Origin of the sequence: Siminovitchia fortis, from assembly GCF_007681465.1 — a bacterium.
Classification (GTDB): Bacteria; Bacillota; Bacilli; order Bacillales; family Bacillaceae_C; genus Siminovitchia; species Siminovitchia fortis.
In genome coordinates this window covers 57,672-109,901 of sequence record NZ_VEKZ01000005.1, presented here as the reverse complement: position 1 = coordinate 109,901, position 52,230 = coordinate 57,672, and the positions used below count along the sequence as shown (strand labels likewise).

Sequence of the window (52,230 nt, the reverse complement as noted above, 5' to 3'; positions counted from 1 at the left end):
GTAGCTATTTTAAGAAAAAGATAGATTAAGAGTAACTATGTCCAAAATTCGGGGGTTAATCCGTTATGAGTTCAAAGAAAGTAACAACTAAGTATCCGAAGAAATTAAACAAACACTTGGACGGAGAGCTAGTCTCTGTTAAATCCAAGATTTAGTACGACCGCCATCTCATTTTGTTTCTAGTTCCTTAATACGCAAATACAAGACTTTTAACAGGGCATTCTCATTGGAGATGCTCCTTTTTTCATTTTCCTGAAGCTGGAATGGATGCTTTCCACGGCGTTCGCCTTCTATCACGATTTCAAGTCCTAATAATTCCTTGTTCATCTCTTTTGAAAAATATAGATATTAAACGTGGCAGATTTTAAATGAAGCAGCTGCAGCATGCAATGTTCCCGGACCGATCGGGACCCGTACTTTAAGAAAGACTTTTGGTTATCATTTCTATCAAGAGCATAAAGATGTTGCTATGCTGTAAAAGATTTTGGTCATTCTTCGCCATCCGTCACGCTGCGATATATCAGGACTCGGCCGGCACTTTTACCTTTCCTCCTGGCTTCCCTTATGGAATACGCCGAAGCGATCCCATGCCGCTTCTATTTTTTCAAGGCGGGATTCGGCCTCTTTCATCCTTTCTTTCCCGACACTGACGACAAGCGCGTTGATCAGGCTGAGCGGAGCGGTGAAAGAATCAATAAATGTCGGCATCTGGCTTGTTGCAGTCAACACGACATCGGCATGGCGGATTAATGGTGAAAGCAAGCTGTCTGTGATACAAATGGTCTTCGATCCTCTTTCTTTGGCAAAGGCGAGCGTCTGAATGGTACTGTTCGTATAACGCGGAAAGCTGATGCCGATGACTACGTCCTTTTCGTTGAGATTGTACAGTTGCTCAGAAAGATTTTCGATGGAACGAACCATCTCTGCATTTCCCAGAATAATGTTTAAATAGTATTGCAGGAAGATGCCCAACGCTGCAGCACTCCGGTTGGCGGCGATATATATTTTGTTGGTATCCTGTAAAAGATCGACCGCCTGATAAAATTTTTCAATGTCCAGCTTTTCCATGGTTGATTTTATATTTTCCATATCATCGTAAAAGATGTCATATATCCAGCGGTCCTGATCATTATACACATCGGTTGTCATCTTCAGCCTTTCGGCTGTGGTCAGCTGTTTTTGAATCGAGCTTTGCATCCGTGACTGCAGCTCAGGGTATCCCGAATATCCGAGAAAGGAAGCGAATCTCACAACCGTTGCTTCACTTACGCCGGCCTTTTTTGCCAGAGTAGCCACGTTAAAAAAAGGGACAACATTTGTGTTGTGTAAAATGAAATTGGCAATTTTTTTGTGGGATTTGCTCATTTCCGGGATTTTTTCCGCTATATGATTGTACACATTATCATTTTCCATTTCATACACCCTTAACTAAGCATTTTTCAAATCTCTCAAGTAAGGAATTTTCTTTCTTGTTTCGGGGATCAGATCAAAGTCAACTTTATGGATCAATATGTGCGCCTCCTTGGTTGGGGCTTCATCCAGCACTCTTCCGTCAGGGGCGACAAGCTTGCTTTTCCCGCAGCTCCCTTCAAATACGGTATTCACGCCTAAAACAAACACGGTGTTATCAAGGGCTCGTGCAGGCAGCTGTATATCCCATCTCGGTTCGGCGGGAATGCTCCAAACGGACGGTGCGACAATCAACTCGACCCCCTGCAATGCCAAGTGGCGGCTCGGTTCAGGAAACTCCATGTCATAGCATATCAAAACTCCAATTTTTCCTGCTGATGTTTGGATAGCTTCGTACTTTCTTTCCCCGGGTGAAAAGATATCTTTTTCCCTTCCCCATAAGAAAGATTTTCTGTAACAAGCCAGCAGCTTTCCGGATTTCTCAATGACAGCTGTGGCTATATAAAGGTCTTTTTCTTCTTTTTCAATAAAAGGCACGACTAACACCACGCCCAATTCCATTGCAAGTCTTTGAAACTGTGAAATAGCAGGTCCTTCCCGGTCTTCGGCCAAAATCCCGAATTCCTCTTTTGATAGGCGGTAACCGCTTTGCCAAAGTTCCGGAAGCGCGATGATCTGAGCGCCTTGTGCTGCCGCATTTCTAACCATCTTAAAAGCTGTATTTACGTTTTTCAGAGGTTGGTTCGGAACCGAATGCATCTGGACCGCAGCCACAAGAACGGACAATATGAACACATCCTTTTTCTTTTCATTAAAGATATTACATTTAACGCCATTATGCAATATTTATTACATTTTCGTTAAAGTGAGAAATTTTTATTTTAAATGGGTGTTAATGGGGTATAATGAAATAAACGTTTCATAGTATATAAAATTAGGAAATAAATATTACTTTAAAAGAGGTGCTTATGAGTGGCAATCAGTGAAAGAGGAATGGAGATCAAACGCTATACAGAAAAAACTTCGAAATCATTGGAGTTTTATAAGGAAGCATGTAAAGTCATGCCGGGCGGAACGACGGCCAATATTAAGTTTTTTGCACCTTATCCCATCGTCATGGATAAAGGAAAGGGGAGCCGCCTGTATGATCTGGATGGAAACGAATATATTGATTACCTGCTCTCCTATGGAGCATTGATTCTCGGGCACGGGCATCCCAGGGTACTTCAGGCGGTACAAGAGCAATTATATGATAACGGCACCTATTTATTCGGGACTCCGCACTTGCTGGAAGTCGAAATGGGAAGGAAAATTCAACAGTTTTATCCAAGCATCGAGCTGCTGCGTTTTACAAATTCAGGGACGGAAGCGACTTTGCTTGCGATTCGCCTGGCATACGCCTATACAGGAAAAAATAAAATCGCGAAATTTGAAGGCCATTACCATGGCGGATACGATCAGGTTTTAGTGAGCGTAAACCCGTCCATAGACGAAGCCGGCCATCCCCATCAACCGAGATCGGTTGCGGAATCCAAGGGGATGGACCAATATCACGAAGAACATACGGTTATTTTGCCGTTTAATGATTTGGATGCAGCTTCGGACATTCTGAAAAAAAGAAAGGATGAACTGGCTGCGGTCATTGTGGAGCCAATTCAAGGAGGATATATCCCGGCTGAGAGGAGTTTTATGGAAGGCCTTCGGAAATTGACGGAGGAATTGGACATTCTCCTCGTTTTTGATGAAGTCAAAACATGTTTCAGATTGGGACTTGGAGGAGCTCAGGAATATTACAGCATTAAACCGGATCTGACTGCACTTGGCAAGGCGGTCGGCGGAGGATACCCGATCGGCATTACAGGCGGAAAAAAAGATATTATGGAGGTAAGTCTTCCAAAAGCTGCTTCAGACGTGTTTGACAGCAGCCAAAGCAAACATTCCAATGCAAGGGACGTGCTTTTTCACAGCGGAACATATAACGGGCATCCCTCCATTTTGGCAGCGGGCCTTGAAACGATCGCGGTTTTGGAGGAAGAAATCAGCCAAATCAATGAGACAGCCGACAGATTGAAAACAGAGATCAGCAAGCTTTTTTTACAGCGGGGAATAGCGGTCCAGACATTGGGCATCGGTTCCATTTTCAATCTAATTTTCACTGAAAAAGAACAAATATTAAATTACCGTGATCTCCAAAGTGCCGACTTTGGTTTAAGGAGAGAATTGGATTTCCAATTAATAAATGAAGGAATCTATACAAAACCGTTGAACCGATACAGCGTTTCAAGTGCACATGGGCAGGAAGAAATTGATCAAACGTTGGAAGCCTACGATAAGGTGATCAAAAGGCTGTAATAATTGCTCCGCTTCTCGATGCAGAAGCGGAGCTTTTTTAAAAAAATTCATGCAAAACGGCAAACATTATTCATTTTTGAATAACCTTAAGCAGGTTTAATGAAAAAAACGTTATCATCTGCCCCTTTCATCGAGATATAGGAAAGTATATAATTTGACTAAAATTTTCTTTAGAAAAGTAAGCGTCTTGTCTAGCTTCAGCGCCTATCGACTAGCAGACTTCGCACCTCCTCCTACGATAAGTCAACATCGGCTCGTTCCTCGCCGTGTTTCCTTTATCTCGTCGGAGGCACTCCAGTCTGTACGTCGATGGGCAAGGCGCTTCCGCTTTTCTTATTTGGCACAAATCTTGCAAAATGTTTATGACAACGCTGTATTTCAGCGAATACCGTCAGCTTTTACCAGTACCTGTCCGGCACTTGTTCCTGGAAGGGTGTATGCTGCCGGGAACAACGTGCAGCCGGTTAACTATGGTAACTGCTGCGTGCTCTTTTGAAAAGAATTTATCGAAATTTTGGCTTTTTCAAAAATGAAAGCGATTCCCTTAAGGTGAAGCTGAAAAATCGGTTAAAGAGGGGGAGGATAGTGTTAAATGGAAGAAATGATTATAAGCCCTTGTGACGGAGTCCTGGTCACATTCCTTATCCAAGAGGACCTCAGCCAGAAACGCTGTAACACATTCTTTAAAATCAAGCAAAAGGATGATACCGTTCTGGAGATCAAAAAGACCTATCAAGGAAGAATTTTATCATTAGAGGTTCGGGAGGGGGAGGAAGTAGTCAAGGGCATGGTATTGGCGTATGTTGAGGAATATGCCCTCGAAATATAAGGGCAGCTAAATTCGTAAATAGGCCTTCTTGCTGAAATCATCAGCCGGATAGAAATTCCATACATCTAAAGGAGAATGCCCAAATGAGATTCAAAAAGTTCAGTTTGCTCGTATCAGCCTTGGCGTTTGTTCTGCTGGTTGCAGGTTGCGGAGGCAGCGGATCCGGCGGCAAGGATGAAAATGTGGTCAACATTCTAAACTGGTCTGAATACTTGCCAGAGGAACTAATCAAACAATTTGAAGAAGAGACAGGAATTAAAGTAAACTACAGTACAATCTCTTCCAATGAAGAGCTTGTCGCGAAGTTGAACGTTGGGAATGCCACTTATGATATAGCTGTCCCTTCGACTTATTTTGTTGAAGTGCTGATCAAAGAAGGCCAGTTGGAGAAAATTAACAAAGACAATATACCAAACTTGAAAAATATCGATGAAAAGTTCATGGGATGGGATTTTGATCCGGACGATGAATATTCTGTCCCGTACATGTGGGGAACAGAAATTATTGCATACAATGAGGATCTGGTAGATTTTGAAATAAAGAATTATAAAGATTTATTTAATCCTAAATTAAAAGACGGACTTGTCGTGCTGGATGATCCTCGGACAATGCTTGGTGCGATGCTGGAAATGCTCGGATATTCCGTAAACAGCACAAATGAAGATGAAATCATGAAGGCTGGGGAGGAATTGAAAAAGCTTATGCCGAATATAAAGGCATTCGACAGTGACAGCCCGAAAAACCTGCTTGTCAGCGGAGAAGTGAAAGCCGGAGTCGTTTACGGGGCTGAAGCAGCGCTGGCGATGAGGGAAAATCCAAGCATCAAAATGGTCATTCCTGAAGACCACTTGAGCTTGTGGCAAGACAACTTTGTCATTCCTAAAGATGCACCGCACAAAGAAAATGCAGAAAAATTTATCGATTTCATTCTTCGCCCTGAAATAAGCAAAGAAATTACAGTGGATTACCCATACCATAACCCGAATAAAGCAGCGCTTGAATTGCTCCCTGATGATATCCGGAAAGAGCTGGAATTGACAGATGAAGATTTCGAAAGAGGTGTCCATGCAAAGGATGTCGGGGAAGCGATCAAGTATTATGACCGCGCATGGTCTGAGGTTAAACAATAAAATATTTAAAATGGAAGTTGAAAAATTGAAGGAGTGGAAGCATGAGCAGCAAATCGTTGTGGAAAGCAACAGCAAATGATATGAAGAGAAGGCCTGTCCAGCAAGGCGAGGAAACATGTGACGTCGTCATCATAGGAGGAGGCTTCACCGGGCTTTCCGTTGCCTATCACCTGCAGCAAAGAAATGTGAAAACTGTAGTATTGGAATCCAATACCGTAGGATCCGGCGCAAGCGGAAGAAACGGCGGGGAAGTACTGATCGGCTATGTCATGTCCATGCAGGCGCTGGCTGAAAAATACGGCAGTGATGCTGCAAGGCAGATGTTTCAAATGTCATTGGACAGTATCGATCTGATTGAAAATATCATTAAGGAAGAAGACATCCAGTGCGATTTTTTCCGTAACGGGAACTTGCTTGCGGCATACAAGCCGTCACATTTGGATGGAATGAGGCGTGAACAGGAATTTTTATATAAAAACTATAACTTTGAAACAAAGATTGTGGAGAAGCAAGATATGCACACTGAAATGGACTCGGACTTTTACCACGGGGCCCATATCGATGAAAAAAGCGCCATTTTCCATCCGTTGAATTATTGTCTCGGTTTAGCAAATGCGGTGGAAAAATACGGCGGAACCATCTACGAACACTCGGAAGCGATTAACATCAAACGTGAATCTCATGATAGAGTGGTTGTAGAGACAAACAACGGCCGTATTATCGCCAAACAGGTCGGGATGTTCGTCAACGCTTATACGACCGATGTCCACAAGCTGATCAAGAAAGCGATTGTCCCGGTCGAAAGCATTGTTCTTGCGACCGAGACGCTTCCGGAAGACCTATGCAAGCAATTGATAAAGCATAACCGTGCTGCCTGTGATACGAAAAACCTGCTGTATTACTTCAGGCTGTCCGCAGACAACCGCATGGTATTCGGGGGATCGGGGCGTACGACAAGCAAACGGGATGCCCAAAGGCTTTTCGATAATTTACAAGCAGGCATGGTCGATGTCTTCCCGGCGCTAAAAGATGCCAAGGTGGATTACAAGTGGAGCGGAAAAGTAGGGTTTACCATTGAAAAGATCCCTTATATCGGCCAGTTGGATGACGGAACCCATTTTGCTTTCGGATACGCCGGGCATGGGGCTGCAATGTCCACCCTATTAGGCAAAATTGTAGCCATGAATATGCTCAATGAAGGGGATAAAAACAACCCTCTTGACCGTTCAAACCTGAAGCCTATCCCGTTTCACAGCATGAATGCTACCGGATTGGGGATGATGAAATATTACTTTAAGTTTTTGGATTATATTTCCTAAAGAGAAAGAAGGAAAACAACTATGATAAAACAATTGGATCTTGAGGGAACACCGCGTGAAATAGGCGAAAAGCATGGCCGTGAAGGAAAAGGGCAAATCCAGGTCAGCCTGGAAACGTATGAAAAGCTTTTCTACGGCTACCATCAAATCGATTGGAAAGAAGCCCGTAACCGTGCACTCGTCCATCTAAAAGCAATTGAAGCATATGACCCTGAGCTGATAGAGGAAATGGAAGGGGTGGCACACGGAGCGGGTGTAGACTTCGAGGACATTTTAGCATTGAATGCACGAAGTGAAATTGCACTTACAGGGCGGAAAGACAAGATTTTTTCCGACGGGTGCACTTCCATTGCCGTAACGGCTCCTGCCTGTGATGAAACGATCATTGGCCAAAACTGGGATTGGAAAGGCAGCCAGATTGACAGTCTGCTGCTTCTCCGTATCAAACAGAAGGATAAGCCGGATATCACAATGGTGACAGAAGGCGGGATTATCGGAAAAATCGGCTGCAATTCTGCCGGGATGGCTGTTTGTCTGAACGCCTTGATCACGGACAAAAAATCCGATGAAGTTCCCATCCACCTTGGTTTAAGGGCGGTTTTGAACTCTTCTTCCTTCCATGAGGCCCTATCAAAAGTCAACAATGGCCAAATGGCTTCCGCTGCGAATTTCATGATTGCAAGCCATGAAGGTGAAGGCATGTCTTTGGCAGCAAACGTCGAAGTGTCCCCTTTTGGCATCGACCTGATGGCGGAGCCGAACGGTACAGCCGTTCATTCAAACCATATCCTTTCACCGGAGCTGCTGAAGAACTTGGCCGACTTGAACGAATTTAAATATACGGATTCAATGATCCGGAAGCTGCGTGCCGAGCAGCTCATCAATACGGCGCTGGCAAAGGGAGAAACGATTGATGAGAACAGCTTTAAGAAATGGTTCTGTGATAAATACAATTATCCAAACTCTATTAACCACTACCCGAATGAAAACGCACCGGAGCACCGCCGTTCAGAAACAGTCTTTTCTATCATTATGAATCTCTCAAAGAGGAAAACGCTGTTTTGCGCAGGCAAGCCGACGATTGATGCATATGAAGAAATTTGATAAGGAAAGCGGAAGCGCCTTGCCCATCGACGTACAGACTGGAGTGCCTCCGACGAGATAAAGGAAACACGGCGAGGAACGAGCCGATGTTGACTTATCGTAGGAGGAGGTGCGAAGTCTGCTAGTCGATAGGCGCTGGAGCTAGACAAAGAAAGGCTTTGTTCAAAATTTTAAAGCTAAAAAATCTTATGCTTTCTTACTCTGGAACAAAAATACAAAAGAGAGCTTCTCTTTTGTTTTTATAAAAAAGGAAGGGAAGAGGGTTACTGAATGAGTGAAGTGGATACTTCCAGTTTTCAAAAAGAAATCATCGTCCGCAATATCCGCGAAGAGGATATCGAGGAAGTTGTCAAAGTCGCCAATTTGAGCTTTGGGCTTCCAGGGGTTGCTTTTGAAGCAAAGCATTATAAGAGTCATATTAATATTTTTCCGGAAGGCCAGTTTTGCGTCGAATATGATGGAAAAATCATCGGGGCATGCTCCAGTATCATCGTCAATTTTGAGGATTACGGAGAAGACCATACAATAGATCAAATTTCCGGAAACGGCTATATCCGAAATCATAACCCCGATGGAAAGAATCTGTACGGATTGGACGTTGTGGTGCACCCTGATTACCGGACATTAAAGATCGGCCGCCGGCTGTATGAAGAACGGCGGAAACTTTGCAGGAAATTCAATTTGAAAAGTATTTTATTTGGCGGCCGTATGCCTAATTATTACAAATATGCCGATAAACTGACGCCCGAAGAATATGTTGATCAGGTCATCAAGAAAAAAATATATGACCCTGTCATCGTTTTTCAAACAATGAATGGGTTTAAATTTAAAAAGGTGCTGGCAAATTATCTCCCCCATGATGAGGCTTCTTTAGAAAATGCAACATTGATGGAGTGGGTGAATGAGGATTATGCCCCTCCATCAGAAAAGGATTACAGACACTCTTTACCCGTGCGTATTTCTTCCATTCAATATGATTTTAAAGAAGTCCGGTCCTTTTCGGACTTTGCACAGCAGTGTGAATACTATGTCCGCAGCAGTTCCAAGGTAAGATCGGACTTCGTTTTATTCCCGGAAGTGGTCACGATGCAGCTTGCGGCATTTTCAAATGAGAGGTTTCCAAGCGGCCAGGCACAGAAGGTGACCACATATACGGAAGATTATATACAGCTGTTTTCTGATTTAGCCGTAAAATACAGCATCAATATCATTGCCGGATCGCATTATGTGGAAGAGGATAACGAGATTTATAATGTTTCCTATCTATTTAGGCGCAACGGTACATTCGACAGGCAATATAAGCTTCATGTGGCACCCTCAGAGAAAAGCTGGCTTGGCGTCCAGGCGGGAGATGATGGGGTAAAGGTATTCGATACGGATTGCGGAAAAATCGCGATATTGATCGGTTACGACATCTTGTTTCCGGAGCTTGCACGTCAGGCAACCGAGCAAGGTGCACAAATTATATTTACGCCATTCGCAGAGGAGAATGAACAAGGATGTATGCGGATCCGCTGTTGTTCCCAGGCAAGAGCCATTGAAAACCAGGTATACACCGTTATTTCCGGGGCGTCGGGCAACATGACGAACATTACACTGGCGGATGCGAAATATGGACAATCGGGCATTTTCTCCCCGATTGATTTTTCCTTCCCGAATGCAGGAATTGTGGCTGAAAGCCGCCCGAACGTGGAAGCTGTCGTTGTTGGGGATGTTGATCTGGAAACACTGCGGAGAAATCGTGAGACCGGATCGGCGACGCCGTTTAAGGATAGGAGCCAGCAGCAGGAGGCAGAGTCCGTCTCGCTTTTATAAAACTGCAGCATCACAGATAGTGAGATTACGCGTTGCAGCGTTGCTGATCCTTGGGCCGAGCTTTGACTCGGTCTTTTATTCCAAATACAGGATTAAATAAAAAATCAGGGGGAGTTTGATAATGAAAAAGCTTTTTAAGCCATCAGTGGTTTTTGTAACCGCTGTCATGATGCTGGGGGTTGTTTTGGCGGGATGCGGGAGCAGTACGGGAGGCTCGAAGAAAGAGGTTGTCAACATCATGAACTGGTCTGAGTATTTGCCTGAACACTTAATCAAGCAATTCGAAGAAGAAACTGGGATAAAGGTGAATTACAGCGAAATTTCTTCCAATGAAGAAATGATCGCGAAGCTGAATGTCAGCGGCGGAGAATTCGACCTTGCCGTGCCATCCACTTATTTCGTTGAACCGCTGATCAAACAGGATAAATTGGAAAAAATCGATAAAGATAATATCCCCAACCTTAAATACATCGGTGAAGATTATTTAGGCTGGGACTTCGATAAAAATGACGAATATTCGCTTCCTTATATGTCGGGAACGGAGATCATTGTTGTCAATGAGAAGCTTGTTGACAAAGAAGTGAAAACATACAGGGATTTGTTCGATCCTGAATTTAAAGACAGCCTCGTTATTCTCGATGATCCGCGCACAATGTTGAGCGCCATGCTGAGCATGCTCGGCTATGATCCAAACACTACAAAAGAAGAAGAAATAGTAGCTGCAGGCGAGGAGCTTAAAAAGCTGAAACCGAATATTAAAGTATACGACAGTGACAATGCCAAGAACCTTTTAATCAGTAATGAAGTGAAAGCCGGAGTCGTTTACGGGGCTGAAGCAGCGCTTGCGATGAGAGAAAATCCTGATCTCAAAGCCATCATTCCTGAAGACTTCCTCAGTCTTTGGCAAGATAATTTCGTGATTCCAAAGGGGGCAAAGAACAAAGAGAATGCAGAAAAGTTCATTAATTTCATTTATGACCCTGAAGTAAGCAAAGAAATTGTCCTGGAGCACCCATATGTGGATCCAAATGAGGAAGCAGTGAAATTATTGCCGGATGATGTCCGTGCAGAGATTGAGATGACAGTTGGAGAGGGTATCGATCATCCAAAAGCAGCCCATGCGATTGATGTGGGGGAAGCCCTTCAAGTTTATGACCGTGTCTGGTCCGAAGTAAAACAATAATTAATCTTTGTTGTGAGCTGTGTTAATAATATTGCGTCCTATCAAACGAAAGCGTTATCACTATAAAGGAAATTGGGTTTCAAGGAGGAAAATTCGATTGGTCAAAGCAGATATGATCATCCAGGGAAAACGTATTTTTACCGGCAAGGAGATGATGGAAGGCGGTATAGCCATCAAGGATAGAAAGATTATCGAAGTATGTAAGGAAGACAGCATGACGCAATATATAGGCAATGAGACACGAGTTTACAAGTTTGATAATCAAACGATCATGCCCGGCTTTCACGATTTTCATATCCATTTGACACTTGGATGCCTTTTTGAAGATTACGTGAATCTCGCAGATGCCCGTTCAGCGGAGGAAACAGCCAAAAAGGTGAAAGATTTTGCTGACAGCCGTCCTGACGATGAATGGATTCTCGGCTTTAGCTGGTACCATATTTTTTGGGATAAAAAAGATATGCCTGACCGGACCATTCTGGATGAATTGATACCGGACCGCCCCGTGTTTTTACTAAATGCCGAATGCCATGGGGCATGGCTCAACAGCAAAGCGCTGGAAATGTCGGGAATTGATGAAAATACAGAAAATCCGCCATTCGGAATGATTATGAAGGGGGAAGACGGAAAGCCAACGGGGATTTTATTGGAAACAGCGATGAGGCTTGCCGCTGATCAGGCATTTAAAATCCCGGAAAAGAAGGCAGTTGAATTGATGGAACGTTTTTTAGCAAAAGCGAATCGGCTGGGCATTACATCTGTAAGTGATATGCTGCCTCTTCCGGGTTTTGAAGTAGGGGATCTCTCTCTTTACCGGAAATTTGAACAGGACGATAAACTGACCGTCAGAACCTTTTTTCTCAGCCCGCTAAACGGGGATTTGTCCCGGGCAAGAGGGCTGCGGGAGGAGTACCAGTCAGATGTATTGAGGTTTTCAGGGTTAAAGCAATTTCTGGACGGTGTTGCTACAACATATACAGCTTTAATGGTCGAGCCATATTCCGACAATCCGTCAGAAAAAGGAGAGGCATTCCTGCCACCTGCACTATTGGAGCAATGGATTACCGAGGCTGACCGTGAAGGTTTCCGTGCTCGGCTGCATGCATGCGGAGACGGTGCTGTCCGTCTTGGATTGGACCTGTATGAAAAGGCCGAAGAGCAAAACGGAAAGCGGGACTCCCGGCATACAATCGAGCATATTGAAATGATTCATCCGGATGATATCCGGCGTTTCCAACAGCTTGGCGTTGTGGCTTCCATGCAGCCTGAGCATATGGCGATTACCGAAAAATATCAGGACAATGTATATCTTACACGCATGGGGCAAGAGCGGGATCCGTATACGTGGCCGATTAAAACCCTGGCTGAATCCGGGGCGGCCATGGCGTTTGGAAGTGACTTTCCTGTCGTCGAGCTGAATCCGATGCTGGAAATTTACCGTGCTGTTACACGCCGGTTTAACGATGGAGAGCCGGAAGATGGCTGGAATCCAAAAGAAAAAATTCCGTTGGAAGAAGCTTTGAGGCATTATACCGCCGGCCCTGCTTTCGGCAATTTCATGGAGGACAAGCTAGGAACATTGGAAAACGGAAAGCTGGCGGATGTGATTGTGATGGACCGGGATTTGTTTGCCGTTGACCCAGAGCAATTGCTGGAAGCGAAAGTGAAGCTCACCGTGATGGATGGAAAAGTCGTTTATAAAGATGAAGAATTATAATATAAGGGGGATACTTAATGAAGGCTGAAACTGAATTTAAACAGGTACTTACCTTGCTTCCTGTCGTACTGTTCGGATTGGCTTATATGGTTCCGATGACTGTTTTTACAACATATGGCATCGTATCACAGCTTACGATGGGGATGTTGCCGGCAGCGTATATTGTCACCTTATTGACGATGCTGTTCACTGCATACAGCTACGGCAGGATGGTAAAAGCGTTTCCGTATACCGGATCTGCCTATACCTATGCGCAAAAATCGCTCAATTCCCATGTCGGCTTTTTTACAGGATGGATATTGTTGTTAGATTACTTATTCCTTCCTATGATCAATTACCTGGTTCTTGGAATCTATTTAAACGCGGAATTTCCTTCAGTTCCTAATTGGGTTTGGATTATTTTGGCCATTTTGATTGTAACGTTTATCAATATCAGGGGAATAAAAGTAGTCACGAATGTTAACTTCTTTTTAATCGCTTTTCAAGTTATTGTGATTGCCTTTTTCTTAATCCTTTCTGTCAAAACGATTTTAAACGGGGGAGGAACGGGGACGTTATTTTCAACATTGCCTTTCTTCAATCCTGAAGGTTCAATCTCTTTAGTTTTTGCCGGAGCAGCCATTTTGTGTCTGTCCTTCTTGGGGTTTGATGCGGTTACAACATTATCGGAAGAGACCGTTGATGCAAAAAGAAACATCCCAAAAGCTATTTTTCTAGTAACGATTATCGGAGGAACTCTATTCATTATTGTTTCTTATATCGGGCAAATGGTTTATCCGGATTATATGTCGTTTAAAGACCCGGATTCCGCACCGCTGCAGATTGCTATCTTTATTGGAGGGAACATGTTTAAAGCTATGTTTCTTGCCGGTTTCGTGTTAGGTGCTTTCGCTTCAGCGACCAGTTCCCATGCCAGTGTATCCAGGCTCCTGTTCGCCATGGGAAGGGATACGATCCTTCCAAAGAAGGTTTTTGGTTATATTTCGCCGAAGTTCAGGACGCCGGTATACAGCACAGTCATCGTGAGCCTGTTGGCCCTGTCATCCTTGGTGTTTTCGCTTGATACAGTTGCCTCATTTATCAGTTTTGGTGCTCTTGCAGCTTTTACGATTGTTCACATATCTGTCATTGCCCATTACTTCTTTAAAAATAAACAACGGTCCACGAAAGATTCCTTTCTTTATTTGGTCATTCCCATGATTGGAATCATCCTATGTGTCTGGTTATGGACAAGCCTAAGTCGAGATGCATTTATACTGGGTATCAGCTGGTTTGTTATTGGAGCTCTGTACCTGGCCTATTTAACAAAAATGTTTAAGAAAAAACCGCCTGAGTTAAGCTTTGATGAAAATGTTTCTTAAGGGGGCTTTTCGGTTGTATAAAAAATGGTATGTTTTTGATGGAGACAGACCGGTTGAAGCTGTTATTAGGAATTATACAAAAGATGACTTTCAGGAACTGATCGACGTGCAGAAGGAAAGCTTTCCCCCGCCTTTTCCGCCAGATCTTTGGTGGAACGAGAAACAGTTGAAAGAGCATGTCGAAAGGTTCCCGGAAGGCGCTTTATGCGTGGAGATTAAGGGGGAGATAGCTGGTTCTATTACCGGGCTGATGATCGACTTCGATCCTGGCCGGCCCGAGCATACGTGGTCGGAGGTTACGGACGACGGATATATCCGTAACCATGACCCGAACGGAAACGCCATTTATATTGTAGATATATGCGTCAAGCCCGCCTATCGCAAGCTGGGCCTCGGCAAATGGCTGATGCAGTCGATGTATGAAGTGGTTGTGCATGAGGGGCTGGAACGGCTGCTTGGCGGCGCCCGGATGCCCTTTTACCATAAGTATCAACAGGAAATGACTGCCCAGGAATATTTGAATCATGTCATGGAAGGGGATATCAAAGACCCCGTTGTAACTTTTTTGCTGCACTGCGGGCGCACCCCGGTCCAGGTTTTGCCGAATTATATAGAAGATGAAGAATCATGCAATTATGCGGCTTTGATGGAGTGGAAAAATCCTTTTTTGCATCTTGAGTCATAAACATCCACGTTCATAATCAAACGTTTGGTTAAAGATCGGCAGCCTTTCTATATTGCAGACATTTGAACTGATCAAACGTATGATTATCAGCAAACAGGTGAAATTCTTAGAAAAGAATTCACTTTGATGGATCTTTATTCAAACTGGATTCTTTATTGTATTTACGGCCACAAAAAATCCTAAAGGACAGCTTATCTTCCTTTAGGATTTTCAACGTATTTACTGTTTTATCTCAGACCAGGCCCTGTCGTAGTCCAGGACGGCTTCGCCCAGATCCTTTAAAAATTCTCCTTTTGCCAGCTCTTCTTCAGGCGGATTGACAGCCGGGTGCTTCATGATTTCGTCAGCAATCAGCTCATGTGCTGCTTTGTTGGGATTGGAGTATGGGAAATCCTCTGTTATTTCAGCGCTGATTTCCGGTCGCAGTACGAAATCGATAAAGGCTTCTGCCGTGCGTTTGTTTGGAGCCCCTTTAGGAATGATGAAGCAGTCGATTCCCAGGTATATACCTTCTTCCGGCAGCACGGTTTCGATTGAAGGATTTTCGCTGTAGGCAAGATAAGCCTCGGCACCCCAGACAATTCCGGCTTTGGCCTCACCATTAAGAAGCATCGTTTTTTGCGAGTCACTGTCAAAAGCTTTAATATTGGGCAGCAAATCGATGAGAAGCTCCTTGGACTTTTCAATGACTTTCGGGTCGGTCGAACTCATGGATTCTCCTTGCATTTTATTGGCGATGCCCATCATGATCCGCTGGTCGTCCAATACGACAAGTGAATTTTTGAATTCCGGCTCCCATAAATCTTTGTAGCTCGTAATCTCGGTATCCACAGTATCTTTATTGTAGGCGATAAAAGCGCCTCCCCACATATAAGGGACAGAATATCCATTTCCCGGATCGAATGACTTGTCCAAGAACTGATCATCAATGTTGTTCAAATTAGTGATGTTATCAAGATTAATCGGTTCAAGCAGGTCCTCATTCCGCATGATTTCAACCATATAATCTGTTCCCACGGCAATATCATAAACCGAGGCACCCGCGTTGATTTTTGCCAGCATTTCATCGTTCGATGAATATACGCTGTAATTCACTTTTACTCCATACTCTTTCTCAAACTTCTCAATTACACTATCCGGCATGTACTCAGACCAGTTAAATAAATTCAATTCTCCTGTGATTTGATCCTCTTCGCCGTCTGCTCCTCCCGAGGCCTCTTCCGCTCCTGGGGGACTTTTTCCGCCGCAGCCCGCTAAAACAGCACTGATCAGTAATAAAAAAACAAATGGCCTTGCAAATCGCTTATATTCTATTTTTGTCATTTGCCGACTCCTTTCAAGAATAAAAAAATAGATTATTTGGATGTGGTTAAATATTCTATTAATTGTATGTAAAAATATAGAGGAGGGAGCCTCCTCTATGTAAAAGCTATTGTGATCCTTTCGCCTCCGGCCAGGCGCGGTCGTATAATTGGATCGCTTCACCGATTTTTCTTATTGTCCAGCTCCAGGCGCCTTGCGCTTTTCTTATTGCTTGATTTCAGACCAAACGCGGTCATATTCCAGGATGGCGTCCTCGATGTCTTTGAAAACTTCGCTCTTCTCCAAGAATTCTTCGTTGGAATAGACGGCAGGATGTGTCATGATATCATCGTCAATCAGTTCATGCGCCGCCAGGTTTGGATTGGCGTACGGGAAGTCTTCGATAATTTCCGCACTGACCTCGGGTTTTAAAATAAAGTCAATGAAGGCCTCAGCATTCTTTTTGTTTGGCGCACCAGTAGGTATGACAAAGTTGTCGATCCAAATATTTGTTCCTTCATCAGGCAGTACAGTTTTAATGGATGGGTTTTCTTTTTCTGCCAAATAGGCCTCTGCGCCCCAGACAATTCCGGCTTTGGCTTCGCCGTTAACCAGCATCGTTTTCGGGCTGTCACTATCATACGCCTTGATGTTTGGCAGTAAATCCATTAACAGGTCTTTCGATTTTTGAATGACTTTGGTATCAGTTGAATTCATCGACTCACCTTGAAGCTTATTGCCGATACCGATCAGAATTCTTTGGTCGTCGAGCACAACAAGGGAGTTTTTAAACTCGAGATCCCATAAATCTTCAAAGCTGGTGACCTCTTTATCAACTTTATCTTCATTGATGGCAATCACTACATTTCCCCACATATAAGGGATGGAATATTCATTGCCCGGATCATAGTCTGGATTCAAGAATTCAGGATCCAGATTATCAAGCCGAGTGATGTTTTCCTTATCCACCTCTTCAAGCAGGTTTTGTTTCTTCATTATTTCAACCATGTAATCACTTGCCACCGAAAGATCATAACCTGCTGCTCCGGCACTGATTTTGGCCAGCATTTCTTCGTTGGATGAATAAACATTGTAATTGACTTTTATTCCGGTTTCTTCTTCAAACTGTTTGAGTATCTTATCAGGCATGTACTCAGACCAGATAAATAAATTCAGTTCGCCCGAAGCTTTTCCATCCCCGCCGTCCTTTGATCCGTCCTCCCCTCCTGATGTACTGCTTTTTCCGCATCCGGATACGAGAGTCCCGACGATCAATGCCATAACGAAAAGGAAGGCACATTTGCCGGTTCTTCTTAAAAATTTCAAAATATTTACCCCCTTTTTATTTTTGGAAATTCTTTTTGCCTTAATAGCCGGTAGTTCTAAAGTACCGGCTATATTATATTGAATCGGCTTTTTTATTTATTTGTTTAGTCTGAGTTGGGCAAATACTGCAATTGACAGGGTAATCACAAGCATCAATGTGGAAAGTGCATTGATCTCAGGCGATACGCCGAACTTCACCATCGAGAAAATTTTCAAAGGCAAAGTTGTACTGCTTGGGCCGGCGACAAAGAAGCTGATGATCACATCATCAATCGACAGGGTGAAAGACAAAAGCGCTCCAGCCATGATACCCGGGCCGATGATAGGCAGCGTCACCTTTGTGAATGTGTGCCATTCATTGGCGCCAAGGTCCCTTGCGGCTTCTTCCATTGATGGATCAAAACCTTCCAGCCTCGCCCTGACAATAACGACGACAAACGGAATACAAAAAGTAATATGGGCAATAACCAATGTCGTAATTCCAAGAGGAACGTTAACGAGCGCGAAAAAGGCCAGCAAAGAAATCCCCATGACGATTTCCGGAATGACGATTGGAAGATACAGCATCCCATCAAGCGCGGTTTTGCCGCGGAAGTGGAAGCGGTACATTCCGACGGCAGCAAGTGTACCGATCATTGTGGCAACAATGGTCGAGACGAAAGCGACTGTCAAACTGTTTTTGGCTGCTGCCAGGATGTCGCTGTTTTGCATCAGCTTTCCATACCACTCAAATGTAAAGCCGGTCCACACGGCATTCAGTCTTGACTTGTTAAAAGAAAATACGATCAAGATGATAATCGGGACATACAAAAATCCGTAAATGAACAATGCATACAGAATCGATGGCAAGCTTTTCAATCGAAGATTCATCTACAACACCTCGAGTCCTTTTTTATTGCCGCCGATCCTTAAATAGATGAGGATAAAGATTAATGTCAGCACCATCAATATCATGGATGCTGCTGAGCCGAACGGCCAATCTCTAGCTGTCAGGAACTGATTTTTAATCAAGTTTCCAATCAAAAGTGATTTGGAACCTCCCATTAAATCCGGGATGAAGAACAGCCCGAGGGTGGGGATGAATGTAAGCAGCGCGCCGGCAACAACTCCAGGCATTGTGAGCGGCAAAGTGATCCTTGTAAACGTTTGCCAAGGTTTCGCCCCTAAATCGCTGGAAGCCTCCAGCAGTGACTTATCCAATTGTTCGATTGAAGCATACAGCGGCAATACCATGAACGGAAATAGCGTGTACGTCAATCCGACCATCACAGCCCCGTGGTTGTACAGCATGGCAAGAGGCTCGGAAATAAGGCCTATTTTCATTAGGACTATATTAATAACCCCTTCTGTACGCAAAAGAACAATCCATGCATACGTTCTGACAAGTGAATTTGTCCAGAAAGGGACCATGACGAGCATGAGCAAAAATGCCCGGTATTTCTTTGGCGACCTTGCGATGATATAAGCGAAAGGGTACCCAAAGATAAGGCATAAGATCGTTGTAAAACCGGCTATGACAAGTGAATCCCATAAGATCTTCAAATAAAGGGGGTCAAAAAAACGGGTATAGTTTTCTATCGTAAAACTGTACTCCACTCCGCCATACAAACCCCTTGTGGCAAAACTGATCAGCAAAATGAAAAGAAGCGGGAATATAAAAAACAGTACAAGCCAAAATGTAACAGGTGAGAGTGTCCATGCCATTCCGAACAATCTGCCGCTCTGACGTCTCCTTTTCTTGGAAACGACAGGCGTTTTATCTGCTGGCGCAACGTTTGTGTCCATCATGCAATGATCACCGCCTTGTCAGGTTCCCAGTTTACATACACATCTTGATCGACAGTGAATGAATGGGCAACTTCCGGGGTGTCGTTGACAGTGACTTGATATCCGCCGGGAAGGGAAACGACCGTTTTGATGACGGACCCTACATAAATATGTTCGACGACTTTCCCTGGAATGGCGAAGCCGGCTCCATTCATTTCGTTGTGCAGGTGCACTCTCTCCGGACGGATGGCCATTGAAACCTTTTCATCCAATGATACCGGGTTTGCAGGAATGATTGGTACTTTGTGTCCGGAAAGGTCGAAATAAGCATGCTGTTCGTCCAGCTCGATAACCTTGCCTTCAAACAAGTTTGTCTCACCAATAAAATCTGCAACGAAGCGTGATGCGGGACGTTCGTATATTTCATCCGGCGTTCCAAGCTGTTCGATAATTCCGCCATTCATGACAGCAATGCGGTCAGACATGGTGAGGGCTTCCTCTTGATCGTGTGTTACATAAATGAAGGTGATGCCCAGCTTCTGCTGCAAATGTTTCAATTCAACCTGCATCTGCTTACGGAGTTTTAAGTCCAACGCTCCCAGCGGCTCGTCGAGAAGCAAAACTTTTGGGCTGTTGACCAGGGCGCGGGCGATAGCGACACGCTGTTTTTGCCCTCCGCTGAGCTGATCGGGCTTGCGCTCGGCAAAGCTTTCAAGCTGGACCAGTTTAAGCGCTTCCAAAACACGGCGTTTAATGTCATCCTTGTTTACTTTCTTCATTTTAAGACCAAAAGCGACATTATCAGAAACATTCATATGAGGGAACAGGGCGTAACTTTGGAAAACCGTGTTAACATCCCTCTTATGCGGGGGAATATTGCTGACATCTTTTCCGTCTATAATGACTTCTCCGTCAGTCGGCTGTTCAAATCCTGCAATCATGCGAAGAGTTGTAGTTTTTCCGCACCCTGAAGGTCCCAAAAGGGTGAGAAACTCCCCAGTCTTTATATCCATGTTAATATTTTTTACCACAACGTTGTCATCGAAGCTTTTGACCACATTGTTTAATTTCACCATGAGTTCACTCAAAATAATACCACTCCTTTAGTCTTAGTTGCTGTCAGTTTAGTCTGAAAATTGTGCGTCGACGAAACTTAGTTAATATTGATGCAAGTTATGTGCCAAAAGTTTCTTACCCGGTGTAATTAAATCGATAAGGAAAAGCCTTACAAAGAAGGGAGAAACTTATGATTTTTTGCATAAATTATTCGGGATTGAATAATGTAACGAATGGTTGAGTTGATTTTTTGAAAAGGAAAGAAAGCAAAAATTTTTTCAAAGATATTCGTATAAAATTATTGTGCTATATCCAGCTTCAGCGCCCAGCGACTAGCAAACTTCGCACTCCTCCACTACGATAAGTCAACATCGGCTCCGACGCACAGGATGTGCTAGTGCAGGCGAAGCGACAGGACGTCGCTGCTTGAGCCTGCCTTCGTCGCCGTGTTTCCTTTATCTCATTGCGGAGTGCTCCAGTTTGTACGTCGCTAAACGGGCGCTTGCGCTTTTCTTAGTTTGTTTAAATGGTAAAGATTATGCAACGAATACCTTGATAATTCATTTGTGAATAAAAAATGAAAAAATACATAACTGAATGAAATTTTTCTGTTATAATGAGGGAAGAGAACCGACAGAAAATGACAAAAGCGCAAAGGGGAGGATGTCGTGTTTTTAATATCAAAAGATATTATTCAATCAATCGTCAAGCTTTCTGTTGATCAGCCTCAGCAAGAATGGCGTGCCCTTTTGTCTGACAAAAAGAACCGGTTTATTTTTTTGGAGGAAGGCGGAAAGGTTACTTCCTATATTTATTTAAAAGATCTTCCTATGAGTGAGCGAGAAGGCGGGGAGCTGGAGCTCGAACAAATCAGGCGGTATGCCCTCCCGGTTACAGAGTTGAGCACATTGTCCGAAAACCTGTCTTTTTCTTCAATCTTCCAGGTGCTTGGAAAGGAATTGTCTTTAATTAAAAATGAAAGCGGTTCAATCACGGGGTACGTGCTTCGCGAGGATTTGATCGTCGAGCTTTTCAGGCAGGAAAATGAAGATGCCAATATATTGAAAGTTCTTCTTATGTCCATTCCGATGGGGATATTCATAATTGACAATCACGGGGTGATTGTAGACTGTAACGAATCAGCCTTGGAAATGACGCGGTTCAAAGCGGGGGAAGTTTTGAATTATCCTGCTGAAACTATATTTGATGCCGGTCATTTGAAGCATGTTTTTCAGACGGGTGAGACGGTTTTAAACCAGATACAGGTCACAAACGAATCGGGGATTCTTGTCGATTACAGCCCGATTGTCAATGACGAAAAGAATGTGGAAGGGATCATTATCATTGTTCAGGACCTTCCGATGGTCGAACAGATGGCCATGGAACTTGAATCAGTCAAAAACTTGAACAAGGATCTGAATGCCATCCTGTCCAGCATTTATGATGAAATCCTTGTAGTAAATCCGAAAGGGGAATTGCTCCGCTACAGTGAAAACGCCATTCCGGAGTTTTGGGGCGCAGACCTGAAAGAACTGGTCGGGAAAAATATTATAGAACTTGAAAAGCAGGGACGGTTCATGCCTTCGGTGACTCGTCTTGTCATAGAGAAAAAGAAAAAAGTTTCTGTGGTGCAGGAAACCCCTGAAGGCAAAAAGGTTCTGGCTGTCGGCAATCCGGTTTTTGATGAAAATGGAGACATTGAAAGGATCATTGTAGCTTCGCGCGATATTACAGAAGCGACCCGTCTTCGTGACGAGCTCCGCGAAATGAAGAAGATTTCCGCACAGTATAAGCAGGAGCTTGATGAGATGAAAATGCAGGAACAATTAAGCCGGAAACTGATTTATCGCAGCCAAAAGATGGAAGATATTATGGGGCAGGTTCATAAGGTGGCCAAATTTTCTTCCACTGTACTGATCCAAGGGGAATCCGGTGTGGGGAAAGAAGTGATCGCCCATGCCATTCATCAATTGGGAGGGCGAAAAGACCGGCCGTTTTTAAAAGTGAATTGCGGGGCAATTCCCGAAGCGCTCCTTGAAAGCGAACTTTTTGGCTACGTGAAAGGTGCCTTCACTGGGGCGGATCCCGGCGGTAAAGACGGTTACTTCAAACAGGCTGATCAGGGGGTATTGTTTCTTGATGAGATTGGAGAACTGCCCCTCAGGCTCCAGGTGAAGCTTCTTCGCGTCCTCCAGGAAAGGGAGGTGGCACCTATCGGAAGCACTCAAACTTTCCCGGTTGATGTGCAAATAATAGCGGCTACAAACACGAATTTAAGGGAGATGGTGGCGGAAGGGTCGTTCCGCGAAGATTTATTCTACCGATTGAATGTTATTCCCATTCATGTTCCGCCATTAAGGGAAAGGCATGAGGATATTCCGCTGATTGCTTTTCATTTCTTGAAGCAATTTAATGAGCAGCACGACAGCAGTTACCATTTGACACCTGATGCTCTTAATCTATTGGAAGCATACACCTGGCCGGGAAATATCCGGGAGCTGCAGAATATTGTCGAACGCTTGATAGTGACGGCTGACGACGAAATGATCGATGCAAGCGTCGTCGGGCAAGTTTTGAAATTGAATGAGCCGATGACTAAGGTGAAGCCGATTATTACGAACATCATGCCTTTGCAGGAAGCTTTTGAAGCTGTGGAAGAACAGCTTATAACGCAAGCGATGAATTTATATAAAACGACGACAAGAGCGGCAGCGGCGCTTGGGATCAGCCAATCCTCCGTCAGCAGGAAATACCAAAAAATTGTCAATAAAAGACGGGAAAGGGAAGATGTTGGAATCCGCTAAACTTTATTAAACAGCCTTAAATGCAAAAGTCTATTCATTTTTGCATAACGGTATTGCGAAAAGAATAAAATATTGTTAGAATGAAAGGGCTTTAACCTTTCATTAAGGCGTTTTAACGGATGGACATGGCAATGCCATGCTGGCATGATTATTGCAAGAATTATGAAGGACAATATTTTACTAATAAGCGATCGAAAATCGGAATGAAGGGAGATCTACCATGTACTACATTAATGGAGAATGGCATGAATCGGACCGAAAAGAGCAAGTCATAAACCCGGCGACGCTGAAAGTCATTGATACGATTTCGGTTTGCGGGGCAGAAGAAACGAAAGCGGCCATTGCAGCTGCTAAAGAAGCTTTTAAGACTTGGAAAAAATCTACAGGCAATGAAAGAAGCGCCTATCTTTTCAAAGCGGTCAAGCTGATGAAAGAAAGAGTGGACGAGCTTGCACAGATCATCACGTTGGAAAATGGGAAACCGCTTCCGGATGCCAAAAGAGAAGTATACAGCGCAATCAGCTATCTTGATTGGTATGCGGAAGAAGCAAAAAGAATCTACGGTGAAGTGCTGCCTGCTTCCCATCAAGACAAAAGCCTGATGGTGATCAAACAGCCGGTCGGAGTATGCGGTGCCATCACACCATGGAACTTCCCGCTTTCCATGATCACAAGGAAAATCGCACCTGCGCTTGCAGCGGGCTGTACAATTGTTCTTAAGCCTGCATTGCAAACACCGCTATCTGCTATTAAAGTGTTCGAGTGTTTCCATGAAGCCGGGCTTCCCAAGGGAGTTGTAAACCTTGTCATCGGTCCTGCTGAGGAAATTGGAAGAGAATTGACTTCAAGCCCGGATGTACGCAAGCTTACTTTCACTGGATCTACTTTCATCGGTAAAAAGCTCGTTCGCGACTCAGCGGATACAATGAAAAAAGTATCGATGGAATTGGGCGGACATGCTCCTTACATCGTTTTTGAAGATGCGGATATCGACCTTGCGGTTGAAGGTGTCATGCTTTCCAAATTCAAAAACTCCGGCCAGACATGCATCAGCACGAACCGTGTGTATGCACATAAAAGCATTGCCAAAGAATTTGCGGAAAAGCTTGCAAAACGTACGGCAGAATTGAAAATCGGCGACGGCTTGGAAGAAGGGACGGACGTCGGTCCCCTAATCAATGAAAAAGCGCTGGAGACAATGAAAAACCAAGTGGAAGATGCCGTGAAACACAACGCCGAAGTCGTATCTGGCGGTAATGTATATAACTATGAAAAAGGCGATGGCTACTTCTTTGAGCCTACTGTCATCTTGAATGCGACGGAAGACATGGTGATCGCTACCGAAGAAACATTTGGCCCGATTGCACCTGTGTTCACTTTTGAAAGTGAAGAGGAAGTCGTTGAAAAAGCAAATAATACACTGTACGGCCTTGCTGCGTACTGCTATACAAAAAATCTCGGCCGCGGCATGAGAATGATGAGAGAACTAGAGTTTGGAATCATTGGAATCAACGATCCGGCTCCAATCGTCATTCAGGCTCCATTCGGCGGAATCAAAGAGAGCGGAATGGGCAAAGAGGGCGGAAAGTTCGGTCTGGAAGAGTATTTGGAAGAGAAATTTGTTTCTATTTACGAAAATTAAAGATTACGGATTGTGCGTAAATCTTTTTACGCACAATCCCATTAAAAGAAGGAGGGGCTGTCTATGAGAACGCAGTTTCTTAAAGCTATAGAAGCAGCAGGAGCAAGATTAATGACCTTAGATGACATCTATAAAGTAAATGAGATGGCAGCCATCGGTTTTGGAGATCCTGCAATCCCATTTAAGCCTGAACATTTGGCCAGTCAGATTGAAATTTTTCCTGAAGGCCAGGTGGTTATAGAGCATGAGGATGGAAATATCGTAGGTTCGTGTTCAAGTGTCATTGTCAACTTTGAGGATTATGGAGTAAATCACGACTTTGACGAAATTTCAGACAGCGGATATATAAAGAACCATAATCCGAAAGGGAAAAACCTTTATGGAACAGAGGTGGTTGTTCACCCGGATTACAGGGGCCTGAAGATCGGGAAACGTTTATACCAGGCGAGAAGAGCCATTGCACAAGAATTTAACCTGGAAAGCATCCTTTTTGGAGGCCGTATTCCAAACTATCATAAACACGCAAATGAATTGACTCCAGAGCAATATGCACAGAAGGTCGTAAATGGAGAAATCTATGATCCAGTCATGACGTTTCAATTGAAGAACGGATTTGAATTTAGGGCGATTATGCCAAACTATTTGCCGACAGATGCAGAATCATTGAAATATGCAACTTTAATGGAGTGGAAAAATCCGGATTACAAGCCGATGTAACCGTTTAATAAATAATGATAGATTGATATTTTCGGATTGACACGGGTTAATCCGAAAATTATCCCCTTTTCTCAACATAGTACTTTTGAAATGAGTAAAATAAGCTAAATGCAAACGGAAATAGAGGAGGCTGTTACATGGGGACAAACACATCATTGAAAAGATCCCTTGGATTATGGGCAATCGTTGCTTTAGGTTTGGGTTACATGACACCCACGGTTGTATTTGACACTTTTGGAATCGTTTCCAAGCAAACAGGCGGGCTTGTCCCCTTGGCATATATCGTAGGTTTAATCGTTATGCTTTTTACGGCAATCAGTTATGGAAAAATGGTAAAGGTTTTTCCAAGTGCCGGATCTGCTTACACATATACAAGGGAGACGATGGGACCCCGGCTGGGATTTTTGGTCGGCTGGGCTTCATTGCTGGACTATTTGCTTCTCCCGCTTGTAAACGCAGTCATTATCAGACTGTATATGGAATCTCTGTTTCCTGACGCCTCCGCATGGATATGGGTGCTCATCTATGTCGCCTTTGTAACAGCCATCAACGCGTTCAGTATGAAGTCAACGTCAGGTGTGAACATTATTCTAGTCGTATTTACTATGGCTTTGATGGCAGCTTTCGTGGTACTTGGAGCAATCCAGCTTTATAAAGGAATGGGTACAGGAACCCTGTTAACGATTCAGCCGTTGTTCCAGGCGAATATGCATATAACCGCCGTGTTAACCGGAGCAACTGTTGTATGTTTCTCATTCATCGGCTTTGATGCGATCACAATGTACACGGAAGAGGCAAAGGATATCAATGTAATGCCGAAAGCAATCGCTTTCACCGTTCTTATCGGGGGAGCTGTATTCTTTGTCGGTGCATACTTTGCACAAACATTATTCCCTGATGTTTCGGTATTTAATGTTGTGGATGACACACTTCCTGAAATTGCATTGTATGTCGGCGGCGTCGTCTTCCAGTTGATCTTCCTATCCGGAGCATTCGCGGCAACGATCGCATCCGGACTGGCTTCACACTCCAGTGTTTCCAGATTGCTGTTTGTGATGGGGAGAAATGGCGTCTTGCCTAAAAAGCTTTTTGGATACGTGCATCCGAAATTCAGAACACCGCTTTTCAACGTCATTTTCGTTGGCCTCGTCAGCTTGCTTGCAATGGGGCCAAGCCTTGAGCTGGTGTCAGCGGTCATTAACTTTGGTGCTTTGATAGCGTTCACATTTGTTAACTTATCTGTTATTGCATACTTTGTTTTTAAAAAGAAACAGTACCAGACTCCAAAACAAATAATCTCATACATCGTCATGCCTACGCTGGGTGCAGCTTTTACTGGTGTTTTATGGGCGCACTTGCATGCCGATGCGTTCATCGGAGGTATCGTATGGGTTGTTATCGGGGTCATCTATATGTTCATCATGTCCAAGGTCTTTAAGAGGGATATTACGGATCTTGGGGTGGATGAAGCCGAGAAGATGACAAGTTAAACCACTCATAAGTTAAAAGGAAGAACAGCCCATGGGGCTGTTTTTCCTTTTTCGAATGATCTAGCCAAAAGCCTGGATTTTTAGTATGATAATTCAAATTCTATTAACAGCGGTGAGATGCATGGTTTCATACGAGAACTTTTTCCTATTTATCTTAATAAGTATTTTGTGCCCGGTGATTGGAGTCCTAATTTTAATTATTTTTAATGCATTCGAGAAACAAATATATTTGTTAGAGGTAGAAAATTCAAAGGTTTTATTGGAAAAAGAATTGGAAACGACAAAGTATGTCAGGCTTAATCAACAGATCCAGCCTCATTTTTTATTTAATGCCTTAAATTCCATGTTCGGTTTAATACGTCTAAAAAAATATGACCGTTTGGAAGAAACGTTTGAACATATGGTTTTATATTTACGATCGAAATATGATCAAGAAAAAACACTCTATACCTTAAAAGAGGAAATTGAGTATACAAATCATTTTTTGGCTATACAACAGCTTCGTTTTGGGGGGCGGCTTCGTGTAGAGTGGGATGTGGAAGATGGAATTGAGGAAATATTGATTGTCCCATACCTGCTACAAACACTAGTTGAAAATGCATTTAAACATGGAATAGAGAATCTTGAAGGCCCGGGAATAGTTCGTATAATCATACAATCAACCAAGCACCGGCTATCTATCATTGTTGAAGATAATGGACCCGGTTTTGCCTTTAACCCATTAGAGGAAGAAAGTGGAATAGGAATTGGTTTAAATAACGTTTCTAAACGACTGCATCTTTTGTTTGGAGAGGAGGCGGATATGGATTTTTCATTGGATGGTCAACAGGAAAAACGAGGCGGACGAGTAATTGTGTCATTTCCTAAGGTTTTTGAAAGGGTCGAACTTGGAGGTGGAAAATACAATGAACATTCTCATTCTGGATGATGAGCCAATAGAATTGGAGCAGTTAGAGTTTATGGTCCACTTGCATTATCCTACATGGAACATTTATAAAGCTTTGTATGCGTCAGAAGCGATTGGATTAGCAGAGGGGATGCTTGGCAGAGGTTCTTTTCAGCTGGCACTCATGGATATTAAACTTCCGGGTATGAATGGATTGGAGGTTGCAACAAAACTAAAGGCGTTAATGCCAAATATGGAGATCATCATTATATCGGCTTTTCAAAACTTTGACTATGCAAAAAAGTCGATACACTTAAAGGTATTGGATTACCTTGTCAAACCGGTGATTGAAAAAGAATTGATTGGTGCTTTGCAAAATTTTTTACAAGCCCATCCAGAACATGATCGTTACTCAGAGGTTATAAGTGAGGTCATTAAACTAGTTAAGAAACATTATAAGGAGCCTTTAAAGTTGGCTTCTATTGCGGAAAATCTTCATATTAATATCAGCTACTTAAGCCGGCTCTTCAGGGAAGAGGTCGGTGTAAACTTCTCTGATTATTTGCTGCACTACCGTATTGAAAATGCAAAGAAGCTGCTGATTCAAAATAAAAATTGGACGATTCTCCGTGTAGCAGAGGAATGCGGTTTTAATAGCCAGCATTATTTCAGTAATGCTTTTAAAAAAATTGTTAGCTGCACACCAAAAGAATATCGGAACAAGAAAGTAGTTTAAGCCCATGATGAAACCATTAAAGCCTTTAAATATTACTTATTTAATATCAAGCTGGTTATCAATCAGTATGATATTTATCATTGGGGAAGTCGTTATTCGTTTTGGTGTATTTTCCAGTTTAATTATAGTTTGTGCCTTTATATTGGCCTTTGTGGCTTCCTTTGCATTACAAAAGTTCATAGCTTTATACTCGCTCGGGATAAAGAAAAGCCCTATCTTAGGGCAAGTTATATTGGCAATAAGATTCCTGGAAATTTATGTTCTCCATCTTTTTGTATGTGGATTAATTTTTCACACCCTATTTCAAATGAATATTTACATCTCGGTTATCCCTACTTCTATCATTTTATTGGTTTGTGCTATCTACTTGCCAAAAGGGGAAAAACTGCATTTAAGTATAAAAGATTCAAGATTTGTCTTAATTAGTGGGCTAGCTATCATCCTTCCTACTTATATCTATTTGCAAAAAGGGCTTGAGTCTTTATATCACAATCTTTTGTACTATCAGCCTCATGTTTTGAATCACGATTCAAAACACCTATGGCTTTTATTGTTAGGCGCTTTTTTTATTTTCTTTTCAAAGTTGTTGCTTCAAGGAGAGGCAATTGTCAATTATACCAACCCAAATGTTAAAAAAGGAATCGGTAAATTGCTCATTGCAGTGTTTATCTTTTGTGCTTTTATACTAGCCTTTGCAACGATGAATATTGTTGCCATTACACAAAATCTGCATGCTTCCCATGCGAATGAATTATTTATATTGTTAATAGAAAAGCTTTCTCCCTCAGTGGTTTTTAAAATTTTTTGTTTGATCCTTTATTTCGTTACACTCGTAATATTAATTGATACGCTTCCCTCAACTGATAAAGGAGCAAAAAGAAATAAAATATTTAATGCTTCTTTTGTCCTGATTTTGCTTTCAGTCTTCATAACAATAGCTGTTTTTCAGCATTTCAGCCTTCTTGTCATTTATGCCTTTTTTGGATTGCTTATTAGTATATTAGTGATAGCTGCAATAGTTATTGAGGTCCTCCGCAATCGTCCAAGGATGTCAACAAAGTTAAAAAAGTCCCAACAATAATGCAATATTATTGTTGGGACTTTTCTTATAATAAAAATAACGAAGGAATTCATGAAAGCTAAAAATATGAAAGGGCTATCATTGGGTGTTTTTCAAAACAGCTATCATAAAATAAGAGGAAGGAGAATTAGATTGAGAGTATATATTTTACAAAGATTGCTATCTATCATACCAGTCATGTTAGTAGTTGCCATTGTGGTCTTTTTCTTGATACACCTGACACCTGGTGATCCGGCATCAATTATACTAGGGCCGGATGCACTGCCGGAAGATATAAAAGCGTTGCGTACAGAACTGGGCTTGGATTTACCGTTGTATCAGCAATTTTTTAGTTGGTTCAGTGGAATATTTGTGGGCGATTTAGGGGATTCTCTTTATTTGGACATGCCGGTTTTGACAGCATTTACAAGTCATTTGGGCCCAACTTTATCATTGGCCATACTGGCTCAAATCATCTCAATTGTAATCGCTATCCCATTTGGGATTATTGCAGCTACGAAAAGAGGAACGGCAGTAGATCAGTTCTTCATGGTTTTTGCCTTACTTGGAATCTCCATACCTAGTTTTTTGCTTGGCCTTCTGCTGATTCTATTATTCGCAGTAGAGCTGCATTGGCTGCCTGCTGCCGGTTATCAGCCATTGAGTGCAGGCTTGTGGAATCACTTGAAGTTTCTTATCATGCCGGCCGTCACCCTTGGAGCCATTCAGGCGGCATTGATTGCTCGTATGACCAGGTCATCCATGCTGGATATATTAAGCATGAATTATATTAAAACAGCCCATGCAAAAGGTCTGAAAGAAAGAGTGATCATATATAAACACGCTTTTAGAAATGCGTTGATTCCTATCTTAACTGTTGTTGGTCAGGCTTTTGGCACCTTAGTGGCTGGCGCAGTAGTCACCGAGGCGGTTTTTAATATACCGGGAATAGGACAATTAATTGTCAATGCGATCCAACGAAGAGATTATGTTTTAATTCAAGGAACCGTACTTTTAATTGCCGGAACCTACGTATTCATTAATCTTATAGTTGACTTATTATATGGAGTCGTAGATCCGAGGGTCAGACTAAATAAAAAATAGGTGGTGAGGAAATGCTTGCGGAAACCAGAAAAGTTGTGGGAACGGATGTAATAGGGCAAAAACGAGAAATTGCAAAAGAAAGACGTGCTTTATTTTTAAGGCGGGTTTGGGCGAATAAAATGGTTGTGGTCGGCGGCGTAATTATTTTCCTGATTACTTTGTTGGCGCTTGCAGCTCCGCTTATTACCCAATTTACTCCTTATGATTTGGAGGCTGTAAATCGTTTGAAGCCGCCAAACGCAACACATTGGTTTGGCACTGATAACTTCGGAAGGGATATATTCAGCCGTGTCGTTTACGGGGCCAGAGTCTCCTTGGCTGTTGGTCTCTCAGTAGCCATCATTACAGGCTTCCTGGGGCTGCTGATCGGAATGTATTCATCTTTTTACCGAATTTTGGACCATATTTTAATGAGAATTGCAGATGGGTTAATGGCTTTTCCTTCCATTCTGTTAGCTATCGCTATTATGGCTGTTATGGGGCCTAAACCAATCAATGTAGTCATAGCAATTGTCATTGTCGAAACGCCCGGTGTGGCTCGGATTGTCCGCTCGGCTGCTCTAGTAGTAAAAGAGCAGACCTATATAGAGGCGGCAAGAGCACAGGGGGCAAGTTCATGGAAAATTATCTGGTCGCATATTGCACCGAATGTTCTTACGCCACTGATTGTACAAATCACTTATGTATTTTCAGTTTCGATGATTATAGAAGCCTCGTTAAGCTTCTTAGGCACGGGTATACCGGTCCCTGAACCAAGTTGGGGCAACATTTTATATGACGGTAAAAGTGTCATTCAGACAGCTTGGTGGATGACTGTATTTCCTGGCATGTTTCTTTTACTGGCTGTTTTAGGTTCCAACCTGCTTGGAGACGGTATACGAGATTTGATTGATCCTCAGTCGAATAAAGCAAAAAAATAATGAATGGACAGGCATAGAATCATATTTGAGGAGGTTAAAGATGTCCAGTCAGCCACTTTTAGAAGTTAACCATTTAAAAACGACCTTTGCTACTGAAGAAGGGCCTGTCACGGCAGTTGATGATGTCACTTTTGGAGTAAACAAAGGGGAAACTATTGGAGTTGTAGGAGAGTCTGGTTGTGGAAAAAGCGTAACCTCTGAATCAATTATGAGATTACTAGATGAAAAGACGACAAAGTACGAAGGTGAAGTTCTTTTCGAAGGAAAGAACTTACTGCAACTTAGCAAAGCCGACATGCGGGATATCCGTGGAAATAAGATTTCCATGGTTTTTCAGGACCCTATGACTTCTTTGAACCCCGTGCAAACAATCGGGGACCAAATAGCTGAAGTGATTGTTATCCATCAAAAAGTCAGTAAAGCTGAGGCATTTAAAAAAGCTGAAGAAATGTTGAGGCTTACTGGCATACCTGCACCGGAAAAAAGGATCAATGAATATCCTCATGAAATATCCGGGGGAATGCGCCAAAGAGTGTTAATCGCCATGGCCTTAGCCTGCAGACCCAAAGTACTTATTGCAGATGAGCCTACCACTGCTCTCGATGTAACGATTCAAGCTCAAATTTTAGACCTGATTGATGAATTGAAATCAGAGCTGGAAATGGGAGTAATTATGATCACCCACGACCTTGGTGTTGTAGCTGAAGTTTGTCAGCGGGTGGTAGTTATGTATTTAGGGCAAGTGATTGAAGAAGGAGAAGTAGGGACATTATTTTCCCGTCCTCTCCATCCATATACAAGGGGGTTACTGAAGTCAATTCCGCAGCTTGACGGAGACCGGACGGAAAAATTGCATGTTATTGAAGGAGTGGTTCCTCCTTTAACCGCTGTTCCGACAGGTTGTCGTTTTGCACCAAGATGTGCATTTGCCGACGATCATTGTACTAGCCAAGCACCGGTCCTAGAAGAAATAGGTAATGGACAAAAAGTGAGATGTTGGAAGGCAGATGAGCTTTTAAAAAAGGAGGGTTATGAACACAATGCAGCAACAATATGAGAAACAAGAACCTCTCCTGCAGGTAAAAAACCTACAGAAACATTTCCCAATCACTAATCCGCTTGGTAAAGTAACGGGCCATGTCAAAGCGGTCAATAATGTAACGTTTGATTTATACGAAAAAGAAACATTAGGGCTTGTCGGGGAATCGGGATGTGGCAAAAGTACTACAGGCAGAACGATTTTACGATTGACAGAGCCTACTTCCGGCACTGCATTATACAAGGGGAAAGACATCTTTAAATTAAAAGAAAAGGCATTTATGCCAGTTAGAAAAGAAATGCAAATGATTTTTCAAGATCCACATTCTTCGCTGAACCCTAAAAAAAGAATTGGCTATAGCATTGAGGAGCCCATGAAGATTCAAGGTATCGGTACAAAGGCTGAAAGAATGGAAAAAGCCATGGACCTATTAAACAAAGTCGGATTACGCAGAGATCAATATTATCGGTATCCTCATGAGTTTTCAGGGGGGCAAAGACAACGGATTGGTCTTGCACGGGCACTGGCTGTTACCCCAAAAGTCATTATATGTGATGAACCAGTCTCTGCTTTGGATGTTTCTATCCAATCCCAGGTTATTAATTTGTTGCAAGAATTACAGGAGGAATTTGAACAAGCTTATTTATTTATCGCCCATGATCTGAGTGTTGTTCGTCATATTTCCGATCGAATCGGAGTGATGTATTTGGGCAGTATCGTAGAATTGGCACCAACTGATGAACTCTTTAAAAATCCAATGCACCCTTATACCCAGGCCTTGCTGTCTGCAATCCCGATTGCCAATCCTCATAGAAAAAAAGAAAGGATTGTTATTAAAGGAGATGTGCCGTCTCCGACAAATCTGCCGTCAGGCTGTGTTTTCCACACTCGATGTCCACATGCCATGGATCGCTGTAAATCTGAGGTTCCGTCGATAACTCAAGGAGCAAATAGCCATCAGGTTGCTTGTCACTTATACACTTAATTCTTTTAAGGGGTAGGTTAAAATAAAGAGAGAGGAATACGGCTTATGATTAAGAAGTTACATCTACAGGGATCTGCAAAGGAAATTGGATTTGAACACGGGAGCAAAGGAAAACAAGAAGTGATAAATAGTCTTGAAACATATGAAAGGTTATTTTACGGTTTTAAGAAAATTAGTTGGTCCGAAGCCAAAGAGTACGCTTTACTTCACTTAAATGCAATTGAAAAATATGACTTGCAGATGGTCGAAGAAATGGAAGGGGTTGCTAATGGGGCGGGAGTAGATTTTGAAGATATTTTGACATTAAACGCCCGAAGTGAAATAGCCCTGACTAATAAAGGGAACATTTTTTCAGATGGTTGTACGACCATAGCTATTACCAGTCCCATTATTAATGACACGATCATAGGTCAAACTTGGGATTGGACTGCCTCACAAAAAAACAGTTTGTTATTACTTGATATACAAGCTAAATCCAAACCACGCATTACGATGGTGACCGAAGGGGGCATCATAGGGAAAATTGGTTACAATTCAGCTGGGGTCGGCCTATGTTTTAACGCTTTGATCACCGATAAGAAGACAAACGAAATCCCGATTCATCTTGGGACTAGGGCTGTCCTAAACTCATATTCCCAAGCTGAGGCAATTTCAAAAGTTGCAAACGGGCAAATGGCAGCCTCTGCCAGCTTTTTAATTGGGTATGATGATGGCGATGGGAACGGGATGGCAGTTAATCCCGAGGTCTCTCCTTACAGCATTGATTATGTAGGTGGAGATGATGGCTGGCTGGCCCATACAAACCATATTTGTTCCAGTTCTCTTAAAAGCAAATTAAAAGATCTGAATGACCTCAGGTTCGAAGACTCAATCCTTAGAAAGAAAAGAGCTGACCAACTCATAAAAGAAGGCATTGCCGCTAAGGAACCGATCAATGAAAAAACATTTGAGAGATGGCTGTCAGATACGTTTAATAAACCAAGTTCTATTAATCATTTTCAAAATGAAAATGCTCCAGAACATCGGAAAATGGAAACAATTTTCTCCATTATTATCAATTTATCAAAAAGGAGGGCATTATTGCGTATAGGTCAGGAAGGAGAGTTTGAGGAAATAGATACAATTACCGAACTAACATTGTAATGTAATTGTAAAAGAAAAAATACAACGGGGGAAACATCATGAAAAAAGTACTTATATCTTTTTTGATAGTCTTTTTGTTAGTTGGGTGTGGTTCGTCATCTGACGATGCAGGAAAAAGCGGAAATAGCGGTGAAAAAGGCGGCACGTTGAATATCGCTTATATGGCACAACCGCCTACTTTGGATCCGCACGTTACTGTGTCTGTAGCTACAACTGATATTGGACGTAATATTTTTGAAACACTTTTGGCCTTTAACGAAAGGAACGAAGCTGCACCATTACTTGCAGAGTCATTTGAATCAAGTGAAGATCTTAAAAGCATCACTTTCAAATTAAGAAAGGGCATTAAATTCCACAATGGGAAAGAAATGACGGCGGACGATGTAGTAGCTTCTATGGAACGCTGGAGAGTATTAAATGGCAAGGCAAACACATACTTTTCCAACTCTGAATTCGTAAAAGAAGATGATTATACAGTTGTTTTAAAAATGGATAAGCCATTTACAATCGCCAAGTATATATTATCCACTAATATAAACTTCGCAGCTATTATGCCAAAAGAAGTAATTGAAAATGCACCAAAAGCCGGGGTGAAGGAGTACATTGGAACAGGCCCGTTCAAGCTTGATGAATGGAAACAGGATCAATATATTAAGCTTGTAAAAAATGAAGATTATCAATCACCGCGTAGTGAACCTGATGGATTGGTTGGTAAAAAAGAGCCAATGGTTGATGAGTTAAATTTCCACATGGTTCCGGATGCATCAACAAGGACCGCTGGAATTCAAACGGGTGAGTATGACGTAGCGCTTCAAATTCCTTACGATAATGTTCCTGCAATAGAGAGTGATGGAAACCTAAAAGCAATTACCCATCCGGAAGGATTTAGCACCGTGGTATATAACAAGTGAAATGGGATATTTTCTAATGAAAAAGCCCGACAAGCGTTAAATCTGGCAGTGGACAAAAAAGAAGTAATGATGGCGGCTTTCACGGATGAAAAGTTTTATACTCAGGAACATGGATTGTTATCAAAGGAATTTGTAAGCTGGTATAGTGAACAGGGGAAAGACAAGTATGACGAATATGATCCGGAAGCGGCCAAAAAATTGTTTAAAGAAGCTGGGTATAATGGAGAAGAACTAACAATATTAACAACAAGAGATTACGAGGACCAATATCAAATTGGCGTTGTTATTCAGGAAAATCTCAAAAAGATTGGGGTTAAGTCTAAATTAGAGGTATATGACTGGGCAACGTTAATGGAAGTTAGAGAAGATGATAAATTTTATGACCTTATGCCAATGGGATACAACCCAGTCACTGACCCAACGCAAATTAACTTTTTAGATTCAAGGACTAAGTATACGGGTTGGTCGAATAGCCCGGAAATTGATAAACTATTAGACCAATTAATGGTTGCTCCTTCCGATGAAGCGGCTAAAGAGATATTCGGGAAGCTGCAAGGTGAATCCTGGAGTTACTTGCCTGCTATTAAATTTGGCGATTATGATGGAGTTGCCGCTATACGCACAAACGTTGAAGGTTTTGAGTGGTTCCATGGCCCAGTATTATGGAACACGACAAAGTCTAATTAATTTAATCCATTGACCGATTGTATCTAAATCAGATCAATAAGTAATTAAAAGTGAAAAGTGCAATGGAAAATGGAAGCGAGATGCCGGAAAAAGGTTCCGCCATTAAATTATAAAAGGCGTCCTCCGCTAGGAATGCTTAGTGGGGGACGCTTTTTTTAAAAACGATCAATATTGCCATCTGTTGAAGGTGCACGTTCAGTTTGTAATCAAGTATCACGTTTGGAAGAGGATTCAAACAAAATCAGAGAGGGGAATGCATTTTATGATTAAGAAGTTACATCTCCAGGGCTCTGCAAAGGAAATAGGATTCCTGCATGGGAGCCAGGGGAAACAAGAAGTGATGAATAGTCTGAAAGCATATGAAAGGCTATTTTATGTAGCCAAAAAAATGAGTTGGCAAGAAGCAAGGGAGCACTCATTGCTTCATTTAAATGCGATTGAAAAATATGATTTTCAGATGATTGAAGAAATGGAAGGGATTGCAGAGGGAGCGGGAGTAGATTTTGAAGATATTTTGACGTTAAACGCCCGAAGTGAAATAGCCCTGACGAATATAGGGGAGGTTTTTTCGGATGGCTGTACGTCCATGGCTGTTTCCAGTCCAATCATTAAAGACACGATCATCGGCCAAACCTGGGATTGGACGGCATCACAAAAAAACAGTTTGCTATTACTTGATATAGAAGCTAAGAATGCCCCGCTTATCACAATGGTAACCGAAGGTGGGATCATAGGGAAGATTGGTTTTAACTCAGCAGGGGTAGGCTTTTGTTTAAATGCTTTAGTTACAGATAAAGGGACAAACAAAATACCGCTGCATCTTGGATATCGAGCCGTATTAAACTCATATTCCCAAGCCGAAGCAATTTCTAAGATTTCAAATGGGCAAATTGCGGCTTCCGGAAATTTTTTAATTGGCTATGATGATGGCAATGGAAATGGAATGACGGTGAATCTGGAGGTCTCTCCTTTTGGGATTGATTATGTAGGTGGCGACGATGGTTGGCTGACTCACACAAACCATATTTGCTCCAATGTCATTAAGCAATATGTAAATGACGTGAATGATGTTCGGTTTGAAGATTCAATCCTTCGAAAGAAAAGGGCTGATCAACTTATTAAAGCAAGCATAGCTGCTAAAGAACCTATTAATGAACAAACGTTTGAGAGATGGTTATCGGATACGTTGAATAAACCAAGCTCCATTAATCATTTTGAAAATGAAAACGCACCAGAATATCGAAAAGTAGAAACCATTTTCTCTATTATTATGAATCTGTCAGAAAGAAGAGCATTATTACGTGTAGGTCAGGAAGGAACATTCGAAGAAATAGATAATATTAGCGCGGTAACAATGTAATTATTTAAAGGTGGAAAATCATAAAAGTACAACGGAGGGAAGATCATGAAAAAAATATTCATATCTTTTTTGATAATCTTTATGTTGGTTGGCTGTGCTTCTTCTTCTGATGAAACAAGCAAAAGTGGAAAAAGTGATGAAAAAGGTGGCACGTTGAATGTCGCTTTTATGGCACAACCGCCTACCTTGGACCCGCATGTGACTGTTGCGGTGCCTACAGCTCAGATTGGCCGCAATATTTTCGAAACACTTCTTGGATTCAATGAAAGGAATGAAGCTGCTCCATTACTGGCAGAATCATTTGAATCAAGTGAAGATCTTAAAAGCATCACTTTCAAATTAAGAAAAGGCGTTAAATTCCATAATGGGAAAGAAATGACCGCAGATGATGTAGTAGCTTCTATGGAGCGCTGGAAAGTATTAAATGGCAAGGCGAACACATATTTCTCAAAATCTGAATTTGTAAAAGAAGATGATTATACAGTTGTTTTAAAAATGGATAAGCCGTTTACAATCGCCAAGTATATTTTAGCCACTAATATCAATTTCCCGGCTATTATGCCAAAAGAAGTGATTGAAAATGCACCAAAATCCGGAGTTGAGGAGTATATTGGAACAGGTCCATTCAAGCTTGAGGAATGGAAGCAGGACCAGTATATTAAGCTGGTTAAAAATGAAGATTATCAATCGCCGCGAAAAGAACCTGATGGGGTGGTCGGTAAAAAGGATCCGATGGTTGACGAATTGGTTTTCCATATGGTCCCAGATGCTTCAACGAGAACCGCTGGGATACAAACGGGAGAGTACGATGTGGCACTTAATATCCCTTACGATAATGTTTCTGTAATTGAAAGTGATGCGAATTTAGAAGCAATTACCCATCCGGAAGGATTCAGCTCGGTTATATTTAACAAGCGCAATGGGCTGTTTTCGAATGAAAAAGCCCGAGAAGCTTTAAACCTTGCAGTGGATAAAAAAGAGGTAATGATGGCTGCATACACCGATAAAAAGTTCTATACGCAGGAACACGGATTGTTAACGAAGGAATATGTAAGCTGGTACAGCGAACAGGGTAAAGAAAAATATGATGCATATGACCCGGAAGCGGCTAAAAAGTTATTTAAAGAGGCTGGCTATAACGGGGAAAAACTGAAAATATTAACTACCAGGGAGTATGATTCTCACTATCAAACTGCAGTTGTTATTCAGGACAACCTTAAAAAGATTGGGGTTAAGACTGAATTACTAGTGTATGACTGGGCTACATTGATGGAAGTCAGAGAAGATGACAAATTTTATGATCTATTGACAATGGGTAACATACCAGTCACTGACCCAACGCAAATTAACTTTTTAGACTCTAGAATTAATTATACAGGCTGGTCGAATAGCCCGAAAATTGATCAATTGTTGGATCAATTGATGGTGGCTCCTTCTGATGAAGAGGCTAAAGAGATATTCGGCAAACTGCAAGATGAAACTTGGAACTACTTGCCTGCTATAAAATTTGGTGATTATGATAGGGTTACCGCTATACGTACCAATGTTGAAGGTTTTGAGTGGTTTCAAGGTCCGTCTTTTTGGAATACGACAAAGTCTAACTAGTCTAACCCATTGACCGATCTAAATCAGATCGAAAAATAATTAAAAATAATGGAAAATGGAAAAGAGATGCAGGAAAAAGGATCCGCCATTAAATTATAAAAGGTGTCCTCCGCTAAGAAAGCTTAGTGGGGGACACTTTTTTTAAGGCTTAAAATAAGGTACGCAAAAAATGGAATTAGCAAATTGGGTCAAATGATGTCAATAAAGTTCAAAAAGCCCCAACAATAGTGCAAATCTATTATCGGAACTTTTTTTATAATAAGATAAAGGTAACACAAGCTTTGTAAAAGAGTGAAACACGAAAATGAAAGGGCTATCATTAAAAAATATCTGAAGGAAGGGGTTGCGGAGGGATCTGGAAGGAGCATGTGAAGATAAAAATAATATGAGAGCGGTAACAATGTAATTGTTTTTATATGTGGAAAATCATAAAAAATACAAGGGAGGAAAGAACATGAAAAAATTATTCATATCTTTTTTGATCGTCTTTATGTTGGTTGGCTGTGCTTCGTCATCTGATGAAGCCGGTAAAAGCCAAAAAAGTGATGAAAAAGGCGGTACATTGAATGTCGCTTATATGGCACAACCGCCTACCTTAGATCCGCATGCTACCGTTTCGGTGGCCACGACAGAAATTGGGCGTAATATTTTCGAATCGCTCTTGGCCTTCAATGAAAGGAACGAAGCTGCACCATTGCTGGCGGAGTCGTTTGAATCAAGTGAAGATCTTAAAAGCATCACTTTTAAATTAAGAAAAGGCGTTAAATTCCATAATGGGAAGGAAATGACGGCAGATGATGTCGTAGCTTCCATGGAACGCTGGAGAGAGTTAAATGGAAAGGCAAACACCTATTTTTCCAAATCTGAATTTGTAAAAGAAGATGATTATACGGTTGTGTTAAAAATGGATAAGCCATTTACAATCGCGAAGTATATATTAGCCACTAATATAAACTTTCCGGCTATTATGCCAAAAGAAGTGATTGAAAATGCACCAAAAGCCGGAGTGAAAGAGTATGTTGGAACAGGCCCGTTCAAGCTTGAAGAATGGAAACAGGATCAATATATTAAGATGGTTAAAAATGAAGATTACCAATCGCCGCGTAATGAACCGGATGGATTGGTCGGCAAGAAGGACCCGATGGTTGATGAATTGGTTTTCCATATCGTTCCTGATGAATCAACTAGAACTGCCGGAATTCAAACGGGAGAGTACGATGTATCACTTGAAATTCCTCACGATAATTTTGCAGCATTGGAAAGTGACGGAAACCTGGAAACAATGACCTATACAAATGGATTTAACACAGTTGTATTTAATAAACGTAATGGGCTATTTTCCAATGAAAAAGCCAGACAGGCGTTAAACTTGGCAGTGGATAAAAAGGAAGTAATGATGGCCGCATTCACGGATGAAAAGTTCTATACCCAGGAACATGGATTATTAGCTAAGGAGTTTGTAAGCTGGTACAGTGACAAGGGGAAAGACAAGTATGACGCATATGACCCGGAAGCTGCCAAAAAATTGTTTAAAGAGGCTGGTTATAACGGAGAAGAACTAACAATATTAACAACAAAGGATTATAATGAACAATATCATACAGCGGTTGTTATTCAGGAAAACCTTAAAAAGATTGGAGTTAAATCTAAATTAGAGATATATGATTGGGCCACTCTGATGGAAGTCAGGGAAGATGATAAATTTTATGACTTAATGCCAATGAGTTATCAAGTGGCGACTGACCCAACACAAATTAACTTTTTAGACTCCAGGACTAACTATACCGGTTGGTCGAATAGTCCTGAAATTGATCAATTGTTGGACCAATTGATGGTTGCTCCATCAGATGAAGAGGCGAAAGAGATATTTGGCAAACTTCAAGAGGAATCTTGGAACTACCTGCCTGCCATTAAATTTGGGGATATAGATAGTGTTGCCGCGATTCGGACCAATGTTAAAAACTTTGAGATGTTCCACGGACCGGTTTTTTGGAACACTACAAAGTCTGACTAATCTAAGACGTATACTGAGAATGATTAAATCAGATTGACTGGCATACCCGTAAAAACAACTTGGCCATAACAAAACCGACTGCTTCCCATGAAGCAGTCGGTTTTGTATGCATTAAGCCATAAAATGAGGTAGCACAACGCCCCCGTATATAAATGCAGCAACAATCATAATCGCGGGGTGGATTTTCCACCAGACCATGGCGACCAGTGCAATTAAGCCGATAAAAACGGATTGCCAAATACCGATGGAGTCGAAGGAGACGGAGCTGAATTGCCAAGTGAGCTGGATCATCATGACTGCGATGACCGGCTGCACCAACATGGTCATCCCTTTGACGACAGGCGATTGTTTAAATTGATTCAAAATTTTCAGCAACACTATAATGGCGATGGCAGAGGGTGCTATTGTGCCTATGGAAGCAACAATGAGCCCGAGCCAGCCGGCTTCCTGGTATCCCGCGAAAGCGGCGATTTTTGTTGCAATCGGGCCGGGCAGGGCGTTTGCGACAGCCAGCATATCAACGAATTCCGTATTTGTCATCCACCCGTAATGGTCGACTACCTGCTGCTGTGTTAACGGTATGGTTGCGGGGCCTCCGCCGTAACCTAAAATGTTGGCGACAAAAAAGGCCCAAAATAAATCCCAATAAATCATGAAGACATTCCCCCGCTATTTTCACGCATGCTTTCTTCTTTTCTTCCCCACTTCTGTTTAGCCCAATTATACACTTTGATATGGACCGTACCGTAAGCCAAAAAAGCAATAATGACAATGGCAGGATGAACATCCAACAAACCAAGCAGCAAAAAGGCGATGATCCCAAATCCTACGCCAATCACCTTTCCAAGCCCGCCCCAGGTTTTTGCGCAAAACTCATAGGCGGTGATCCCGAGCAAGACGGCAATAACCGGCCTGACAGCTGCAATCATTCCAGCTATGATCACTGATTCCTTCATGGAATATAGGGCGCCCAATAAAGCAACCATGGCAATGGTTGTAGGCAAAATATGAACAAGTATGGCCGCTACTGCGCCCATCGCCCCTTTTTGTTGATAACCGAGCTGTGCGGCCAGCTTTGTGGCAATTGGTCCGGGCAATGCATTGGCAAAAGCCAGCAGCTCACCGAATTCTTTATCCGTCATCCATTTATAGCGAATAACGGCTTCATGACGGAACAGAGGAATGACGGAAGGTCCTCCTCCATAACCGAAAATCCCGACTCTTAGCATGGCGCCTGATAGTGCCATATATCCTTTGAGGTCCATTTCCAATCCCTCCTGTCAGAATGAAAGTTTTAAAGTTTAAGTCCCATTCTACTCTTGTAACGCTTTAACAGCATCTGGGTGTCCACCCGCATGATTCCTTTTGTGGAATAGAGTGTTTCAAGCAAAAACTCTTCCATTTCCTTCATATTTTTAAAAACGCCGTGCATATGAAGGGTGCTTGGTCCTGTCATATGATAAAGACTCGTCACTGCAGGATGTAAAGCAAGCTTCTCGGCAATTTCATCCAAATATTTCGGTTCCACATCCACATTGAAAAAAGCAGATACCTGAATACCTACTTTTATCGGATTGACGACAGCCGTAAAGCGCTCAATTACCCCGGCTTCAATCAATGACTGGATGCGGGATTGCACGGCTACCCTGGACAGCCCGATCTCCTTGGCAAGGTCTGTATACGAAATCCGGGCATTTTCCAGCAATATTTCAATGATCTTTTTGTCCGTATCATTCAATTTCATGGCCGGCATATGATTTGCATCAAAATCATCTTTGGGTTTCATTGTTCACATTCCTTTTATAATTTGTCTTGTCTTATTACAAATGGTTTGGTTATTGTGAAAATAACTTTCGATATGATCAACTATAATCTATTCATCATTCAAAATCAATTAATAATGGGATTTTTTATTTCAAAATTAATACATTAATCTAAATGAAATTGTTTTGGACGCAATGATATAAATTAGACTTACATATATAACAAAGTGAAAGCATAACATTACATTTAGTTATTTATTGAAGGGTATATTAGTTTATTATTTTCTCTTTGTTTATTGACAATATTTTTTAAATTTCGTAGGATAAAATGGAATGCGCTTTCTTTCAATAGGTAGAGTAAATTTACATATTATTCAACCGATTATTATTTCTTTCATAGAGGAGAGAGTCAATTGATCACTTTCAACCACTTATCACATCCATACCCGATCACAAGAAATTCGGCCTACGCGATGAACGGGGTTGTGGCAACATCCCAGCCGCTTGCAGCACAGGCGGGGCTCGAGATTTTACAAAAAGGCGGGAATGCGATTGATGCGGCGATTGCTACAGCGGCCTGCCTGACGGTGTGTGAGCCGACATCCAACGGTATCGGCGGCGATGCTTTTGCACTTGTTTGGACAAAAGGGAAGCTCCATGGTCTAAACGCAAGCGGACGGGCACCCAAAAACATATCTATAGAGAAAGTAAAAGAAATGGGCCACGATGAGATGCCCAAATATGGATGGCTGCCGGTTACGGTACCGGGTGCGCCGGGTGCCTGGGCGGAGCTTTCCAGGAGATTCGGAAAGCTGCCATTGAAGGAGGTTCTTAAGGATGCCATTAACTATGCAGAAGAAGGCTATCCGGTATCACCGACATTAAGCAGATTTTGGCGCAAAGCATACCTGGAATTTTCCAATGAATTAAGGGGTGACGAATTTAAGCACTGGTTTGAGACGTTTGCTCCGAACGGCTATGCTCCTGCCGTTGGGGAGGTCTGGAAGTCCCAGGGCCATGCCGATACGTTGAGTGCGATAGCGGAAACGGACGGAGAGTCTTTTTACCGTGGAGAATTGGCAAAGAAAATAGCCGCTTTTTCAAGGGATACAGGCGGTTTTATTACAGAAGAGGATTTGGCGGAATATCAAGCGGAATGGGTTGACCCGATCAGCATCAACTACCGCGGATATGATGTTTGGGAAATCCCTCCGAACGGGCAGGGAATCGTAGCGCTTCAGGCTTTGAATATTTTAAAAGGCTTCGAGTTTACGAGAAAAGAGTCGCTTGATACTTACCATAAGCAGATCGAAGCGATGAAACTGGCCTATGTTGATGGGTACAAGCATATTACGGATCCGGAGCATATGAAGTATACAGTAGAGGAAATTTTAAGTGATTCGTATGCCGAGGAACGGCGCAAGCTGATCAAGACAGAAGCATGCATGCCTGAACCGGGCAAGCCATCCGCCGGTGGAACTGTTTATTTGGCGACTGCCGATAAAGAAGGGAATATGGTTTCCTTTATCCAGAGCAACTATATGGGATTTGGTTCTGGCTTGGTAGTTCCTGGCACGGGCATCGCCCTGCAAAACCGCGGGAAGAACTTTTCTTTGGATCCGAACCATGTGAATGCCCTTGAAGGCGGAAAGAAGACATTCCATACCATCATCCCGGGATTTTTGACGAAAGGCGACCAAGCTGTCGGACCTTTCGGTGTCATGGGCGGGTTCATGCAGCCTCAGGGACACGTCCAGGTGATTATGAATTCAATCGACTTCGGCCTTCACCCCCAGGCAGCGCTTGACGCACCGCGCTGGCAGTGGATCAAAGGGAAGACGGTGGAAGTGGAGCATCGCTTCCCGCACCATTTTGCGGAAAGCTTAGCTTTCCAGGGACATGATATTCGTATCGCCCTTGAAACAAATAATTTTGGACGGGGACAGATCATTTGGAGGAACCCGGACACGGGAGTGCTGGTTGCTGGAACGGAATCCCGGACAGATGGCGCGATCGCGCTTTGGTAATAAAAAAACAGAGTCGGCCTTTGATGGGGGGCTGACTCTGTTTAGTTTTTCCATCAAATCAATCCATCATCTCTGCCAATATTTCATAGGAACGCAGGCGGTCTTCCTGATAGAAAATTTGTGAGTTGACAATGACTTCATCCGCTTCGGTGCTCTCAATTACTTTCTCGAGTTGTTCCTTGACTTTGTCAGGAGTTCCGACAAATGTATAGCCTGTATCAAGGGTTTGTTCGACTGATGCCCTTTCAAAAGGCGACCAGGCTTTTTCAATATCATCAATTGGCGGTTTTAGCTGGGACGGCATATTTCTGATCAGGCTCAAGAATTGCTGCTGTTGTGAAGTTGCAAGCCATTTGGCCCGCTCTTCCGTGTCGGCTGCGATGATGTTCACTCCCACCATGGCATACGGTTTTTCTAGAACATCCGAAGGCTGGAAATTGTCGCGATAGAGTCTTAGTGCAGGCAGCGTATATTGCGGTGCAAAGTGGCTTGCGAAAGAAAAAGGCAATCCCTTAAGGGCGGCCAGCCTTGCACTGAAGTCACTGGAGCCAAGCAGCCAGATTGGAATATTTAGCCCTCTTCCCGGGTAGGCATGGACACGGCCGACCGGATTTTCACTGAAATAATTTTGCAGCTCTTCCAATTGCTGAGGAAACTCTTCAGCTCCCCTGTTTAATGTCCGGCGCAGAGCAAAAGCAGTGGCCTGGTCACTGCCGGGTGCACGGCCCAGTCCGAGATCGATGCGGCCCGGGTAAAGCGACTCCAGTGTGCCGAACTGCTCGGCTATAACTAGTGTTGCGTGGTTGGGCAGCATAATGCCGCCGGCTCCGACCCGAATAGTTTTGGTGGAGCCCGCTATATGGCCGATGAGCACTGAAGTGGCCGAGCTGGCAATGCCGGGCATATTATGGTGTTCCGCAAGCCAGTAACGGTTAAACCCCCATTTTTCAACATGCTGTGCCAGCTGGGCGCTGTTTTTAAATGATTCAGAGGCATTGCTGCCTTCGGTGATTGGCGCCAAGTCCAAAACAGACAATGGAATTCCGTGAAATTTTTTTATGGATGGAGAATTCAAATACGATCACTCCTTAAAGATCTCTTAAAGGAATGATAGAATGTTTATAAGTGAACGTCCAATTATGTGACTTTGAATGGAGGGGGAACTTTTTGGAAAAATTGTCTGAACAGGCTATTCAAGAAAGGTTGTCCGAGTTGAAGGAGTGGAGGCTGGCGGATGAAAAGTGGATTGTCCGCAAATACCGTTTCAGGGATTATCTGCAAGGAATTTCCTTTGTGAAAAAGATTGCAGAAGAGTCGGAGAGGGTTCAGCATCATCCATTCATAACAATTGAGTACAAATTGATCACGGTGAAAATTTCCTCTTGGAGAGCAAAGGGCCTGACGGAATTGGATTTTGAAATGGCAGAGGCTTACGATCGTTTTTACTTGGAAATGAATTTTTGAAGATTTCATATACTTCCATTATTTGCTTTTCCGTGTTACCATGTCTGTAGATATACAATTTTATACTGAAAACGCTAGGGGAATCCTTCAAAAGGACTGAGAGAAGAGTGTAACTCCGATACCCTTATGACCTGATCAGGTTTGTGCCTGCGTAGGGAAGTGCCACATTATTTTGTCTTAGTCTATAATGCCACCTTCCCGGATAAAGGGAGGTGGCTATTTGCATTTGCAAAGGAGGGGGCTTGGGGTGGAGCTGATCGCCGTAACAAATGACCGGTTTGATGTCGCCATGCTTGCTCGTATCATCGTTGAGGTTGAGCCGTTCGTCGACTATTTTATCATCAGAGAGAGGACAAAAACAGCCAACGAATACATACGATTGATCGGCCGTCTGTCCGCTGCAAAAGTCAACAAAGAAAAGCTGATCATAAATGACAGGGTAGATGTTGCGGTTGTGACGGGCATCAACAAGGTACAGCTTCCCGGCCACGGCTTGACGTTGCAGCAAGTGAAATCGTATTTTCCGAATTTGCGTACCGGAAGGTCAATCCACTCGCCGGAAGAAGCCTGGGAGGCGAGCCGGTCAGGAGCCGACTGGCTTTTATATGGACATGTATACGATACGGATTGCAAAAAAGGTGTACCTGCCCGCGGTCTTGAGGAACTGAAATTGATTGCGGAAAATGTGCAGTCCGATATATACGCGATTGGCGGAATCAAGCCTGAGCATGTTGTGGAACTGAACAAGATGAACATAAGGGGGATTGCCGTTATGTCTTCAATTTTTGACAGCGCCAAACCAGCCAGGGCTGCGGAAGAATACCACGAAGCCTGCCGAGCTTATCAATTTTTAGAAGGGGGTTGAATGCTGTGCATATCACGTTAAATGGAAACCGATATGAGCTGCCAAAAGGTGTTTCAAATGTTCAGCAGCTGCTTGAGCATTTGGAGCTTACCGAGCGCATCGTGATCGTGGAAGTAAATAAAGAAATTGTTCAAAAAGACGATTACGACCGCCCGATCCGGGATCGGGATGAAGTGGAAATGATCCATTTTGTAGGGGGAGGATGAAAAAATGAGCATGTTAAAAATAGGGGATAAAACCTTTCGATCAAGACTATTGCTTGGCACAGGAAAATATCCGTCCTTTGAGATCCAAAAGGAAGCGGTCCGTGTATCGGAAGCTGAAATTCTTACCTTTGCAGTAAGAAGGATGAATGTGTTTGAACCTTCGCAGCCGAATTTCCTGGAAATGCTGGATTTATCAAAATACACCCTGCTTCCCAATACGGCCGGGGCAAAAACCGCGGAGGAAGCCGTCAGAACGGCGAAGCTGGCCAAGGCTTCAGGGTTGTGCGACATGGTGAAGGTGGAAATCATCGGCTGTGATCGTTCGCTTCTGCCGGATCCGGTTGAAACGCTGAAAGCTTCGGAAATGTTATTGGAAGAAGGCTTCACGGTCCTTACATATACATCGGATGATGTGGTATTGGCCAGAAGGCTGGAAGAGCTCGGTGTTCATGCGGTCATGCCGGGTGCCTCGCCGATCGGTTCGGGTAAAGGGATTTTAAATCCGCTCAATCTGAAATTCATTATTGAACAATCGAAAGTGCCGGTTATTATTGACGCAGGAATCGGTTCCCCGAAAGATGCCGCATATGCCATGGAGCTTGGAGCGGATGCCGTCCTGCTGAATACAGCCGTTTCGGGTGCAAAAGATCCTGTAAAAATGGCCGAAGCCATGAAGCTGGCGATTGAAGCCGGACGTCTTGGTTTTGAAGCCGGAAGAATCGATGAGCGTGATTACGCTGTGGCCAGCAGCCCGACGGAAGGGCTGCTTCCGACTTGAACGGACGATATTCCAGGCAGGAACTGTTTGAGCCGATAGGGGAAGAAGGCCAAAAAAAGATCAGGCAGGCCCATGTTTTGATTATCGGAGCTGGGGCGCTTGGATCGGCAAGCGCAGAAATGCTTGCCCGCTCCGGTGTCGGAAAACTCACGATTGTGGACCGGGACATTTTGGACTGGAGCAATTTGCAGCGGCAGCAGCTATATACTGAGCAGGACGTGATGGATCGACTTCCGAAGGCGGTTGCGGCTAAAAAGCGGCTTGGGGATATTAATAGCACAGTTGAAGTTGAAACTTTTGTGGCTGATGTCACGCCGGAAAATGCAGAAGAGCTGGCCAGAGGCAAATCGCTGATCGTGGATGCTACGGACAATATTGAGACAAGGCTTTTAATGAATGATGCGGCACTGAAAGTGGGTATCCCTTTTTTTATGGGAGCGGTTGTCGCCAGCTATGGGCTGACTTATCCCATTGGGCTGGGAGGTCATCCCTGTCTTCATTGTTTGCTCGAAACCCTTCCCCCGCAAACACTTACCTGCGATACGGCGGGGGTCATCAGCCCGATTATACAGGTCGTTGCTGCCCACCAAGTGACGAATGTTTTCAAATATATTGTCGGGGAAAAAGTCGACCCCAGACTTAAATCCTTTGATCTTTGGACAGGCGGTCAAGCGGCGATTGATGTAACGACGCTCCGGCGACCTAATTGTCCAAGCTGTTCTAAAAAAGCAGATTATCCGTTTTTATCAAGGGAAAATCAAACGAAAACGGCGGTCTTGTGCGGACGGAATACAGTGCAGTTGACCTTGTCGCGTGACAGGAATGTGGAATTAAGGCCGCTCGCCGAATCCATTCGCCCAATAGTAACTGATTTGATCTCCAACGTGCATTTGGTAGCCTGCCAATTTGACGGACACCGTATCGTTTTATTCCGCGACGGCCGTATGCTGGTGCATGGAACGAAAGATATTGTCAAGGCAAAGGCAGTTGCGTCTAAGCTGTTGGGGTGAAAAATTAGGTGAAGAGCATTCTGATTTGTTGGGATGCTCTTTTTATTTTACGAAAAGAGAATTGAGCCCAGCCTCCGGGTAGCTGGCTTCGAAGATTTCCTGAATGCTTCCCAAGCAGAGGACAAAACTGAAAACACGGTAGGCAATTGAGGTGTATGCCTCCCGAGTAGAGGATAAAATAGAAAACACAGTAGGCAAACGAGGTCAATGCCTCCCAAGCAGAGGGCAAAATAGAAAACATGGTGGGCAAACGAAGTGTATGCCTCCCGAGTAGAGGGTAAAATTGAAACTACAGTAGGCAAACGAGGTCAATGTTTCCGAGCAGAGGATAAAATAGAAAACACGGTAGGCAATGTGGCGTATGACTTCAAACAGAAGGAAAAATGAAGAGCCCGTCGTCCGGTCTGTACGTCGTTGACCGAGCGCTTCCGCCTTTCTTGTAACAAATTCTTTACATTGGGTTCTGTTTACTTTTTGATGCTTCTTCATTAGTATTATTTAAGGATAAATAATGTCGAAAGATATGAAAAAAGGGCTGAAGAAATGGATCTGCAAACATTGCTTTTCATGTTTTTTGGAGGGCTGGGAATTTTCCTATACGGGATTAAGACGATGGGTGACGGCCTTCAAAAAGCGGCTGGCGACAGACTTCGGGATTTGCTTGACCGGTTTACTACAAGGCCGGTCCTGGGCGTGTTGACCGGTATTGTTGTTACAGGTCTAATCCAATCCAGTTCTGGAACGACGGTTTTGACAATCGGATTGGTCACGGCAGGGTTTATGACGTTAAGGCAGGCTATTGGGGTCATTATGGGCGCCAATATTGGAACGACCGTTACGGCTTTTATTATCGGAATCAATATTTCTGAGTATGCCTTGCCGATTATTGCAGTTGGTGCCTTCTTGATTTTCTTTTTCAAAAATCATAAAGTCAATAACTTTGGAACAGTGATTTTTGGATTTGGCGCTTTGTTTTTCGGCTTAAGTCTAATGGGTGATGCGATGAAGCCACTTCGTGGAGCGCAATTTTTCACTGATTTAACAGTAAGCCTCAGTGATCATCCGCTGCTTGGCGTCCTGGCCGGTATTCTGTTTACTGTTATCGTTCAAAGCTCGTCGGCATCTATTGCCCTTCTTCAAACACTTTTTGATCAAGGCACCATTACCTTGCAAGCGGCCTTGCCCATTTTGTTCGGTGATAATATCGGAACGACGATTACAGCCGTATTGGCATCCATTGGTGCTTCGATTGCAGCAAAGCGAGCTGCTTTAACTCATGTCCTGTTTAATGTTATAGGCACAGTTCTTGTTTTAATTCTATTCGTTCCGTTTACCCATTTTATCGAATATTTGCAGGCAACCTTGGACTTGAATCCAAAGATGACCATTGCTTTTGCCCACGGAACATTTAATGTGTCGAATACGATTTTACAATTTCCTTTCATCGCTGTATTAGCCTGGATTGTCACGAAACTCATACCGGGTGAGGATAAGATGATTGACTTCAGGCCGGTTCATTTGGGAGAAAACTTTATCCGGCAATCCCCGTCTGTTGCCCTCGGGCAGGGCAAAAAGGAAGTTCTTCGAATGGGCGAACTGGCAGAGCAAGGACTAAAAGAGGTAAGTGGCTTTTATAAAACAAGGGAAAAGAAACACCGGGAGCTGCTTCCGCAAATAGAAGACGCCCTGAACAATCTGGATAAGGTCATTACGGATTATTTGGTTCAAATTTCATACCATTCCTTATCCGATCAGGACTTGAAAACCCACAGTTCCCTCTTGAATACAGTGATGGATTTGGAACGCATCGGTGATCATATAGAAAATATCATGGAACTTGTCGACAGCCAGATCCATAATAAAGTGAAGTTTTCTGAATCGGCCATCCAAGATTTGGACAGGATGTTCGAATTGACTTCCTCCACTCTTCACCAGGCGCTTGAAGCTTTGCAGGAAGATAATGAATCCAAAGCGGGAGCGGTGCTTGCCAATGAAAGGCTGATCAATAAAATGGAGCGGGATCTCCGTAAAAAGCATATCCAGCGGCTTAATGACAATAAGTGTACGGGTACAGCCGGAATCGTTTATGTGGATATTGTCAGCAATCTCGAGCGTATCGGAGATCACGCAGTTAACATCGCGCAGGCTGTAATTGGAGATATTTAAACAAAAGGCGGCAGACAGGGGGTTAGCCCGGTCTGCCGCTTTTAACCTTCTGTATTTTCTTGGCCTTTATAACGTTCATTTCTTTCCCCGCCGTCGGCGAGTTCTTCGGAAAACTCATGGTTCTCCTTGCTTTTCTTCCATGCATATTTAATATCAGCCCTTGTCATATTGTTGTTTGGAGCTGCTTCTTCATTCAATTTCTCCATTTTTTTCATCCTTTCAAGCTATAGTCATCAGAATCCGTTTCTTCATCATCTTGTTGAACGGCCGCAATAAATCCATAACCGGTCGGGCTCCATTCCAACACTTCTTCCTTGGGTTTTCTATTTAAATTCAGTTTTTGGTCATTTTTTTCCATCGGAGGACCTCCTTTTGCCATTATTGTCCCCTTTGTTCGTAAAAAATTATTCAGGCCGGAGCAAACTGTATACCTTTCCTAGCTCCGCATAGTCATTCCCGGCAAGCCGGGCAACAGGGCGCAAAGCTTCGGTA

46 protein-coding genes, 2 pseudogenes and 1 riboswitch (1 of these 49 cut by a window edge) are annotated in these 52,230 nt (G+C 43.0%); of the genes and pseudogenes, 34 read left to right on the top strand and 14 right to left on the bottom strand.

Going from position 1 to position 52,230, the window contains the following annotated elements:
* Positions 1-355: 355 nt before the first annotated feature.
* Positions 356-522 (top strand): annotated as a pseudogene (locus FS666_RS20605) (site-specific integrase); the annotation flags it as partial.
* 18 nt (positions 523-540) lie between these two features.
* Here FS666_RS20605 and FS666_RS03345 read toward each other — a convergent pair.
* The gene (locus tag FS666_RS03345) at positions 541-1,413 is read right to left on the bottom strand and encodes a MurR/RpiR family transcriptional regulator (protein ID WP_120074980.1); all 873 of its coding nucleotides are present in this window, start codon (positions 1,411-1,413) and stop codon (positions 541-543) included.
* A 15-nt stretch (positions 1,414-1,428) separates the two neighbouring features.
* Positions 1,429-2,196, bottom strand: a complete 768-nt coding sequence (locus FS666_RS03340; RefSeq protein ID WP_144460479.1) for a nitrilase-related carbon-nitrogen hydrolase — start codon at positions 2,194-2,196, stop codon at positions 1,429-1,431.
* 186 nt (positions 2,197-2,382) lie between these two features.
* Here FS666_RS03340 and FS666_RS03335 point away from each other — a divergent pair, with 186 nt between their 5' ends.
* The 10 genes from FS666_RS03335 to FS666_RS03290 all read left to right on the top strand — a co-directional run bounded on the left by FS666_RS03335 (position 2,383) and on the right by FS666_RS03290 (position 14,905).
* Positions 2,383-3,762, top strand: coding sequence for an aspartate aminotransferase family protein (locus FS666_RS03335; RefSeq protein ID WP_144460481.1), 1,380 nt, complete (start codon positions 2,383-2,385; stop codon positions 3,760-3,762).
* A 592-nt stretch (positions 3,763-4,354) separates the two neighbouring features.
* Entirely contained in the window at positions 4,355-4,591 is a 237-nt protein-coding gene (locus FS666_RS03330) for a biotin/lipoyl attachment domain-containing protein (RefSeq protein ID WP_144460483.1), read from the top strand.
* Positions 4,592-4,674: 83 nt separating this feature from the next.
* Positions 4,675-5,721 (top strand): ABC transporter substrate-binding protein, encoded by a 1,047-nt coding sequence (locus tag FS666_RS03325; RefSeq protein WP_120074989.1) that lies wholly within the window; start codon positions 4,675-4,677, stop codon positions 5,719-5,721.
* A gap of 41 nt (positions 5,722-5,762) precedes the next feature.
* Positions 5,763-7,040 carry an NAD(P)/FAD-dependent oxidoreductase gene (locus FS666_RS03320; protein WP_144460485.1) on the top strand — a complete coding sequence of 426 codons (1,278 nt, stop codon included), beginning with the start codon at positions 5,763-5,765 and terminating at the stop codon, positions 7,038-7,040.
* A 21-nt stretch (positions 7,041-7,061) separates the two neighbouring features.
* The gene (locus FS666_RS03315; RefSeq protein ID WP_144460487.1) at positions 7,062-8,144 is read left to right on the top strand and encodes a C45 family autoproteolytic acyltransferase/hydrolase; all 1,083 of its coding nucleotides are present in this window, start codon (positions 7,062-7,064) and stop codon (positions 8,142-8,144) included.
* 270 nt (positions 8,145-8,414) lie between these two features.
* Entirely contained in the window at positions 8,415-9,959 is a 1,545-nt protein-coding gene (locus FS666_RS03310) for a bifunctional GNAT family N-acetyltransferase/carbon-nitrogen hydrolase family protein (RefSeq protein WP_144460489.1), read from the top strand.
* A 121-nt stretch (positions 9,960-10,080) separates the two neighbouring features.
* Positions 10,081-11,142 carry an ABC transporter substrate-binding protein gene (locus tag FS666_RS03305; protein WP_144460491.1) on the top strand — a complete coding sequence of 354 codons (1,062 nt, stop codon included), beginning with the start codon at positions 10,081-10,083 and terminating at the stop codon, positions 11,140-11,142.
* Between the two features lie 97 nt (positions 11,143-11,239).
* Positions 11,240-12,859: an amidohydrolase gene (locus FS666_RS03300; RefSeq protein ID WP_144460493.1), complete on the top strand. Its 1,620-nt coding sequence runs from the start codon at positions 11,240-11,242 to the stop codon at positions 12,857-12,859.
* 17 nt (positions 12,860-12,876) lie between these two features.
* The gene (locus FS666_RS03295; RefSeq protein WP_144460495.1) at positions 12,877-14,220 is read left to right on the top strand and encodes an APC family permease; all 1,344 of its coding nucleotides are present in this window, start codon (positions 12,877-12,879) and stop codon (positions 14,218-14,220) included.
* A 13-nt stretch (positions 14,221-14,233) separates the two neighbouring features.
* Positions 14,234-14,905, top strand: coding sequence for a GNAT family N-acetyltransferase (locus tag FS666_RS03290; RefSeq protein WP_144460497.1), 672 nt, complete (start codon positions 14,234-14,236; stop codon positions 14,903-14,905).
* A gap of 219 nt (positions 14,906-15,124) precedes the next feature.
* Here FS666_RS03290 and FS666_RS03285 read toward each other — a convergent pair whose 3' ends face one another.
* The 5 genes from FS666_RS03285 to potA form a co-directional block, all read right to left on the bottom strand.
* Entirely contained in the window at positions 15,125-16,228 is a 1,104-nt protein-coding gene (locus FS666_RS03285) for an ABC transporter substrate-binding protein (protein ID WP_144460499.1), read from the bottom strand.
* A gap of 204 nt (positions 16,229-16,432) precedes the next feature.
* The gene (locus FS666_RS03280; RefSeq protein WP_244943830.1) at positions 16,433-17,533 is read right to left on the bottom strand and encodes an ABC transporter substrate-binding protein; all 1,101 of its coding nucleotides are present in this window, start codon (positions 17,531-17,533) and stop codon (positions 16,433-16,435) included.
* Between the two features lie 96 nt (positions 17,534-17,629).
* On the bottom strand, positions 17,630-18,403 hold the full coding sequence (gene potC / locus FS666_RS03275; protein ID WP_144460501.1) for a spermidine/putrescine ABC transporter permease PotC: 774 nt from the start codon (positions 18,401-18,403) through the stop codon (positions 17,630-17,632).
* Positions 18,404-19,237 (bottom strand): ABC transporter permease, encoded by an 834-nt coding sequence (locus tag FS666_RS03270; RefSeq protein ID WP_164876395.1) that lies wholly within the window; start codon positions 19,235-19,237, stop codon positions 18,404-18,406.
* 80 nt (positions 19,238-19,317) lie between these two features.
* Positions 19,318-20,388: a spermidine/putrescine ABC transporter ATP-binding protein PotA gene (gene potA, locus FS666_RS03265; protein ID WP_144460503.1), complete on the bottom strand. Its 1,071-nt coding sequence runs from the start codon at positions 20,386-20,388 to the stop codon at positions 19,318-19,320.
* 636 nt (positions 20,389-21,024) lie between these two features.
* On the opposite strand from potA, the gene FS666_RS03260 reads away from it, so the two are divergent.
* The 16 genes and pseudogenes from FS666_RS03260 to FS666_RS03180 all read left to right on the top strand — a co-directional run bounded on the left by FS666_RS03260 (position 21,025) and on the right by FS666_RS03180 (position 41,459).
* On the top strand, positions 21,025-23,160 hold the full coding sequence (locus FS666_RS03260; RefSeq protein WP_144460505.1) for a sigma 54-interacting transcriptional regulator: 2,136 nt from the start codon (positions 21,025-21,027) through the stop codon (positions 23,158-23,160).
* A gap of 220 nt (positions 23,161-23,380) precedes the next feature.
* Positions 23,381-24,802, top strand: coding sequence for an NAD-dependent succinate-semialdehyde dehydrogenase (locus FS666_RS03255; RefSeq protein WP_144460507.1), 1,422 nt, complete (start codon positions 23,381-23,383; stop codon positions 24,800-24,802).
* 63 nt (positions 24,803-24,865) lie between these two features.
* On the top strand, positions 24,866-25,519 hold the full coding sequence (locus FS666_RS03250; protein WP_144460508.1) for a GNAT family N-acetyltransferase: 654 nt from the start codon (positions 24,866-24,868) through the stop codon (positions 25,517-25,519).
* Between the two features lie 137 nt (positions 25,520-25,656).
* Positions 25,657-27,009, top strand: a complete 1,353-nt coding sequence (locus tag FS666_RS03245; protein ID WP_144460510.1) for an APC family permease — start codon at positions 25,657-25,659, stop codon at positions 27,007-27,009.
* A 121-nt stretch (positions 27,010-27,130) separates the two neighbouring features.
* Entirely contained in the window at positions 27,131-27,937 is an 807-nt protein-coding gene (locus FS666_RS03240; protein WP_144460512.1) for a sensor histidine kinase, read from the top strand.
* The gene (locus FS666_RS03235; protein WP_144460514.1) at positions 27,915-28,631 is read left to right on the top strand and encodes a response regulator transcription factor; all 717 of its coding nucleotides are present in this window, start codon (positions 27,915-27,917) and stop codon (positions 28,629-28,631) included. The genes FS666_RS03240 and FS666_RS03235 overlap by 23 nt, the downstream gene beginning before the upstream one ends.
* Before the next feature lie 4 nt (positions 28,632-28,635).
* On the top strand, positions 28,636-29,712 hold the full coding sequence (locus tag FS666_RS03230; RefSeq protein ID WP_144460516.1) for a hypothetical protein: 1,077 nt from the start codon (positions 28,636-28,638) through the stop codon (positions 29,710-29,712).
* A 132-nt stretch (positions 29,713-29,844) separates the two neighbouring features.
* Positions 29,845-30,795, top strand: coding sequence for an ABC transporter permease (locus FS666_RS03225; RefSeq protein ID WP_144460518.1), 951 nt, complete (start codon positions 29,845-29,847; stop codon positions 30,793-30,795).
* Between the two features lie 11 nt (positions 30,796-30,806).
* Positions 30,807-31,715 (top strand): ABC transporter permease, encoded by a 909-nt coding sequence (locus FS666_RS03220; RefSeq protein ID WP_144460520.1) that lies wholly within the window; start codon positions 30,807-30,809, stop codon positions 31,713-31,715.
* 40 nt (positions 31,716-31,755) lie between these two features.
* Positions 31,756-32,772 (top strand): ABC transporter ATP-binding protein, encoded by a 1,017-nt coding sequence (locus FS666_RS03215; protein ID WP_144460522.1) that lies wholly within the window; start codon positions 31,756-31,758, stop codon positions 32,770-32,772.
* On the top strand, positions 32,756-33,739 hold the full coding sequence (locus tag FS666_RS03210) for an ABC transporter ATP-binding protein (protein WP_144460524.1): 984 nt from the start codon (positions 32,756-32,758) through the stop codon (positions 33,737-33,739). Before FS666_RS03215 ends, FS666_RS03210 begins: the two co-directional genes overlap by 17 nt.
* Before the next feature lie 45 nt (positions 33,740-33,784).
* Positions 33,785-34,882, top strand: a complete 1,098-nt coding sequence (locus FS666_RS03205) for a C45 family autoproteolytic acyltransferase/hydrolase (RefSeq protein WP_144460526.1) — start codon at positions 33,785-33,787, stop codon at positions 34,880-34,882.
* 38 nt (positions 34,883-34,920) lie between these two features.
* Positions 34,921-36,480: pseudogene (locus tag FS666_RS19660) on the top strand (ABC transporter substrate-binding protein).
* 253 nt (positions 36,481-36,733) lie between these two features.
* The gene (locus FS666_RS03190) at positions 36,734-37,840 is read left to right on the top strand and encodes a C45 family autoproteolytic acyltransferase/hydrolase (protein WP_260841966.1); all 1,107 of its coding nucleotides are present in this window, start codon (positions 36,734-36,736) and stop codon (positions 37,838-37,840) included.
* 45 nt (positions 37,841-37,885) lie between these two features.
* A complete protein-coding gene (locus FS666_RS03185; protein WP_144460532.1) occupies positions 37,886-39,445 on the top strand; it encodes an ABC transporter substrate-binding protein in 1,560 nt (519 codons plus the stop codon).
* A 454-nt stretch (positions 39,446-39,899) separates the two neighbouring features.
* Complete coding sequence (locus FS666_RS03180) at positions 39,900-41,459, top strand: ABC transporter substrate-binding protein (RefSeq protein ID WP_144460534.1); 1,560 nt, start codon at positions 39,900-39,902, stop codon at positions 41,457-41,459.
* A 111-nt stretch (positions 41,460-41,570) separates the two neighbouring features.
* Here FS666_RS03180 and chrA read toward each other — a convergent pair whose 3' ends face one another.
* The 3 genes from chrA to chrS are packed head-to-tail and all read right to left on the bottom strand — an operon-like array spanning position 41,571 to position 43,245.
* Positions 41,571-42,113: a chromate efflux transporter ChrA gene (chrA, locus tag FS666_RS03175; RefSeq protein ID WP_120074245.1), complete on the bottom strand. Its 543-nt coding sequence runs from the start codon at positions 42,111-42,113 to the stop codon at positions 41,571-41,573.
* Positions 42,110-42,724: a chromate efflux transporter ChrB gene (gene chrB, locus FS666_RS03170; RefSeq protein WP_144460536.1), complete on the bottom strand. Its 615-nt coding sequence runs from the start codon at positions 42,722-42,724 to the stop codon at positions 42,110-42,112. The genes chrA and chrB overlap by 4 nt, the downstream gene beginning before the upstream one ends.
* A 29-nt stretch (positions 42,725-42,753) precedes the next feature.
* Positions 42,754-43,245 carry a chromate efflux transcriptional regulator ChrS gene (gene chrS, locus FS666_RS03165; protein ID WP_144460538.1) on the bottom strand — a complete coding sequence of 164 codons (492 nt, stop codon included), beginning with the start codon at positions 43,243-43,245 and terminating at the stop codon, positions 42,754-42,756.
* 450 nt (positions 43,246-43,695) lie between these two features.
* On the opposite strand from chrS, the gene FS666_RS03160 reads away from it, so the two are divergent.
* The gene (locus tag FS666_RS03160) at positions 43,696-45,249 is read left to right on the top strand and encodes a gamma-glutamyltransferase family protein (protein ID WP_144460592.1); all 1,554 of its coding nucleotides are present in this window, start codon (positions 43,696-43,698) and stop codon (positions 45,247-45,249) included.
* A 58-nt stretch (positions 45,250-45,307) separates the two neighbouring features.
* Here the strand turns inward: FS666_RS03160 and FS666_RS03155 are convergent, their stop codons facing one another.
* Positions 45,308-46,324, bottom strand: coding sequence for an LLM class flavin-dependent oxidoreductase (locus tag FS666_RS03155; RefSeq protein ID WP_144460540.1), 1,017 nt, complete (start codon positions 46,322-46,324; stop codon positions 45,308-45,310).
* Positions 46,325-46,416: 92 nt separating this feature from the next.
* On the opposite strand from FS666_RS03155, the gene FS666_RS03150 reads away from it, so the two are divergent.
* From FS666_RS03150 to FS666_RS03125, 6 genes are all read left to right on the top strand, one after another.
* Positions 46,417-46,713 (top strand): 4a-hydroxytetrahydrobiopterin dehydratase, encoded by a 297-nt coding sequence (locus FS666_RS03150; protein ID WP_144460542.1) that lies wholly within the window; start codon positions 46,417-46,419, stop codon positions 46,711-46,713.
* A gap of 66 nt (positions 46,714-46,779) precedes the next feature.
* A riboswitch (TPP riboswitch) is annotated at positions 46,780-46,888 on the top strand.
* A gap of 45 nt (positions 46,889-46,933) precedes the next feature.
* Positions 46,934-47,578 (top strand): thiamine phosphate synthase, encoded by a 645-nt coding sequence (locus tag FS666_RS03145; protein WP_186306445.1) that lies wholly within the window; start codon positions 46,934-46,936, stop codon positions 47,576-47,578.
* 5 nt (positions 47,579-47,583) lie between these two features.
* On the top strand, positions 47,584-47,784 hold the full coding sequence (gene thiS / locus FS666_RS03140) for a sulfur carrier protein ThiS (RefSeq protein WP_120074256.1): 201 nt from the start codon (positions 47,584-47,586) through the stop codon (positions 47,782-47,784).
* A gap of 4 nt (positions 47,785-47,788) precedes the next feature.
* Positions 47,789-48,562 carry a thiazole synthase gene (locus FS666_RS03135; protein ID WP_144460546.1) on the top strand — a complete coding sequence of 258 codons (774 nt, stop codon included), beginning with the start codon at positions 47,789-47,791 and terminating at the stop codon, positions 48,560-48,562.
* Positions 48,559-49,572 (top strand): ThiF family adenylyltransferase, encoded by a 1,014-nt coding sequence (locus FS666_RS03130; RefSeq protein WP_144460547.1) that lies wholly within the window; start codon positions 48,559-48,561, stop codon positions 49,570-49,572. The genes FS666_RS03135 and FS666_RS03130 overlap by 4 nt, the downstream gene beginning before the upstream one ends.
* Before the next feature lie 543 nt (positions 49,573-50,115).
* On the top strand, positions 50,116-51,738 hold the full coding sequence (locus FS666_RS03125; protein WP_144460549.1) for a Na/Pi cotransporter family protein: 1,623 nt from the start codon (positions 50,116-50,118) through the stop codon (positions 51,736-51,738).
* A gap of 41 nt (positions 51,739-51,779) precedes the next feature.
* Here the strand turns inward: FS666_RS03125 and FS666_RS19655 are convergent, their stop codons facing one another.
* The 3 genes in view from FS666_RS19655 to FS666_RS03120 are tightly spaced (at most 46 nt apart) and all read right to left on the bottom strand, a layout consistent with a single transcriptional unit that may run on beyond the window.
* Entirely contained in the window at positions 51,780-51,944 is a 165-nt protein-coding gene (locus FS666_RS19655) for a hypothetical protein (protein ID WP_186306444.1), read from the bottom strand.
* A gap of 5 nt (positions 51,945-51,949) precedes the next feature.
* A complete protein-coding gene (locus FS666_RS19650) occupies positions 51,950-52,096 on the bottom strand; it encodes a hypothetical protein (RefSeq protein WP_186306443.1) in 147 nt (48 codons plus the stop codon).
* Positions 52,097-52,142: 46 nt separating this feature from the next.
* Positions 52,143-52,230: the end of a flavin reductase family protein gene (locus FS666_RS03120; RefSeq protein ID WP_144460551.1), read on the bottom strand. Its footprint extends 536 nt past the window's final position; 88 of the gene's 624 nt are visible here — the last part of the coding sequence; its start codon lies off the right edge, out of view; it ends in the stop codon at positions 52,143-52,145.

Coding starts and splice junctions, on each gene's coding strand:
- FS666_RS19650 (WP_186306443.1), bottom strand. CDS start 52,096: ATGGAAAAAAATGACCAAAAACTGAATTTAAATAGAAAACCCAAGGAA.
- FS666_RS03160 (WP_144460592.1), top strand. CDS start 43,696: ATGAACGGGGTTGTGGCAACATCCCAGCCGCTTGCAGCACAGGCGGGG.
- FS666_RS03330 (WP_144460483.1), top strand. CDS start 4,355: ATGGAAGAAATGATTATAAGCCCTTGTGACGGAGTCCTGGTCACATTC.
- FS666_RS03215 (WP_144460522.1), top strand. CDS start 31,756: ATGTCCAGTCAGCCACTTTTAGAAGTTAACCATTTAAAAACGACCTTT.
- FS666_RS03220 (WP_144460520.1), top strand. CDS start 30,807: ATGCTTGCGGAAACCAGAAAAGTTGTGGGAACGGATGTAATAGGGCAA.
- FS666_RS03325 (WP_120074989.1), top strand. CDS start 4,675: ATGAGATTCAAAAAGTTCAGTTTGCTCGTATCAGCCTTGGCGTTTGTT.
- potC (WP_144460501.1), bottom strand. CDS start 18,403: ATGAATCTTCGATTGAAAAGCTTGCCATCGATTCTGTATGCATTGTTC.
- FS666_RS03240 (WP_144460512.1), top strand. CDS start 27,131: ATGGTTTCATACGAGAACTTTTTCCTATTTATCTTAATAAGTATTTTG.
- FS666_RS03185 (WP_144460532.1), top strand. CDS start 37,886: ATGAAAAAAATATTCATATCTTTTTTGATAATCTTTATGTTGGTTGGC.
- FS666_RS03310 (WP_144460489.1), top strand. CDS start 8,415: ATGAGTGAAGTGGATACTTCCAGTTTTCAAAAAGAAATCATCGTCCGC.
- FS666_RS03250 (WP_144460508.1), top strand. CDS start 24,866: ATGAGAACGCAGTTTCTTAAAGCTATAGAAGCAGCAGGAGCAAGATTA.
- chrS (WP_144460538.1), bottom strand. CDS start 43,245: ATGAAACCCAAAGATGATTTTGATGCAAATCATATGCCGGCCATGAAA.
- FS666_RS03320 (WP_144460485.1), top strand. CDS start 5,763: ATGAGCAGCAAATCGTTGTGGAAAGCAACAGCAAATGATATGAAGAGA.
- FS666_RS03205 (WP_144460526.1), top strand. CDS start 33,785: ATGATTAAGAAGTTACATCTACAGGGATCTGCAAAGGAAATTGGATTT.
- chrA (WP_120074245.1), bottom strand. CDS start 42,113: ATGATTTATTGGGATTTATTTTGGGCCTTTTTTGTCGCCAACATTTTA.
- FS666_RS03210 (WP_144460524.1), top strand. CDS start 32,756: ATGCAGCAACAATATGAGAAACAAGAACCTCTCCTGCAGGTAAAAAAC.
- chrB (WP_144460536.1), bottom strand. CDS start 42,724: ATGGACCTCAAAGGATATATGGCACTATCAGGCGCCATGCTAAGAGTC.
- FS666_RS03235 (WP_144460514.1), top strand. CDS start 27,915: ATGAACATTCTCATTCTGGATGATGAGCCAATAGAATTGGAGCAGTTA.
- FS666_RS03315 (WP_144460487.1), top strand. CDS start 7,062: ATGATAAAACAATTGGATCTTGAGGGAACACCGCGTGAAATAGGCGAA.
- FS666_RS03230 (WP_144460516.1), top strand. CDS start 28,636: ATGATGAAACCATTAAAGCCTTTAAATATTACTTATTTAATATCAAGC.
- FS666_RS03255 (WP_144460507.1), top strand. CDS start 23,381: ATGTACTACATTAATGGAGAATGGCATGAATCGGACCGAAAAGAGCAA.
- FS666_RS03245 (WP_144460510.1), top strand. CDS start 25,657: ATGGGGACAAACACATCATTGAAAAGATCCCTTGGATTATGGGCAATC.
- FS666_RS03345 (WP_120074980.1), bottom strand. CDS start 1,413: ATGGAAAATGATAATGTGTACAATCATATAGCGGAAAAAATCCCGGAA.
- FS666_RS03295 (WP_144460495.1), top strand. CDS start 12,877: ATGAAGGCTGAAACTGAATTTAAACAGGTACTTACCTTGCTTCCTGTC.
- FS666_RS03125 (WP_144460549.1), top strand. CDS start 50,116: ATGGATCTGCAAACATTGCTTTTCATGTTTTTTGGAGGGCTGGGAATT.
- FS666_RS03285 (WP_144460499.1), bottom strand. CDS start 16,228: ATGACAAAAATAGAATATAAGCGATTTGCAAGGCCATTTGTTTTTTTA.
- FS666_RS03135 (WP_144460546.1), top strand. CDS start 47,789: ATGAGCATGTTAAAAATAGGGGATAAAACCTTTCGATCAAGACTATTG.
- FS666_RS03190 (WP_260841966.1), top strand. CDS start 36,734: ATGCATTTTATGATTAAGAAGTTACATCTCCAGGGCTCTGCAAAGGAA.
- FS666_RS19655 (WP_186306444.1), bottom strand. CDS start 51,944: ATGGAGAAATTGAATGAAGAAGCAGCTCCAAACAACAATATGACAAGG.
- FS666_RS03305 (WP_144460491.1), top strand. CDS start 10,081: ATGAAAAAGCTTTTTAAGCCATCAGTGGTTTTTGTAACCGCTGTCATG.
- FS666_RS03180 (WP_144460534.1), top strand. CDS start 39,900: ATGAAAAAATTATTCATATCTTTTTTGATCGTCTTTATGTTGGTTGGC.
- FS666_RS03270 (WP_164876395.1), bottom strand. CDS start 19,237: ATGGCATGGACACTCTCACCTGTTACATTTTGGCTTGTACTGTTTTTT.